Source organism: Streptomyces xanthochromogenes, from assembly GCF_014650455.1.
Lineage (GTDB): Bacteria > Actinomycetota > Actinomycetes > Streptomycetales > Streptomycetaceae > Streptomyces > Streptomyces xanthochromogenes.
Window position 1 is genome coordinate 57672 of sequence record NZ_BMUZ01000001.1, and the last position, 55681, is coordinate 113352.

Below are 55681 nucleotides of genomic sequence, written 5' to 3' on the forward strand. Positions count from 1 at the left end.
ACGCTAGGTCACCTTTGGGGCGTTTTCTCCTTGTACGGCCGCGTATGGGTGCACGGCAGCAAGGGTGCGGTTCGGGTGCATGACGGCGGGTGGGCCCGAACCGGCCGGACCGACCCGGACCGTCTTGACTTTCGACAACCGCGATATATCGTGTCTAGCGAGAGACGCGATATGTTGCGTCTACCGTTTCACCGCAGCCGCAGCCGCAGCCGCAGCCGCAGCCATCGTTCCTCGCCCTGTTCAGTCACAGCGCTCAGGAGGTCAGCACATGTCCGAGTCCACGTGGGCCGTCCCAGATTCGCGGAAGCTCACCTTCGACGCGTCCGCCGCCGGGCCGGTGACGAAGGTCCAGGTCCGCATCGTCAACGGAACTGTGAACGTCGTCGGCACCGAGGAAAGTTCCGCCCGGCTGGAGGTCTCGGCGGTCGAGGGACCGCCGCTGATCGTGACGCGGGAGGGCTCCACGCTCACCGTCGGCTATGACGACCTGCCCTGGCGCGGCATCCTCAAGTGGCTGGAGCGCAAGAGCTGGAGCCGCAGCGCCGTGGTCTCGCTCGCGGTGCCCGCCGGTGCCGATGTCGAGGTCGGGACGGTCGGCGCGGGGGCCGTGGTGTCCGGGGTCCGCGGACGTACCGAGGTACGCGGGGTCAGCGGCGACGCCACCCTGGTCAAGCTCGCCGGACCGGTCCGGGCCGAGAGCGTGTCCGGCAACCTGGAGGCCCAGGCGGTCACCGGCGAACTGCACTTCAAGTCGGTCTCCGGCGACCTGACGGTCATCGAGGGAGCCGGGGGCCACGTACAGGCGGAGTCGGTGAGCGGCGACATGCTGCTCGATCTCGACCCCCGCGCGAAGTCCACCGACATCCGGCTGACCACCGTCTCGGGCGAGGTGGCCATCCGACTGCCGCACCCGGCCGACGCGCACGTCGAGGCCAACACCACGAGCGGGGCGGTCTCCAGCGCGTTCGAGGACCTGCGGATCAGCGGGCAGTGGGGCACGAAGAAGATCACCGGCACATTGGGGGCGGGCACGGGCACGCTGAGGGCGACGACGGTCTCCGGCTCGATCGCGCTCCTGCGCAGGCCGGCGGAGGAGGAGCCGCACTTCGCGGAAGCACCCTCGCCCGATGACCAGTCCGGCCCGGCCGATCCGAACGAGAAGGTGCTCTGACATGCCCCCCGTCTTCGCCCACGGACGTCTGCGTCTCTACCTGCTGAAGCTGCTGGACGAGGCTCCGCGTCACGGGTACGAGGTGATCCGCCTGCTCGAAGAGCGCTTCCAGGGGCTGTACGCGCCCAGCGCCGGCACGGTCTACCCCCGGCTCGCCAAGCTGGAGGCAGAGGGTCTGGTCACGCACACCACCGAGGGCGGCCGCAAGGTCTACTCGATCACCGACGCGGGCCGCGCGGAGTTGGCGGGCCGGGGCGGTGAACTCGCCGATCTGGAGCTGGAGATCCGCGAGTCCGTCTCCGAACTCGCCGCCGAGATCCGCGACGACGTACGTGGTGCGGCGGGCAGCCTGCGCGACGACATGCGCCGGGCGGCCCGTGACGCCCGTACGGGGCAGACCGGGGCGGGCGCCGGGGCTGGGGCGGGCGCCGGTGCGGGCGCGGGTGCCGGTGCGGGCGCGGGTGCCGGTGCCGGTGCGGGCCGTGGTGCCCGGAGGGGGTTCCCCGAGGCTTCCGACTTCTTCGACGGCTCGTGGGGCGACGCGGAGGGGTGGCAGCAGGCCAAGGAGGAGTTCAAGCGCGCGAAGCAGGAGTGGAAGGAGCAGGCGCGCCGGGCCAAGGACGAGTCCCGGCGGGCCCGCGACGAGGCCAAGGAGGCTCGGCGCCAGGCCAAGGAGGCGCAGGACAAGGCGTACGAGGAGATGCAGCGCGTCGCCCAGAACGTCCAGCGCCAGGTGCAGGAGCACTTCGCTCGGGGCGACTGGCCCAAGGGGGTACGGGACGGGCTCGCCGAGATCACGAAGGAGTTCGGGCGGTTCGGGTTCGGCCAGGCGGCGCCGTCGGAGGCGGACGAGCAGGTGGATCTCGGCGAGCCGCGGCCGGAGGCCGGGCCGGAGGCCTGGCCGGAGTGGGCGCGGGAGGAGCCGTCCGGTGACCCGGTGCGGGATCTCGACCGGTTGCTCGATCGGTTCCGGGACGAGATCCGGGATGCGGCCCGGGACCACGGGGTGACGGAGGCCCAACTGCTTGAGGCCCGGCGCCACTTGGCCGCTGCGGCGGGCCACATCGGCGCGGCGCTCCGCCCCTGACCGGGCCGGGGGGGTGCCCACCCTCCCGCCCGTGACCCGGGGTTGGTGGTTCCGGCTCCCCCTGGGGCTCCGCCCCAGACCCCGATCGCGCCTTGAGGGCGCTCGTCCTCAAACGCCGGACGGGCTGAAATACCCCGATGCGGGCCAGCACCGAGGCCTTTAGGGGCGCGGGGAACTGCGCGAACGGCTCCCCGCGGCCCGCAGGTGGAATCGGGTTTCAGGGGCGCGAGGAACTGCGCAACCAGCCCCCCACAGCCCCAGCCGAACGCGGGGCCAGGGGCGCGGGGAACTGCGCGAACAGGCCCGCGCCCAGGGGGCAGGGTCAGGCGGCCGGGGGCGAGAGCAGTCGGGCCAGGCTCGCGTACGTCCCGCCGCACTCCGCCAGGGCCTCCCCCGCCAGCCCCGGCAGCACCGCGAGCGCGAGCAGCAGATGCTCATCCCCGATGTGCTTCTGCCTGCGGGCGACCGCCAGTCCGAGCGCCTTCTCCAGTACCTTCTTCGCGCCCTTCGTGAAGGAGGGCCGGCCCGAGGGCCACGCCTTGCCCCGGGTCTCGCCGGACAGCGTCTCGCCGGACAGCGCGCCGGGGCCGTGGACCTCCTCCACCCTCGCCACGATCTCCTGGACGGAGATCCCGAGGCCGGCCAGCGCGTCCTCCTCCGCCCTGGACATGCCGCCCCGGCGCCGCCCGGCGGCCAGCGCCTCCGCGAGTTCGGCGCGGCGGTCGGTCACGCCGAGGGAGGCGAGCGCGAAGGACGCCCTCGTGCCCTCGCGGTCGAGGAGGGCGAGCAGCAGGTGTTCCTCGGTCACCACCGGGGACCCGGCACGCGATGCGTGCTCGACGGCGCCCGCCACCACCCCGCGCGCGTCCACCGTGAATCGCTCGAACATCAAGTCCTCCCGTGCTTCTTGTGGACGGCCTGGCGGCTGACCCCCAGCTCGGCGGCGATCTCCTGCCATGACCAGCCCTGGTTGCGGGCGCTTCGTACCTGTACGGATTCGAGCTGTTCCAGAAGCCGTCGCAGCGCGGCGACGGCTCGCAGTCCGACCCTCGGGTCGCGGTCGCCGGCTCGTGCGGCGAGATCGGTTGCCTCGGTCACGCCTGTCAATCTACGTTGACAAGAAGGAGAGTGTCAACCCTGGTTGACATGAGTACCGGTGTGAGTACCGGTGTGAGTACCTACGTGAATAGCGGCGTGGACACCTACATCAGCGCCCACGCGAAAGGCCGCGACCCCGCACGGTGCTCCGCGCGGGGTCGCGGCCCCCAGGACCGGCGGACACCCCGGACCACCCTCACCCCACCGTGAGGACCACCTTCCCGAACAGGTCCCCCGACGCCACCTTCTCGAAGCCCTCCCGCGCCCGGTCCAGCGGCAGCACCTCGTCGATGACGGGGCGTACGCCCGTCGCCGCGCAGAAGGCCAGCAGGTCCTCCAGCTCGTCCTTCGTGCCCATCGTGGAGCCGACGACCTTGAGTTCGAGGAAGAAGATGCGGGTCAGTTCGGCGTGCGCGGGGCGGTCGCCGCTGGTGGCGCCGGAGATGACCAAAGTGCCGCCGGGGCGCAGGGACTTGACCGAGTGGGACCAGGTCGCGGCGCCCACGGTCTCGATCACCGCGTCCACCCGCTGCGGCAGCCGCGCCCCGGGCTCGTACGCCTCGACCGCGCCCAGTTCCACCGCCCGCCTGCGCTTGTGCTCGTCGCGGCTGGTCGCGAAGACCCTCAGGCCCGCCGCCTTGCCGAGCACGATCGCGGCGGTGGCCACGCCGCCGCCCGCGCCCTGCACCAGGACCGAATCCCCGGGCCGCACACCGGCGTTGGTGAACAGCATCCGGTACGCCGTCAGCCAGGCGGTCGGCAGGCAGGCGGCCTCCGCGAAGCTCAGCCCCTTCGGCTTGGGCAGCACGTTCCAGGTGGGCACGGCGACCTGTTCGGCGAAGGTGCCCTGGTACTTCTCGGTGAGGATCGAGCGGCCCTCGGTGGGGCCAACGCCGTGGCCGCTCTGGCCGATCACCGAGTGCAGCACGACCTCGTTGCCGTCCTGGTCCACCCCGGCCGCATCGCAGCCGAGGATCATCGGCAGTTTGTCCTCGGAGAGCCCGACCCCGCGCAGCGACCAGACGTCATGGTGGTTGAGGGAGGCGGCCCGTACGTCGACGAGGGTCCAGCCGGGGCGTACCTCGGGGGCCGGCCGCTCCCCCAACTCAAGGCCGCTGAGCGGCTGGTCACGGTCGATGCGGGCGGCGTATGCGGCGAACATGGCCCTGACCCTAGAGCGCGCGGCCCGGCCGCCGGAACCTCCCACGGCTGTGACGCCCCGCACGCCGTCGGGGACCGGGAAAACAGCAGTGCCGGGCTCCCCCGAAGGGAACCCGGCACGGCAGGTGGAGAAGGACCCGGCCGGTCAGCGGCGGGCCACGCCCTCGGCGCGGGCGGCGGCCGCGACCGCCGCGGTGACGGCGGGGGCGACCCGCTCGTCGAACGGGGACGGGATGACGTAGTCGGCGGCGAGCTGGTCGCCCACGACGTCGGCCAGCGCGTTCGCCGCGGCGATCTTCATGCCCTCGGTGATCCGGGAGGCCCGGACCTGGAGGGCGCCCGCGAAGATGCCGGGGAAGGCGAGCACGTTGTTGATCTGGTTCGGGTAGTCCGAGCGGCCGGTGGCCACGACAGCGGCGTACTTGTGCGCGATGTCGGGGTGCACCTCGGGGTTCGGGTTGGCCATCGCGAAGACGAAGGCACCCGGCGCCATGGAGGCGACCGCGGGCTCGGGGACCGTACCGCCGGAGACGCCGATGAAGACGTCCGCGCCCGCGAGCGCGGTCTCCAGGGAACCGGACAGGCCCGCCTTGTTGGTGAGCTCGGCGAGCTCGCGCTTGACGTCCGTCAGGTCCGTACGGTCGCTGCTGACGATGCCCTTGCGGTCCGCGACCGCCACGTCGCCGAGGCCCGCTTCGAGCAGGAACTTGGCGATGGCGACACCGGCCGCGCCGGCGCCGGAGATGACCGCGCGCAGGTCGCCGAGCGTGCGTCCGGTGAGCTTCGCGGCATTGCGCAGGGCGGCCAGCGTGACCACGGCCGTGCCGTGCTGGTCGTCGTGGAAGACCGGGATGTCCAGGGCCTCCTGGAGCCGGCGCTCGATCTCGAAGCAGCGGGGGGCGGAGATGTCCTCCAGGTTCACCCCGCCGAAGGACGGGGCGAGCCGGACCACGGTCTCGATGATCTCGTCCGTGTCCGTGGTCGCGAGCGCGATCGGAACCGCGTCGACGCCGCCGAACTGCTTGAAGAGGATGGCCTTCCCCTCCATAACCGGGAGGGACGCCTCCGGGCCGATGTCACCGAGCCCGAGCACCGCGGTACCGTCCGTCACGACGGCGACCACCTGCGACTTCCAGGTGTAGTCGTGGACCAGCTCCGGGTTCTCCGCGATCGCGCTGCACACCTTGGCGACGCCGGGCGTGTACGCGAGGGACAGGTCGTCCCGGTCCCGGATCGGCACGGTGGCCTGCACGGCCATCTTGCCGCCGCGGTGGAGCGCGAAGGCCGGGTCGAAGGGCTCGTCCGAACCCTCCGTGCTGCTGTCGCTGCGAGGATTGACGATCTCCGCTGCCATTGTGTTTTACCCCTTAAGTCTTCATCAGTTGAGGGTGGCCACTCCTTGTTGAGGAGGGGTGGGCGGACCCGCGTACGTTCCCCGCTGAGGGCGGTTGGCCCGCCCCGCGGGGTGGAGGTACGTACGCGCGGGCGCGCCGCACACGCGCCCTGAGCCCCGGATGAGGGGTGTAAGGATCCTTCTTACCGGACAGAAGCGTCCGCCGACGAGTCCATTTTGGCTCAGCGGGGACGCACGGTCGCAAGCGGCCTCCGTACCGTGACACGACTCTTGGTGGGATGTCACGACAAGTCGGCTACGCGGCGCGAAACATGTCCACAACGCGAGATGAACCGAAGGATTTCCGGTCTCCGCGAACGCTTTCCGCACATGGTCCGGCCCGGTGCGCCTTGGTGTACCGGCCTTGTGGGCTTCGGGGGGTGACCCGTTATCCGATTTTGACATGGCTGCGACCCTGATTTCAGGGGTCCGAATGGCAAGATGCGACTTCACACACGGTTCACACCGCGGTCGTGACACTCGAGGACGCGTGCCCGACCACCGCCCAGGACCTGTGCGTTCGTCGCCGTACGCACTCCACGGCCACTCCACTCACCACCTGCCGGAGGAACCCGATCATGACCGCAAGCACCACTCGCCGTACGACCGCCCCGAAGTCCCGGATTGCCGCGGTCGGAGCGATCGCGGTTGCGGGCGCCCTGCTGGTGACCGGCTGCGGTGACCAGACGAAGAAGGGCTCGGCCCCCGAGTCGTCCGGCGGGGCCTCGAAGTCCGCCCCGCTCTTCTCCAAGCTGCCCGCGAACATCCAGAAGGCCGGCGTCGTCAAGGTCGGTACGGACGCCACGTACGCGCCCATGGAGTTCAAGCAGGGCGAGACCATCGTCGGCGTCGACCCCGACATCGCCGCGGCCCTCGGCAAGCAGCTCGGCGTGAAGTTCGAGTTCACCAGCGGCACCTTCGAGACCCTGCTCGGCGCGCTGCCGACCGGCCGCTACGACGCGGTCATGTCCTCGGTGAGCGACACCAAGAAGCGCCAGCAGGGCCTTGACGACAGCGGCAAGAAGACCGGTACGGGCGTCGACTTCGTCGACTACTACACGGCCAGCACCGGCATCCTGGTCAAGAAGGGCAACCCGGAGGGCATCAAGTCCACCGACGACCTGTGCGGCAAGACGATCGCCGTGCAGCGCGGCACCACCTACGAGCAGGCCGCCAAGGACCTCGTCGCCAAGTGCGCGAAGGACGGCAAGGGCAAGCTCACCGTCGAGGCCTTCTCCAGCGACGCCGAGGCGCAGACCCGCGTCAAGGCCGGCGGCGCCGTGGCCGACCTGAACGACTCCCCCGTCGCCGCGTACATCGCGAAGACCGCGGGCGGCGGCGCCGACTTCGAGTCGGTGGCCAACCCCTCGGACGCGGGCCCGTTCGGCATCGCGGTGGACAAGAAGAACACCCAGCTGCGCGACGCCCTCTCCGAGGCCCTCGACGCGATCATCAAGGACGGCTCGTACAAGACGGCCATCGACAAGTGGGGCGGCGCGCAGGGCGCCGTCACCAAGGCAGCCATCAACGGCGGCTCCTGACCCGCGCACCACTGAAGGGCAGTCGCTGTGACTGACAAGCTCGACAAGACTCCGGGGCCGGCGGACGCCGCCCCGGAGCAGGTCCCGCCGGACATCATCCGCGCCATCCCGGTGCGCCACTACGGCCGCTGGGTCAGCGCCGTAGTGGTCGTCGCCGTGCTCGGCGCACTGGTCTACGCTTTCGCCCAGGGCAACGTCCGCTGGGCGACCGTCACGGACAAGCTGTTCGACGGCAGCATCCTGACCGGCCTCTGGCACACCATTCTGATCAGCGTGGTCTCCATGGCCGTGGGTCTGATCCTCGGCGTGCTGTTCGCCGTGATGCGACTCTCGAAGAACCCGGTGACCAGTTCGGTCGCCTGGCTGTACATCTGGTTCTTCCGCGGCACCCCGGTCTACGTACAGCTGTTGATCTGGTTCAACCTGGCGCTGATCTTCCCGATCCTCAACCTCGGGTTCTACAAGGACTACATGACCGCGGTCATGACTCCGTTCCTCGCCGCCCTGCTCGGCCTCGGCCTCAACGAGGGTGCGTACATGGCGGAGATCGTCCGGGCCGGCATCCAGTCGGTGGACGAGGGCCAGACCGAGGCCTCGCACGCGCTCGGCATGACCCAGATGCAGACCATGCGCCGCGTGGTGCTCCCCCAGTCGATGCGGGTGATCATCCCGCCGACGGGCAACGAGTTCATCAACATGCTGAAGACCTCGTCCCTGGTCGTCGCCGTCCAGTACCAGGATCTGCTGCGCAGCGCCCAGGACGTCGCGGCGACCTCGTTCGCGGTGATGGAGATGCTCTTCGTCGCGTCGATCTGGTACCTGGCCCTGACCAGTGTGTTCAGCGTCGGCCAGTACTACCTGGAGCGTCGTTTCGCCCGCGGTTCGCTGCGCTCCCTGCCGCCCACACCGCTGCAGCGCATCAAGTCGAACCTGCTCTCCCTCTCCCACTGGCGGCGGTGACCCCATGACTGCACAACCGATGGTCAAGGCCGAGGGCGTCCACAAGTCGTTCGGCCCCGCCCACATCCTCAAGGGCATCGACCTGGAGGTGGCCGAGGGCGAGGTGTTCTGCCTGATCGGCCCCTCCGGCTCCGGCAAGTCGACGTTCCTGCGGTGCATCAACCACCTGGAGCAGATCAACGCCGGGCGCCTCTACGTGGACGGCGAGCTGGTCGGCTACCGCCAGAAGGGCGACAAGCTCTACGAGCTGAAGGACAGCGAAGTCGCCCTGAAGCGCCGGGACATCGGCATGGTCTTCCAGCGCTTCAATCTGTTCCCGCACATGACGGCCGTGGAGAACGTCATGGAGGCGCCGGTCCAGGTCAAGCGCGAGTCGAAGGCGGTGGCCCGCGAGCGGGCCCTGAAGCTGCTCGACCGGGTGGGCCTCGCCGACAAGGCGGGCAACTACCCGTCGCAGCTCTCCGGCGGCCAGCAGCAGCGCGTGGCGATCGCCCGCGCGCTGGCGATGGACCCGAAGCTGATGCTCTTCGACGAGCCGACGTCGGCGCTCGACCCCGAGCTGGTGGGCGATGTCCTGGACGTCATGCGCGGTCTCGCCGAGGACGGCATGACGATGATCGTGGTCACCCACGAGATGGGCTTCGCGCGCGAAGTCGGCGATTCGCTGGTCTTCATGGACGACGGCGTGGTCGTCGAAGCGGGCCATCCGCGCGATGTCCTGACGAACCCTCAGCACGACCGGACGAAGTCGTTCCTGTCGAAGGTGCTGTAAGGACCGCATGAACAAGGGGGGTTACGGGCCGGCGCCCGTAACCCCCCTTTCCCGTCGGCTACTTCAGGGCGAGCAGCAGGGTGTCCGAAGGCGATGCCCAGACCGGGCGGGCCTCGGCGAAACCGGCCGCGCGCAGGGTCTCGGCGTGCCAGCCCGCGGCGGGCATGTCGCCGTCGGCGTGCTCGCCGTAGATCTCGTACCGCTTGGCGGTCGGCCCGGCGAGGGCCGGGTCCGCGGCCGCGAGCGCCCACCACTGCGCCCAGTCGAGGGCGCCGCCGGCCTTGGCACGGTCCATCCCGGCATGCCGGTGGGCGCGTTCGGCGGCGTTGATGCGCGGGGTCGCGGGGTCGATCATGTGGTCGGCGTTCATGAACACGCCCCCGTCCCGGACGAGCCCGGCGACCTGCCCGTAGAGCGCGGCGAGCGGCTCCGCGTGCAGCCAGTGCAGGGCGGTCGCCGTGAGGACGGCGTCGTAGGAGTCGTACGGGAGCGACTGGACCCAGTGCGGGTCCTTGAGGTCGGCGGCGACGAAGGTGACCCGCTCGTCCCCCGCGAAGGTGCCCTCGGCGATGGCGAGGAGCGCGGGGTCGAGATCCACCCCGGTACTGACCGCGTCCGGGAACCTCCGGAGGAGCCGGTCCGTAATACTCCCCGTACCGCACGCGAGGTCGAGCACGCGCGGCGCGGGACCGACGCAGGCCTCGACCATGTCGAGCATGACCCGGAAGCGCTCCTCGCGGTCCGGCATGTACCACTCCTGCTGCCGGTCCCAGCTGTCCTGCCAGCCCCGCCAGTCGGTGCCCGTTCCGGCCCCAGTGACAGTCTCCGACACCGCGATCCCTCCTACACAGCCAGTCTGTAATACCCTCAAAGGGTATCCAGCCGTTACTTGTGGACAGCTCAGACCATAGACCGCCGCCGTAAGGACTACAAGTGGAACTGGCCTATTACTCGGACTACGCCGTGCGCCTGGTCAACACCGAGGAGCCGGCCCGCAACAAGGACGCCCTGACCTCGGTCGAGGCGGTCCGGGACTTGTTCGGCGGGAACCAGTCCGCGGCCCGCCGGGCGACGGACGCGGACGTGACGCGCTTCCGTTCGGTACGGGCCCGGCTGCGGGCGGTCTTCGAGGCGGCGGACCGGGGCGAGGAGGTCCAGGCGGTGGACCTGCTGAACTCGCTGCTGCTCGAATTCCCGGTCAGCCCCCAGGTGTCGGGCCACGAGCACCGCGACGACGACGGCCGCCCGCTGTGGCACATGCACCTCGCCGACCACCCCTCGAACGCGACGGCGGGCTACGCCGCGATCGCCTCCATGGGGCTCGCCTTCCACCTCACGGAATACGGGGTCGACCGGCTCGGCCTGTGCCAGGCGGCGCCCTGCCGCAACGCCTACCTGGACACCTCGACCAACCGCTCGCGCCGCTACTGCTCGGACCGGTGCGCGACCCGGGCCAACGTGGCCGCCTACCGGGCCCGCAAGCGTCTGGAGACCGAGCGGTCCGACAGCACGGGCCTCACCGAGGAGACCGCCCAGGACGCCAGGTAGCCGACCGTGCGCCGGCGCCCCGCCGCCATCGGCCGGTAGCGTCCGCGCACGCGTCCGAGCACGAGGTCGACCGGCACCGCACCGAAGGCCCGGCTGTCCACGACCTCGTCGTCGGTGTTGTCGCCGAGCACCCACCACCCGCTCTCGCGCAGCTCCATGAGCCGCTTGACGATGAGCAGATCCTGCTGCAGCGGGTGCCGCAGCACGGCCACGTCGCCGATCCGCAGCTCCGCGCCGTAGTGCACGAGCAGCTGATCCCCGTGCAGCAGCGTGGGAACCATCGAGGTCCCGAGGACCTCCGCGATCCCCAACGGCACCCTCGGCTCCCGCCCCTCATCCGTCATACCTCACCCACCTCCCGGCCACCGGCACCCCGCCGCCGATCCCACGGTACGTTCCGCCACGAGTCCCGGGGTGCCCCTGGACTTTTGACCTAAGCCCATGGGGGCACCCGCGAAATCGCGTCTCTCACCGAGTAATGTCCCACCTGAGAAGACGATCACGAGGAAGGACAGCTCAATGCTTTCCCGCCTGTTTGCCCCCAAGGTGAAGGTCAGCGCGCACTGCGACCTGCCCTGCGGTGTGTACGACCCGGCCCAGGCCCGCATCGAGGCGGAGTCGGTCAAGGCCGTGCAGGAGAAGTTCCAGGCCAACGAGGACGCGCACTTCCGTGCCCGTGCCGTGGTCATCAAGGAGCAGCGCGCGGAGCTCGCCAAGCACCACGTGTCGGTGCTGTGGAGCGACTACTTCAAGCCGCCGCACTTCGAGAAGTACCCGGAGCTCCACCAGCTGGTGAACGACACCCTGAAGGCCCTCTCGGCCGCCAAGGCGTCGACCGACCCGGCGACCGGACAGAAGGCGCTCGACCTCATCGCCGAGATCGACCGCATCTTCTGGGAGACCAAGAAGGCCTGATCCAGGCCGAGTTCGCAGGCCGGGCGCCTTCGGGCGGCCGAGCACCGGCGAATCGAGAAGGGCCCGACCGGGGTTACCCGGCCGGGCCCTTCCGGCGTTCGCCGCGGCCGGCCCCGATCGTGCGCAGCCACCGCCGTGCCTCGCGCGGAGCCGTGAAGCGCAGGGTGTGCAGCGGGGCGAGGGCCGGGTCGGTGGTGAGAGCCGTCAGGGCCGCTCTGCGGGGCGCGTACTGGGACCAGGCCCAACGGGCCGGGTGGTCGCCGCGGAACCACTCCCTCAGCGTCTCGCGGTTGCCGTTGAAGATCCGCTCGCGCAGTACGGTCCTACGCAGCGAGCGGCGCAGCACGCGGGGCATCACGACGTGCCGGGGGTAGTCCAGCCAGACCACCGTGTCGGCGCGCTCCCACAGCAGGGGGCGGACATCGGGGGTGCCGTACGAGTCGAGGACCCACGCCGGGGTGGCCGCGATCTCGGCCACCCGGGCCGCGAAGTCCGGGTCCTGCGCCCAGCCCGGGCCCGCGAAGTGCAAGGCGTCCAGCTCGTGGTACGGCACCCCGAGCCGCTCGCCCAGCTCGTGCGCCAGGGTGGACTTGCCGGCTCCGGTACTGCCGACCACGAGGATGCGCCGCATCGGGGCAGGCTATCGCGCGCGGAATTCGCTTGGCCGGGCCGGGGCCGGCGCCTACCGTGGCGCGCGTGACGGATCAGACGCGTACGCCCGGGTGTCAGGTGATCGTGCTCAACGGCGGGTCCAGTTCCGGCAAGTCCGGGATCGTCCGGTGCCTGCAGGCCGTGCTGCCCGGCGCCTGGCTCGCCTTCGGCGTCGACTCTGTGGACGCGGCCATGCCCGCCTCGCTCCGCGGCGAGGGCGGCCTGGAGATCGGAGCGGACGGCACGGTGACCGTGGGCCCCGACTACCGTCGGCTCTCGGACGCCTGGGCACGCGGGGTGGCCGCGATGGTGCGGGCCGGCGCCCACGTGGTGCTCGACGAGGTCTTCCTCGACGGCGCCGACGCCCAGAAGCGCTGGCAGCAGGCCCTCGACGGGCTCGACGTGCTCTGGGTCGGGGTGCGCTGCGACCCCGACACGGCCGCGGGCCGCGAGACCGCCCGTGGCGACCGCGTCCCCGGCATGGCCCGGGGCCAGGCCGAGTCCGTGCACGTGGGGGTGCGGTACGACATCGAGGTGGACTCGGCCGGTGCGGAGTCCATGGCCTGCGCCCGGCTGATCGCCGAGCGGTACGCCCGGCACGACGGGGAGCCCGCGGTCGGGGCGCGTGACCACCGGCACACCGCGGAGGGTCGTCTTCCGGGTTAGGTTCGAGGGCATGGACCCTCTGGAGCCTCCGTACCCGCGGCTTCTCGTCGACCCGTACGAACCGGCGTTCCGCTTCTACGACGCCGTCCTGCCGGACCTCACCGGCTGCACCCTCGCCCGCGGCAACTCCGCTTCCGGATACGCCAGTTGGGATGCCCCCGACGGCCGCACCGCGCTCGCGCTGTTCACCCGATCCGCGATGGCCGCCGCGCTCGGCGAGGACCGGATGCCGGGCGGGGGCGCGTCCCTGGTGATCCACATGGCCACGCGCGACGCCCTCGACGCCGCGGTCTCGCTGTGCGCGAAGGCGGGCGGCACCGTGGCCGTGCCCGTGCGGGACCTGCCGGAGTGGGGCCCGGGCATGCGCGCCGCGCACCTCCTGGACCCGGCCGGAAACCTGGTGGAACTCCAGACGTACTGACGGCCCCGGGGACACGGGCCGCCTCCGCGAGCCGGCACGGTCACGCGAGGCCGCGCCGCACCAGTCCCACGACCTCGTCCTCGGTCAGTCCCAACTCCCGTGCCTGATCGACCAGTTCCCGCACCTTGAGCATCAGCTCCGCCCGGCCCCGCGCCCGGGTGTCGTGCACGACGACCGCACCGCGGCCCCGGCGCAGCTCGATCAGGCCCTCGTCGCGCAGCCGCTGGTACCCCCTCAGCACCGTATGGACGTTGACCCCGAGCAGATCCGCGAGGGAACGGGCGGACGGGAGGCGTTCGCCCGGGGTCACCTTGCCGTCGGCGATCGCCCCGCGCACCGAGGCCGCGATCTGGTCGCCGAGCGGCCTCGGCGAGGCGGGGTCCACACGGAAGAGCATCAGTCCCTCGCCTCCGCGCGCCGGGCCAGTGTGTTCAGGAGGGCGGCGGCCGTCCCTGCGTCGTCCACCGTCACGGCGAACTCCCGCCCGTCCGACCGCCGTATGACGATCGCCTCGCCGGAGCGCAGCATGAGCCCCGACTTGCCCGCACGCACCCGATAGCCCCAGCCCCCGTACTCCGCGAGGACCTTGATGTCGCGGCTGACCGCCCGGTCCACGTCGGACAGCGGGATTCCGATGCGCGGCCAGGGCAGCGCGGTGGGCCGCGCGGTCAGGCCCCGCCGGTCGATGGTGACGTACGGGCAGGAGAAGACGAGGCACACCACGGCACCGAAGAACACGCCCACCGCATTGCCCGGGCCAACGGCGAACAGCAGGGCGCCCGCAGCGACGAGCAGCAGGGTCCCGCAGACGAGCAGCACACGCGAGGGCGCCCGCCGCATCCACCCCGCCACCTCGCCCTCGGCGAGGTCGAGCCGCGGGGTCCGGTCGGCGTCCGGACGCGAAGAGGGCTCGGGGGGCGGAGTCGGCACGGCCAAGAGCAACAGCCGCCCGAGTGCCGCCGCGAGCACCGCGACGCCCGCGCCGACGGCGATCTGCCACAGCGGCAGCCGCACCCGCGCCGGGTCGGTCGCGTCCGCGTTGGCGAGCAGCGTGGCGGCCAGGAGGTAGCCCACGAACCCGGCCGTCGCGTACCCGGCGGCGATCAGCCACCGGAGCCGGCGTACGGCAGGGTCTCCGACGGCCGCCATGCCGGCCCACAGGGCGCCGAGGCCGAGGTGCAGCACGCACGCGAAGACCGGGGTGGAGCCACGGCTCTGCGTGCCGTCGGAGCGGCCGTTCCCGGTGAAGTGACTGGCCAACGGGTCGGGCAGCCGGTCACGGAGAAGCACGTACAGCGTCAGGTCGACGGCCAGGGCGAGCAGGAACGGGAGCGCGGCGACAGCGGTCAGGCGGCGGACACGGATCATCGAAACCTCCTTGTTCGCATGACAGTAGAACAATGCACGCTCAGGGTCCCCCAACTCGCCCCGTCGCGAGCCCTGTTCAGCTCCGGAAACAGAGCGGCCGCCGCGCATCGGGGAGTCGGACGGACTCCCCGATGCGCGGCGGCCGCGGGAGAAAAGGACGGGGCGTTGAGCTATATGGCGTCCAGAGCGGACGGCTGGAGGCTTGAACCGGACGGGAGTTGGCGCCGGATGTCGGCGAGCACCGAGCCGAAGTCGACTTCGGCCCGCCCGCTGGCGTACACCGCTCCCCCGAAGTGCAGCGCGACCCCGAGGTCGGGCTCCGGCGGTTTCAGGGACAGCAGGCAGCTGAGGGTGGCCTCCTGGACGGCGCCGTCGTCCGAGGCGATGGGGACGGGCATGTCCCATTCGAGTACGAAGTCACGGAGGTTCCCGTCGTCGAGCGCGAACGCACCGCTCTCCGCCGGTATCCCCGGTACCGGGCCGAGCGAGTCGAAGCTCGCTCCGGCGAAGTCGACCCCCCTGATCCGGGTCCGCAGTTGCGTCCCGTCCGTGGTGATCGTCAGCGCTTCTGATCCTAGGCGGTCTCGATACCAACCCGCCCATGACTGTGGTGTCATGGGCGGAGATTAGCGGCGCACCCTGCCATTCGTCACAGGGGGTGACCGAAATGGGTGTTACCGCTTCCTTGCGCGCTTCGACACGTCCGCCCCCATCTCCGCCGCCCCCGCCCGCCATGACTGCTTCAACCCGCCGCCACCAGGGCGGAGTTGGACCGCTCGGCCCAGCGGACGGCAGGCCCGAGCGCGAGGCCGGCGCCGAGGAACAGCGCGCCGAGCAGCAGCCAGCCGGGCACGCCCCAGTCGATGACGAGCGCGGTGAGCAGCAGGGGCCCGAGCATCCTGGCCAGCGGCACGCCCATGCCGAAGAAGCCCTGGTACTGGCCTTGTTGATCGGCCGGTGCGAGGTCGAAGCCGATCTGCCAGGCGCCCGCGGACTGCATCATCTCGCCCGCCACCTGAAGCGCGCCCGCGACGAGCAGCACGCCCACGGCGGCCCAGGGCGACGCACCGGCGGCGCTGAGCGCGAACGCCGCGCAGGAGGCCAGCATCAACACCCCGCCGCGCGCCACGGTCCGCCGGGCGCTGGGCAGATCACGCACGGCGGAGGCGGTACGGACCTGGAAGAGCATCACGGCACCGGTGTTGAGCACCAGCAGCGCCGACACCAGCCAGCCCGGGGCATCGGTGCGGGTGACTGTCCACAGCGGGACGGCGAGGCTGATCAGTGGCATCCGCAGCAGGAGCAGGGTGTTCAGGAAGGTGATCACGGCGTACGGGCGGTCGCGCAGCACGGCGAACCGCGGCCCCCCGCCGGGCACGACGGGCCTCGGCGGCACGTGGGGCAGCCGCATCAGGGCGAGCGCGCAGAACAGGAAGGCCACCGCGTCCAGGGCGAACACGGCGAGGTAGGCGGTGCGGGTGCCGTAGTGCAGGGCGACCCCGCCGAACGCCGCGCCGACGGCGAGCCCGGCGTTCAGCGTGGACTGGAGGTGCGCCAGGACCCTGGTGCGGTCCCCGCGGTCGACGAGCGCGGACAGGAGCGCCTGGCGGGCGGCGGAGAGCCCGGTCTGTGCGGTCGCGTAGCAGCAGGCGGCAAGGACGAAGGGGAGGAAGCCGCGGACGAACAGGAAGGACGCGACCGAGGCGCCCGTGGCCGCGGCGAGCAGGACGGCGACGGTCCGCGGGCCGCGCCGGTCGGCCAGCTGCCCGAGCGGCACCCCGGCGAGCGCGCCGATCGCCCAGGCGAGGGTCAGACCGAGACCGATGCGGGTGGCCGGCAGGCCGACGACGCGGCTGAAGTACAGCGCCGAGGTGACCAGGAAGGCGCCGTCGCCCAGGGAGTTGACGAGCTGGGCCGTGGCGAGACCGCGGGCAGGGCCGGCGGGCGGCAGGAGGCGGGAGGTCATGAGCCCATCAAACCAAGCCGAGTGGCCCGGAGTTGGGGCCACTCGGCTTCGACTTCACTGGGCCACTTCGGCCGCGAGGAGACCGGCCACGAGACAGGTCATGAGACAGGCCGCGAGACCGGCCACGACACCGGCCGCCACGACGGATCAACGAGTGCGGCGGGTCACGAACTCTGCCAGGGCGAGCAGTTCGCCCGCCGCGGTGAGATCGGGCACCGCCCGCGAGAGGTGGTCGACGGCCCGGGCCATCCGGTCGGCGGCGTGCACCTGGGCCCAGTCGCGGCCGCCCGCGCGGTCCACCGCGTCGGCCGCCCTGCGGACCGCCTCCGCTCCCATCGGGCCCCCGTACAGCTCGGCGAGCTCGGCGGCCGCCGGGGTGCCCGAGTTGAGCGCGGCCACGACGGGCAGCGACTTCTTGTGCGCGGCGAGGTCGGCTCCCGCGGGTTTGCCGGTGCGACCGGGGTCGCCCCAGATGCCGATGAGGTCGTCGATGAGCTGGAAGGCGAGCCCGGCCTCCCGGCCGAACGCGTCCATCGCGGCGACCTCCTCGTCTCCCGCGCCCGCGTACAGCGCGCCGAGCGCGCAGGCGCAGCCGAGCAGGGCGCCGGTCTTGGCCATGGCCATGGCGATGCACTCGTCGAGCGAGACGTCCTGCGGGCCCCTCTGCTCGAAGGCGCAGTCGGCCTGCTGGCCCGCGCAGAGTTCGATGACACAGGCCGCGATCCGGGCGGATGCCGCGCCCGAGGCCGGATGGCCGTCGTCGGCGATCAGCCGGAGGGCGAGGGCGAACAGGGCGTCGCCGACGATGATGGCGTCCGGCGTGCCGAAGACGGTCCAGGCGGTCGGGCGGTGTCGCCGGGTGGCGTCCTCGTCGATGACGTCGTCGTGCAGCAGCGTGAAGTTGTGGACGAGTTCGACGGCGGCGGCCGCCCGTACCGCGGCCTCCGGCCGCCCACCGAGCGCCGTGGCCGCGGCGAGGACGAGGGCGGGGCGTATCGCCTTGCCCGACTGGCCGCCGGCCGGGGTCCCGTCCGCGTGCTCCCAGCCGAAGTGGTACATCGCCACCCGCCGCATGGAACCGGGCAACGATGCGACGCTGGCGCGCAGTTGGGGGTCGACGACGGTACGGGCCCGCTCCAGGAGGTCACCGGCCTCGCGGCCCTCCATGGCTTCCGGCATGGCCAACTAGGTTGCCTTTCCTGGGAGTTGTTGGCGGCACCGGGCACGCCGGGGTCGGCGCGCCCGGACCGGAGGCTCACCGCCAGCGGCTGACCTCGACGTTCTCCAGGACGCCGAGCGCGTCGGGCACCAGGATCGCGGCCGAGTAGTACGCCGTGACCAGGTACGAGATGATCGCCTGCTCGTCGATGCCCATGAAGCGGACCGACAGGCTCGGCTCGATCTCGTCCGGGATGCCGGACTGCTGGAGCCCGATCACGCCCTGCTCGGCCTCGCCGGTACGCATGCAGATGATCGAGGTCGTACGGGCGTCGCTGACCGGGATCTTGTTGCACGGGAAGATCGGCACCCCGCGCCAGGCCGGCACGTGGTGGCCCGCGACCTCCACCGACTCGGGCACCAGGCCCCGCTTGTTGCACTCGCGGCCGAACGCGGCGATGGCGCGCGGGTGGGCGAGGAAGAGCTTGGAGCCGCGCCGCCGCGAGAGCAGCTCGTCCATGTCGTCGGGGCCGGGCACGCCGTCGTGCGGCTGGAGGCGCTGCTCGTAGTCGCAGTTCGTCAGGAGGCCGAACTCCCGGTTGTTGACGAGCTCGTGCTCCTGGCGCTCGCGCAGCGCCTCGACGGTGAGCCGCAACTGCTGCTCGGTCTGGTTCATCGGCTGGTTGTAGAGGTCGGCCACGCGGCTGTGGACCTTGAGGACGGTCTGTGCGACGGAGAGTTCGTACTCGCGGGGCGAGCCCTCGTAGTCGACGTAGGTGTGCGGGATGATCGCTTCACCGACGTGGCCGGCGGACAGGTCGATCGCGGCTTCGCCGTAGTTGTTGGTGCGCTGCTCGGGCAGCCCGGTGACCGACGCGAGGTGGTCGTGCAGCGACTCGGAGCGCTCCGCGAGGTTGAGCACGTCGGCCCGGCTCAGGACGAGCACGGTGCAGCCGGTGGTGGCGCGGTAGGTGCACTCCCAGACGGCTTCGCCGGAGACGAGCGCGTCCTCGCCGAAGTGCGCTCCGTCCGCGAGGAAGCCGAGCTCGGTCTCGTCGCCGTACTGGCCGGTGCCGATCTTCTCGACCCGGCCGTGTGCGAGCAGGAACACCCGGTCGGTCGCGTCGCCCGCGGTGGCGATGACCTCGCCCGCGGCGTACTCGCGCTGCTCGCACCGGTTGGCGAGCTCGCCGAGCGCCGCCTCGTCCTCGTAGTCCCGCAGCGCGGGCAGCTCGCCCAGCTCGGCGGGGATGACCGCGACCCGCTCACCGGTCTGGACGAAGGTGATCCTGCCGTCCCCCACCGAGTAGCTGAGGCGTCGGTTGACCCGGTACGTGCCGCCCTGCACCTGCACCCATGGCAGCATCCGCAGCAGCCAACGGGAGGTGATCTCCTGCATCTGCGGGGCGGACTTGGTGGTGGTCGCCAAGTTCCGCGCGGCGGCTGTGCCGAGACTCTGCTGGGTGCGGTTCTCGGGACCTGCCTCGACCGACATGTGACTCCTTCTGAGCGCTCTCACGATCTTCAAGCTGAACTGCGTGGAGAACACTTCCAGCACGGAGAGTCCCCGCGCCATTACTCAAATGAGTGGGATTAGAAGACCAGTGGACCGGGCAGCCGTGCGCCTTTAATTTGCACAGCTGATGCAAGTTATCTACGGTTCAGGCATGCGGCTCACCAGATTCACCGACCTGGCGCTGCGCGTCCTGATGCGCCTGGCGGTCATCGAGAACGCGGCCGATCAGGTCCCGCCGACCACGCGGGAGGTGGCGGACGCGATGCGCATCCCGTACACCCACACCGCGAAGGTCGTCGCACGGCTCCAGCACCTGGGCCTCGTCGAGGCGCGCCGCGGCCGGGGCGGCGGACTCGCGGTCACCGCGGCGGGCCACCTCGCTTCCGTGGGCGGCCTGGTGCGGGAGCTCGAAGGTCCGGGCGACGTCGTGGAGTGCGAGGGCGCGACACCGTGTCCGCTGGCCGCGGCCTGCCGTCTGCGCCGGGCCCTGCACCGCGCCCAGGAGGCGTTCTACGAGTCCCTTGACGAGCTCACCGTGGACGATCTGGTGACCGCCCCGACCGGCCCCCTCCTGCTCGGCATCACCAGCCGCTGACGGTCCGTCGGCCACCGGGCCGCGCGGTACTTCCGCACCTTCTTGAATATGCATTCCAGATGCAGATTCAACCCAGTCAATCCCGAACCAGAGACGTTGACCAAGAGGAGCCCGTCGATGTTGTCCGAGAAGTCGACCGTGACCGTACGCGCCACCCTGCCCGCCGTCGGCGCGGCCATCGGAACCATCACCGAGCGGTTCTACGAGCGCCTCTTCGCGGACCGGCCCGCGCTGCTCCGCGATCTGTTCAACCGGGGCAACCAGGCGGCCGGCCTCCAGAAGCAGGCGCTCGCCGGCTCCATAGCCGCGTTCGCGACACATCTCGTGAACCACCCCGAGGACCGCCCCGACGTGATGCTGAACCGCATCGCCCACAAGCACGCCTCGCTCGGCGTCACCGCCGACCAGTACGAGATCGTTCACCGGCACCTGTTCGCCGCGATCGCCGAGGTGCTCGGCGAGGCGGCCACCGCCGAGGTCGCCGAGGCGTGGGACGAGGTGTACTGGCTGATGGCGAACGCCCTGATCGACATCGAGGCCCGGCTCCACGCGGAGCAGGGCGTGCTCGCCGGGGACGTCTGGCGCGAGTGGACCGTGGCCGGCCGCACCGAGGAGACGGCCACCTGCGCCACCTTCCGGCTGCGCCCCGCGGACGGCGCCCCGGCCCCCGCCTTCAAACCTGGCCAGTACGTCTCCGTACAGGTCCAACTCCCCGACGGGGCACGGCAGATCCGCCAGTACAGCCTGACCTCGGCACCCGGCGGCGAGCTCCGCTCGATCACCGTCAAGCGCGTCCAGGGCGACCCGGACGGCGAGGTTTCCGGCCACCTGCACGCCCACCTCCGCGAGGGCGACGGGCTGCGCGTCTCGGCGCCGTACGGCGACCTCGTCCTCGACGCCGACGGGTCCCCGCTGCTGCTCGCGTCGGCGGGGATCGGCTGCACGCCGATGGTGGCGATGCTGGGGCAGCTGGCGGCCGACGGCCACCGCGCCCCGGTGACCGTGGTGCACGCCGACCGCTCCCCCGCCGAGCACGCGCTGCGCGACGACCACGCGGCTCTCACCGCCCAACTCCCGGACGCCACCGTTCACTTCTGGTACGAGGACCCCGAGCCCGGGCATCCCGCCGACCGCACGGGCCTGGTCGACCTCACCCGCCTTCCGGTCGCGCCCGGCACCCGCGCCTACCTCTGCGGGCCGCTCCCGTTCATGCGCGCGGTCCGCACCCAGCTCCTCGCCAAGGGTGTGCGGGCGGCCGACGTCCACTACGAGGTGTTCGGCCCCGACCTGTGGCTGGCCCAGGACTGACCCGCCCTACGACGGCGCGGGGGCTGTCCGGATCAGCTCGCACGGCAAACCGAACAGATCGCCCCATAGCGGGAGTTGGGGTACAAGCGGTACGAGATATTCCGCACCGCTCTGGAAGGAGGCGGCCATGGCCCCACCCATGTCCGCAGACCAATTCCTCGCCGCCCTGCGCGCCGAGGGCCTCCGCGTCGTCGAGGTCGGCCAGTGGCGCACCCACAACCGGGCCGGCCACGGCGGCTGGGCCCCGATCAACGGCGTCGTCATCCACCACACCGCCACCAGTGGCGCCGACGCCACGGTCCGCATCTGCTACGACGGCTACGACTCCCTGCCGGGCCCGCTCTGCCACGGGGTGATCACCAAGGACGGCACGGTCCACCTCGTCGGCAACGGCCGCGCCAACCACGCGGGCGCGGGGGACGGCAACGTGCTGCGCGCGGTGATCGCCGAGAAGCGGCTGCCGCAGCCGCTGACGAACGACACCGACGGGAACACGCACTTCTACGGCTTCGAGTGCGAGAACCTGGGCGACGGCAAGGACCCCTGGCCCGAGGCCCAGCTCGAAGCCATCGAGAAGGCGGCCGCGGCCGTGTGCCGTCACTACGGCTGGACCGAGCGTTCGGTCATCGGTCACAAGGAGTGGCAGGTCGGCAAGATCGACCCGCGCGGCTTCACGATGGACTGGCTGCGGGAACGCGTGCACGAGCGCCTGAAGTGACAGCGGGTGACTGACGTGACAATGGGTGCATGACCCCCGAAGCGCTCGCCCCCCGCCTCCCCTCCCCCCTGGAGGAGGTGACGGACGAGCGCTTCGCGCGGCACGGGGTACGGCTGCTGCTCAAGCGGGACGACCTGATCCACCCGGCCCTGGTCGGCAACAAGTGGCGCAAACTGGTGCCGAACCTGCGGGCCGCGGCCGGCCGGCCGGTCCTCACCTTCGGCGGCGCCTACTCCAACCACCTCCGCGCGACGGCCGCGGCGGGGCGGCTCCTCGGCTTCCCCACGATCGGCGTCGTGCGGGGCGACGAACTGGCCGGCCGCCCGCTCAACGACTCGCTCGCGCGATGTGCGGCGGACGGCATGCGGCTCCACTTCGTGGACCGCGCGACCTACCGCCGCAAGTCCGACCCGGAGGTCCTGGCGGGCCTCCTCGACCTCCTCGCCCCCGGGGCGTACGTCGTCCCCGAGGGCGGCAGCAACTCCCTTGCGGCACAGGGCTGTACGGAGCTGGGCGCGGAGCTGCGCGGCCCTACCGACGTCGTCGCCGTGGCCTGCGGCACCGGCGGCACCCTTGCGGGCCTCGCCGCCGGCCTCGGCCCCGCCCAGCGGGCGATCGGCGTACCGGTCCTGAAGGGCGGCTTCCTCGCCGAGGAGGTCGACGCCCTCCAGCGCGCCGCTTTCGGCGGCCCCCGGGGCATCTGGACCCTGGACGACCGCTTCCACTTCGGCGGGTACGCGCGGGTGCCTCACGAACTGGAGTCGTTCGCCCGGGACTTCGAGGACCGGCACGGGGTGGGGGTGGAGCGGGTGTATGTGGCGAAGGTGCTCTTCGCGCTGCACGCGCTGACGCAGGAGGGATCATTCACCCGGGGCACGACGCTGACGGCCGTCATCACCGGCCGCCCGTGACAGGCCCCGCCGGGGCCGGGATGCGCCGGGGCCGGGATGCGCCGGGGCCGGGATGCGCCGGGGCTCCGCCCCGGACCCCGGTTCTCGCCCCACCCCACCCCTTCCCGCAACCCTCCGGGGGTGAGGAGATGCGTGGCAGGAGTTCGACTGCGGACCGTGCGTGGCCGGTCGCGCAGTTCCCCGCGCCCCTGAAAGACCCGGTGCGGGGGCACCTACAGCCCGTCCGGGGATGTCGGCCCCTGAAAGACCCGGTGCTGGGGCACCTACAGCCCGTCCGGCGATTGAGGACGAGCGCCCTCAAGGCGCGAACGGGGTCTGGGGCGGAGCCCCAGGGGAACCCGGAACCAACCAACCCCGGGCAACGGGCGGGCAGGCGGGCAGACCCCCCGGGGTTTGGGGCGGAGCCCCAAGGGGAGGCGGCTACGTCCCGGGGTCGCGGTAGGCCGCCGCTTCCTCCAGATCCAGCCTGCGCAGCAACGTCCGCATCATCTCGTCGTCAATACGGCGATCATCCCGCAGGGACACGAACACCTTCCGCTCCGCCTCGATCATCTCCCGCGACAGCCGCCGGTACGTCGCGTCCGCCGATTCCCCCGTCACCTCGTTGACCGCCCCGAGCCGCTCCCACACCGCGTTCCGGCGCCGCTCCAGGACCGTCCGCAGCCGGTCCGCGAGCGGCGGTGGCAGCGTGCTGCGCGGGTCGGCGAGCAGCTCGTCCAGGCGCGCCTCGGCCGCCCGGGACGCCTCGCTCTGGGCCTGCGCCTCGGCCAGCGTCTCGGCCTGCGTGTCCCGTCCGGGCAGCTTGAGCAGCCGGATCAGCGGCGGCAGGGTGAGGCCCTGCACGACCAGCGTGCCGATGACCGTGGTGAAGGTCAGGAACAGGACCAGGTTGCGCGCCGGGAAGGCGGAACCGTCCGCCATCGTCAGCGGGATCGAGAAGGCGATGGCCAGCGAGACCACCCCGCGCATCCCGGCCCACCCCACGATCACCGGGGCCGTCCAGTCCGTCTCCGGCTCGCGGCGCCGGATCTTCTCGGACAGCGCGCGCGGCAGGAACGTGGCCGGGAAGACCCAGACGAAGCGGGCCGCCACCACCAGGACGAACACCCCGATCGCGTACCAGACCGCCTCGCCGACCCCGTACTCCCCAAGTCCCTTGAGAACCACCGGCATTTGCAGTCCGATCAGCGCGAACACCGCCGATTCGAGGAGGAAGGAGACCATCTTCCAGACGGCCTCCTCCTGGAGCCGGGTCGCGAAGTCCACCTGCCAGGACCGGTGGCCGAGGTAGAGGGCCACGACCACCACGGCCAGCACTCCGGACGCCCCGACCTGCTCGGCCGCCGCGTACGCGACGAACGGGATGAGCAGCGACAACGTGTTCTGCAGCAGCGCCTCGCGGAGGTGGCGGCGCAGCCAGTGGATCGGCAGCATCAGGACGAGCCCCACCCCGACCCCGCCGATGGAGGCGAGCGCGAACTCCTTGACCCCGCCGCCCCAGGTGGCCCCCGCCCCGACGGCCGCCGCGAGCGCCACCTTGTACGCGGTGATCGCGGTCGCGTCGTTCACCAGGGACTCGCCCTGCAGGATCGTGGTGATGCGGCTCGGCAGGCGCAGCCGGCGCGCGATGGCGGTGGCGGCGACCGCGTCCGGCGGCGCGATCACCGCGCCGAGCACCAGCGCGGCCGTCAGCGGCAGATCGGGCACGAGGAGGTAGGCGAGGTATCCCACCGCCACCGTCGCGAACAGCGTGTAGCCGACCGAGAGGAGCGCCACCGGCCGCAGGTTGGCCCGCAGATCGAGGTACGAACTCTCCAGGGCGGCCGTGTGCAGCAGCGGCGGCAGCACCAACGGCAGCACGATGTGCGGGTCGAGGGTGTAGGCGGGCACCCCGGGCACGTACGCCCCGATCAGTCCCACCGCCACAAGGAGCAGGGGCGCGGGCACCGGCGACCTGCGCGCCGCCCCCGCGACCGCCGCACTCGCCGCGATCAGCGCCACCAGCGGCAATGCATCCATCAGATCCGTCCGTCCCCGTCCACCAGCGCCCCGCGCTCCGTCGTAACCTGGCCATCATGAGCGAGTGCCCGCACGTTGCAGAACTGCCGCGCCCCGAGCCGGCCCCGCTGAACGACACCTGTCCGGAGTGCCTGAAGGACGGTACGCACCCCGTACAACTGCGTCTGTGCCTGGTCTGCGGGCACGTGGGCTGCTGCGACTCCTCGCCGCACCAGCACGCCACGGGCCACTTCGAGGAGACCGGTCACGCGGTGATGCGGACCTTCGAGCCCGGCGAGAGCTGGCGCTGGTGCTTCGTGGACGGCCTGCTGGTGTGAGAGTGGCCTCCCGCATTCCACGTCCGATGCGTAAGGGACGCACGGGAAGGTTCGAAGCGCCCGGCGCCTGGGTACGTCAACCCGGTCCCGCTTCACCGCAATTGGGCACTGCAAACCTCTAGCCACTGTCCGTACTCATAGGCTTACCATGAGTGACAGTCGCCGGGAGAGCTTCCGGCGACAGGGCACCATGGATCGCGATAGCGTCGCCAGTCCAGGTACGGACCCCGTACCCACGGCCCCGGGACTTCCCCCCTCCTTGGGCCTCGAGAGAGCTTGTGCCACCTTGGAGGTGAGGGTGTCCCAGATCGCAGGCGAGCCCGGGAATCAGGACTTCGTGGAAGTCCGGCTGCCGGCCGCGGGTGCCTACCTGTCGGTGCTGCGTACGGCCACGGCCGGACTCGCGGCACGTTTGGACTTCACCCTCGACGAGATCGAGGACCTGCGCATCGCGGTCGACGAGGCCTGCGCGATCCTGCTCCAGCAGGCCGTTCCAGGTTCCGTACTGAGTTGCGTCTTCCGCCTCGTGGACGACTCGCTGGAGGTCACCGTCTCGGCGCCGACCACCGACGGCCGGGCGCCGGAGCGCGACACCTTCGCGTGGACGGTGCTCTCCGCATTGGCCGGCAAGGTCGAATCCACCGTGGCCGAGGACCGTACGGTCTCCATCAGCCTGTACAAACAGCGCGGCGCGGGACCCGGACCGGCGTGAGCGGGGAGGGTCCGGTGCGGGACGACGAGCGCACTCCGGAAGCGGTGCGCCCCGTGGGCATCCCGGAGCAGCAGGCCCGGCCGCACCCGGTGGACAGCCCTGTGGATGGCCCAGATGGCGTTTTGTACGCGGCGGAGCAGGCAGAGCGGGCGGCCCTTATGAGCGAGCACATCGAGCACAGGCATCACGATCCACACGATCGCAGCGGGGCGCGGGCGATGTTCTTCGAGCTGCGCAAGCTGCCCGACGGCTCGTCCGAGAAGGCGGAGCTGCGCAATCAGCTGGTTCGGATGCACCTGCCACTGGTCGAGCACCTGGCCCGGCGCTTCCGCAACCGTGGCGAGCCCCTCGACGATCTGACGCAGGTCGCCACGATCGGTCTGATCAAGTCGGTGGACCGGTTCGACCCCGAGCGGGGCGTCGAGTTCTCGACGTATGCGACCCCCACCGTCGTCGGCGAGATCAAGCGGCACTTCCGTGACAAGGGCTGGGCGGTGCGGGTGCCGCGCCGGCTCCAGGAGCTGCGGCTCGCGCTCACCACGGCGACGGCGGAGCTGTCCCAGCAGCACGGCCGCTCGCCCACGGTGCACGAACTGGCGGAGCGGCTCGGCATCTCGGAGGAAGAGGTCCTGGAGGGGCTGGAGTCGGCCAACGCCTATTCCACGCTCTCCCTCGACGTGCCGGACACGGACGACGAGTCGCCCGCGGTCGCGGACACCCTGGGCGCGGAGGACGAGGCGCTCGAAGGCGTCGAGTACCGCGAGTCCCTCAAGCCGCTGCTTGAGGACCTGCCGCCGCGGGAGAAGCGGATTCTGCTGCTCCGGTTCTTCGGCAACATGACCCAGTCGCAGATCGCGCAGGAGGTCGGCATCTCGCAGATGCACGTCTCGCGCCTGCTGGCCCGCACCCTGGCCCAGCTGCGGGACAAGCTCCTCGTGGAGGAGTAGCCGCTTCGCGCGGCGGAGCGGCCGGGGTCCGGGGGCGCGCCCGCGGACCCTTCGCGCTCACGCGTCCCGCATCGGCCCGCGGATGCCCAGCGCCTGGGTGGTGGCCGGGTTCACCAGGAGTACGAGACCGGTGATGGCCACCGCCGCGAGAGCGATGCCGGCCGGGATCCAGGGCGCCCCGTCGGAGTTGAGGAACATCCACGCCACCGGCAGCGCCATGATCTGGGTGATCATCGCCGGGCCCCGGCTCCAGCTGCGGCGGCGCAGCAGTCCGCGGGCGGCGATCAGCGGGATCAGGCCGAGGACCACCAGCGTCAGGCCGCCCATTTCGGCCTGGGTGGGCTTGTCGGGCTTGCCGGTCAGGCCCATCACGAGCATGAAGAGCCCACCGGCGACCAGGGCGAGCCCCTCCAGCGCGGACAGCGCCGCCGCGGCGGTCAGCCGGCCGGGGCGCGGTTCGGCGGGGGCTTCGGGGGTCTGCTCAGTACTCACCCGGCCAGGGTAGCCCGGGCGCGGGGCCCCGACCCGGGGCGGGCGGTCCGGCCCAGGTGCGCCCCGGTACCCCCCGGTAGGTAGTCTGGCGCCCATGCGTGCACTTCTCGTGGTCAACCCGGCGGCTACCACCACCAGTGCGCGCACGCGTGACGTCCTGATCCACGCGCTGGCCAGCGAGATGAAGCTGGAGGCAGTCACCACCGAGTACCGCGGGCACGCGAAGGACCTCGGCCGACGGGCCGCCGAGAGCAGTGACATCGATCTCGTCGTGGCGCTCGGCGGCGACGGCACGGTCAACGAGGTCGTGAACGGTCTGCTGCACAACGGGCCGAGCCCCGAACTCCCCGAATTCGCCGTGGTTCCCGGCGGTTCGACGAATGTGTTCGCGCGGGCGCTCGGTCTGCCCAATGACGCTGTGGAGTCGACCGGTGTCATTCTCGACGCGCTGCGCGAGAACCGCAGCCGCACGGTGAGCCTGGGGCTCGCCTCCGGGGTGGCCGGCAGCATCGACGAGGGCGTCCCGGAACGCTGGTTCACTTTCTGTGCCGGGTTCGGATTCGACGCGGGTGTGGTCGGCCGGGTCGAACAGCAGAGGGAGCGCGGCAAGCGCTCCACACACGCGCTCTATTTGCGCCAGGTGGCCCGCCAGTTCTTCGGCGAGCCCCACCGCAGACACGGTCAGATCACGCTGGAGCGGCCCGGCGCCGAGCCCGTCGAGGATCTTGTCCTCTCGATAGTCTGCAACACCTCTCCCTATACCTACCTGGGCAATCGTCCGCTGTACGCGTCCCCCGAGGCCTCCTTCGAGGCGGCCCTGGACGTGCTGGCCCTGACGAAGATGACCACGCCCTCGGCGACCCGCTATGCCACTCAGCTGCTCACTTCGACCCCCGATCGGGGTCCGCACGGCAAGCACGCCGTATCACTGCACGACCTGACCGACTTCACCTTGCATTCCAAGGCCCCGCTCCCCTTCCAGATGGACGGCGACCACCTTGGTCTGCGTACGAGCGTGGCGTTCACAGGCGTACGCCGTGCACTGCGTGTGATTGTGTGAGTGGAAGGGCCTAAAGTCCTTTCACTCGAACGTTTAGGCTGGCATCCACCCCATGGAAGTACGACTGTGACCCAGTCGACACCGAGGAATCCAAAAAAACTTTCCTGAAGGGGTTGTATCCGCCGCCGAGGTTTGCGAATCTCTACATGGCGATCGGGACGGCCCGCAACACCGGCCTCCACTGAAAGCCAGAACCCCTCCTCAATCAAGGACCACCACCAGTCCAACTGGAAGATGGCCCTTCCCTTGTTGAGGGATTCGTGAAAGCGTTCACATTCACAAGCACCCCTGCACGTAACACCAAGAGAGGTAGCAGCCATGGACTGGCGTCACAACGCCGTTTGTCGTGAGGAAGACCCCGAGCTGTTCTTCCCCATCGGCAACACCGGTCCTGCGCTGCTGCAGATCGAGGAAGCCAAGGCCGTCTGCCGCCGCTGCCCCGTCATGGAGCAGTGCCTGCAGTGGGCGCTTGAGTCCGGCCAGGACTCCGGCGTCTGGGGTGGCCTCAGCGAGGACGAGCGCCGCGCGATGAAGCGCCGTGCCGCTCGCAACCGGGCGCGCAACGCGACCGCCTGAGCCCCCACTTCCCGCCTTAGCAACGCGCGGCGCGTACAGAGCGTACGCACTCACCGCCCCCCGAGCCGCAGCGCGCAGCAGTAACCCACAGCATTCGAGCCCCGAACCGTGTCTCATGGTTCGGGGCTCGCTGCTGTGTGCCCGCAGGGACGCGTGAGCACCGATGCGGCTACGCCGATGTGTTGCCTGCGCCGACGCGCGTGGGGCGATGCGCATGCGCCGGTGGGTGTACGCCGTGGGGCGTGGGGTACCCGCTACTTCTCGGGGCCCACCGGGACGTCGAGCACGACCTTCGTGCCGCGGTCGGGCGCCGGCACCATGTCGAAGCTTCCGCCCAACTCCCCTTCCACCAGCGTCCGTACGATCTGCAGACCCAGGTTGCCGGTGCGCTGGGCGTCGAATCCCTCGGGCAGCCCCCGGCCGTCGTCCCGCACGGTGATCAGCAGCCGGGCCTCCTCCCGGGTGCCGCCGCGCAGCGCCGACACCTCCACCGAACCCTGCTCCCCCGGCGCGAACGCATGCTCAAGGGCGTTCTGCAGCACCTCGGTCAGGACCATGGCCAGCGGGGTCGCGACCTCGGCGTCGAGTATGCCGAAGCGGCCGGTGCGGCGGCAGTTGACCTTGCCGGGCGAGATCTCGGCCACCATGGCGAGGACCCGGTCGGCGATCTCGTCGAACTCGACGCGCTCGTCCAGGTTCTGCGAGAGCGTCTCGTGCACGATCGCGATCGAACCGACGCGCCGGACCGCCTCGTTGAGCGCCTCGCGGCCCTGGTCGGAGTCCATCCGGCGGGCCTGGAGGCGGAGCAGGGCCGCGACCGTCTGGAGGTTGTTCTTCACCCGGTGGTGGATCTCCCGGATGGTCGCGTCCTTGGTGATCAACTCCCGCTCGCGGCGGCGCAGTTCGGTCACGTCGCGCAGCAGCACGAGAGAGCCGATGCGCGTGCCCTTCGGCTTCAGCGGGATGGCGCGCAGCTGGATCACCCCGCCGTTGCCCTCGACCTCCGCCTCCCGCGGCGCGTATCCGCTGGCGAGCTTGACGATGGCCTCGTCGACCGGGCCGCGGGCCGGCGCGAGGTCGGAGGTCAGCTGGCCGAGGTGCTGGCCGACGAGGTCGGAGGCGAGGCCGAGTCGGTGGTAGGCGGACAGCGCGTTGGGCGAGGCGTACTGGACGATGCCGTCCGCGTCCAGCCGGAGCAGACCGTCACCGGCACGCGGCGAAGCATCCATGTCGACCTGCTGGCCGGGGAACGGGAAGGACCCGGCGGCGATCATCTGCGCGAGGTCGGACGCGGACTGGAGGTAGGTGAGCTCCAGGCGCGAAGGCGTACGCACGGTGAGCAGGTTGGTGTTGCGGGCGATGACGCCGAGGACGCGCCCCTCCCGGCGCACCGGGATCGACTCGACGCGGACCGGGACCTCCTCGCGCCACTCCGGGTCGCCCTCGCGCACGATGCGGCCCTCGTCGAGCGCGGCGTCGAGCAGCGGCCGCCGGCCGCGCGGGACCAGATGGCCGACCATGTCGTCCTGGTAGGAGGTGGGGCCGGTGTTGGGCCGCATCTGCGCGACCGACACATAGCGGGTGCCGTCCAGCGTCGGCACCCACAGGACGAGGTCGGCGAAGGAGAGGTCGGAGAGCAGCTGCCACTCCGAGACCAGCAGATGGAGCCACTCGAGGTCGGACTCACTCAGAGCGGTGTGCTGGCGTACGAGGTCGTTCATGGAGGGCACGCTGTGAGCGTACCTGCGTACAACGACAAAAAATGACTGCGGGCCGCGGCGCCAGGACGGGACCCTCAGCCCGTCCGGGCACCGCAGCCCGGTTGCCGGCCGGCGGGTGTGCGGTCCCTCCGGCCCTCAAGAGAGGTCACGGCGCGGTCAGGGCAGAGAGCGCCGGGGCCTCGGTCCCGCCCGCCTGTGCGGGGTGGGCGGAAGCTCGGTGTGTTCATTGTGGACTAGACCATTCTGCCATGTCCATCCGTCTGCACCCCGCAATATTCCGCTCCCGCCCGCCTGCCGCAACCCTCCGCACCGCCCGTTCCACCCCTTGGTCCCCGGCCGCCCCGACATGTGCGGTGCCTCCGAATGGCCGTCTCCGTATGCGTTCCGGCAACCCGGGCGGCCGACCATGGGAGCAGGCGCGAGCCGGCGCCCCAGGGCCGCCACTCTGCTAGATTGGTCTATACCACGCCCGTTGTAGTTTCACGTCTCCAGATCGGCAGGCCCACGTGGAAGTTGTCATCGTCCCGGACGCCAAGGCAGGCGGCGAGCTCATCGCGGAGTCGATCGCCGCCCTGTGGCGCCGCAAGCCCGACGCGCTGCTCGGCGTGGCCACCGGCTCGACCCCGATTCCGATCTACGACGCGCTGACCGCGAAGGTCTCCGCGGGTGACGTGGACGTCTCGCGGGCGCGCGTGTGCCAGCTCGACGAGTACGTCGGGCTGCCGGCCGGGCACCCCGAGTCCTACCGCGCCACCGTCATCCGTCAGGTCGTCGAGCCGCTCGGGCTCGGCGCGGACTCCTTCATCGGGCCGGACGGCTCCGCCGAGGACGTCCAGGCGGCGTGCGAGGCGTACGACCTGGCGCTGGCCTCGGCCGGCGGGGTCGACCTCCAGATCCTGGGCATCGGCACCGACGGGCACATCGGCTTCAACGAGCCCTGCTCGTCGCTCGCCTCCCGCACCCGGATCAAGACGCTCACCGAGCAGACCCGGGTCGACAACGCGCGCTTCTTCGACGACGACATCGATCAGGTGCCGCACCACGTGATCACCCAGGGCATCGGCACGATCCTGGAGGCCCGGCACCTGGTGCTGCTCGCCACGGGTGAGGGCAAGGCCGAGGCGGTCGCGCAGACCGTCGAGGGGCCCGTCGCCGCGGTGGTGCCGGCGTCGGCGCTTCAGCTGCACCAGCATGCGACGGTTGTCGTGGACGAGGCCGCGGCGTCCAAGCTGAAGCTTGCGCCGTACTTCCGGCACACCTTCACCAACAAGCCCGTGTGGCAGGGCCTCTAGCCGCCCCGAGCGCGGGGCCGCCCACGCCGCGGCCCCGCGCCCCCGGACCCCGGGTTCATCCGCACCCCGCGCACAGCTGCTCGCGCGGTTCCTCACGCCCCTGAACCCGCTTTCGTCCGCGGACCGCGGGGGCCGATCGCGCAGTTCCCCGCGCCCCTGAAAACCCGCCGTCACCCGCAGACCGTGCGTGGCCGATCGCGCAGTTCCCCGCGCCCCTCAAAACCCGCCGTCACCCGCAGACCGTGCGTGGCCGATCGCGCAGTTCCCCGCGCCCCTCAAAACCCGCCGTCACCCGCAGACCGTGCGTGGCCGATCGCGCAGTTCCTCGCGCCCCTTCAGGGCGCACTTGACGTGCGGGGTGCTCGCGGCCTCCTAGGGGCGCGGGGAACTGCGCGGCCGGCCCACGGCGGGCCGCAGACGAACCGCGACACCGAACACCCCAGGGGCGCGGGGAACTGCGCGAACAACCCACGGCGGACCGCACACGAACCACGAACCCGGCACACCCCAGGGGCGCGAGGAACCGCGCGAAGGGTCCGGCACGGGCCGCGGGCGAAGCGGGGACGCGGAACACGTGCCCGGAACCGCGGACCGGCGGAGCCGCTACGCGTTGGTCAGGACCGGGAAGCGGATCCGGGTGCTGCACAGGGCGACGATCAGGGCCGAGCCCGCCACCGCCCCCATCCCCCACGCCAGACTCGTGCCGTTCGCGATGAAGCCGATCACCGCGGGCCCGCCGAGCAGCCCCGTCGTGCCCATCGCGGCCACCAGGGCCAGCGCGTCCGAACCCTGGCGGGCCGCGGCCACGTACACGCACGGCGTCACCGCCGCGATGCCGAGCCCGACGCAGGCGAAGCCGAGCAGCGCCGGAACCACCCCGCCGGCCAGCAGGGCCAGCGCGAGCCCCGTGCCGGCCAGCACGCTGCCGATCCGCACGATCCGCTCGTCGCCCCACTTCGTGCGCCAGCCGTCGGCGAAGAGCCGGGCCAGGACCATCATCACGGACACCACGGCGATGCCCAGCGGAGCCAGCTGGGCCGCCGCGCCCGCCGTGTCCCTCAGATAGAGCGCCGACCAGTCGTTCATGGCACCCTCGGTCACGGTGCCGAACGCCATCGCCAGACCCATCCAGATCGTCACCCGGGTCGGAAGGGTCAGGCCCTTCCGCTGCTTCGCGGTCGGCTCCGCGTCCCCCAACTGCGCCTCCTGTGCAGGGGTTTGGTCCTCCGACAGCAGGCCCCCGCTCGCGCCGAGCACCAGCACCGCGAGCAACGCCGTCGCCGTGACGAAGTGGGCCGGCAGGGCCGAGGACAGCGAGGTGACGCCCGAGGCGAGCAGCGCGGCGAACAGCGAGCCGGCGCTGAACGTCGCGTGCATCTTCGCCATCGTCGTCCGCCGGTACTTGACCTCAAGCGCCGCCGCCTGCGCGTTCATCGCGACGTTCAGGCAGCCGACCGCGACCCCGTCGCAGCAGGCGATCAGCAGGGTCACCGGATAGTTCGGCGTGACCGACAGGGCGAGCAGGACCGCCCCGAGCGCGAGGGCGGACCCGACCGCGAGCCGGCGCGAGCCGAACCGCCTGGTCAGGACCGCCACCAGCGGGAAGGAGACGGCGGCCCCGGCCCCGCAGACCATCAGGAGCAGGCCCAGCTCCGCCTCGGACAGGTCGAGCCTCGTCTTCAGCGCGGGAATCCGCGAGACCCACGTGGCGTACTGGAAACCGAGACAGCAGAACAGCGCCGCGATCGCCACTTGTGACCGCCGGTATTCATCGCGAAGGCGATACATGCGGGTTTCAGCCTACTTCCATGGACATGTACATCGCGTTCGTGCCGTAGCTCTCCGGCAGCTCGACCTCGGGATGGGCGCGGTAGCCCAGCTGGGCCCACAGGACGTGGGCCCCTCTGACGGCCACCAGGGAGATCTGCTCGTAGCCCAACTCCCTTGCCGTGTTCAGGAGATGGGTGAGCAGGCGGGGGCCGAGCCCGCGCCCGCGCAGGTCCTCGGCGATGACGAGGTCGTGCGCGTGCAGGTTCGGGGAGGGGTGGCCCGACTCCTCCGCGCGGCTCAGGTCCGGGCTGGCGAAGGGCGGGTAGGGCAGCGCCAGGAGGTACCCGCCGACCCGGCCGGACTCCTCGATGACGAAGCAAGTGCCCTCGAAATGACGGGACTTGAGGGCCTCGCGGCCCTCGGACAGGCCGTCCTCGGTGTAGGCGTCCGCTTCCAGGGACACGATCGCGTCCCAGTCGCGCTCGGCCAGCGGGCGGATGAGGACATCCGTGTCCGGAAGCAGCCCGGTGTTCGACGGAGGCATCCGCTCCGCACCTCCGATGCAGGTGTAGGGCAGCGGGTCGAAACCGTTGAAGCCCTGGGTGGTGTAGCCGACGGCGTACGCGCCGCAGGAGTGGATCCAGACCGGATCGCCGGAGGCCGCCGCGGCGGGCACCGGGACGAGTCCGGACTCGTGGTCGTAGGCGTCGTCGCTGTCGCACGTGGGGCCCGCGATCACGGCCGGGACGCGGGGGCCCTCGGTGTGGCCCGGGAACTCCAGGCGGTACTGCAGCTCGTCCATCTCGTACAGGCCGTTGAACTTGCCGCAGCTCAGGTAGAGCCAGTGCTGCCGCTCGCCGTCGTGCCGGCGGCGGCTGGAGAGGCGGGAGACACGGGCCCGGATGGCGCCGTGGTCGGCGACCAGGTGGCGGCCGGGCTCCATGAGGAAGGTCAGCGGCGACGGCGACGCCTCGCGCAGGCGGTGCATGCCCTCGCGGAGCACGGCGAACATCTTGTCCAGCGGCGGCTCCAGCGGCCGGCCGTGCTTGTCGAGGCAGCCGAGTGCGGGCAGGCCGCCGCCGAGGTTGATGTGGTCGAGCAGGATGCCGCGGCCGCCCAGGACCGCGACCAGGTCCACGAGATCGTCGATCGCGCCCTGCCAGGCCTCCGCCGTCATCTGCTGCGAGCCGACGTGCACGGACAGGCCCGCCGCGGTCAGGCCGGCGTCGCGTGCCGCTTCAAGGACGCGTACCGCGTCGTCGGCCGAGCAGCCGAACTTCTGGCTGAGGCCCCACAGTGCGCCCTCGCCGCTGGTGGCCAGGCGGCAGAACACCCGGGATCCGGGGGCGTGTTGAGCGATCGCCGTGACATCCTCGACGCTGTCGGTCGCGAAGTCGCGGATACCCAGACGGTAGGCGTCGGCGATGTTCTCGTCCGACTTGATCGTGTTGCCGTAGTGGATGCGCTCGGCCGGCACGCCCGTGCCGAGCGCCTGCTCGATCTCGCGCGGGCTGGCCGCGTCGAAGCCCGCGCCCTGGCGACCCAGCGCGGCGAGCACCTCGTCCACCGGGCACGCCTTCATGGCGAAGCGGACCGAGACGCCGGGCAGTTCCCGCAGCAGCGCCGCGTACTGGGCCTCGATGCCGGTGAGGTCGAAGAAGATCCGGTCGTCCGTGGCGGCGGCCAGGGCCGCTCCGAGGGCCGCGCTCTCAGGCATCGTCGACACCCCGGGCCGGGCTCTCGGATCTGCTCGCCGTCACCAGCGCGCCCCACGCCTCGATGAGCAGCGCGAAGTCCTCCATGTCGGCCTGCGCCTCGTCGAGCAGTCGCTCGCGCAGCGGCAGGATGTGGTCCGCGAACTCGGCGTATTTGCCGCCCAGTTCGCGGTAACAGCGGTCGACGACGTCGAGCCTGCGGACGTTCTCGGCCCGGTCCGCGCCCGTGCTGCGTCCGGCGAGCTCGGCGATGGTGGCGGCGCGTACGTGGTGGTTCTCGTCGAGCAGCGCCCCGCGGGCCTCCTCCATCGCCGTGTAGACGGGGTAGAGGTAGAGCATCGACAGCAGGAACTTGGTGAACCGCAGCTGGTAGGCGGTGAACCCGGGGCCCGTCCGGCGCTCGGGGGTGTAGTAGTTCACGATGTTCCGGTTGTGCACCACACCGGGCAGCGTCGCGTCGCGGACCAGGTGCAGCAGGAAGTAGTCACTGCCGATGGTGTTGGTCGCGGGCGGCAGCGGCACCCGCTCGTAGACCTCGTGGTGGAGGCCGATGTTGCACATGTCGATGCGCCAGATGTCGGGGGTGCCGAGGGTGGACTCGTCGTGCGTGAACGGGTCGGTGCCGGCGCCGACGAACGACTCGTCGACCAGCTCGCGCCGCTCCTCGGCGGTCGCCCCTTCCTCGGCCCACAGGCCGACGACCTCGTAGTAGAGGGCCGGGTCCAGGTCGCGTATCTCGCCGATGTCCACCGACAGCTCGCCCACGAAGGAACTGCCCACCATGGCGACCGGCTTGTGGATGTCGGCCGGGTCGAGCCGGGTGCGGGTCACGTCGGGCACGGCGTCCACCGCGCGCTTGCCGAGCGAGAGGAGCTCGTGGTGGACGGGATAGACGGGCTCGCCGTCCAGGAGCTGGTAGACGCTGTCGGAGTCGCGCCGGTGCACCGAGGCGCAGCCGAGCGCGCTCGCGATGAGGAAGGCGCGGTTGGTGCAGGCCCCGTACGACACCTCGGCCGGCAGCATCAGGTCGAGCAGCAGATCGGGCTTGGTGACCCCGGCACGCTCGATGACGCGCTGGAGGAAGTCCCGCTGTCGCGCCTCGTCGAAGTGGTGCACGACGATCCGCTCGTGGCGCGTCAACTTGCCTATCGCGGCGGCGTGTTCGGCGCGTATCGGCTCCGCACAGGAGTCCAGGACGAGGAGGTGGACCTCGACGTCGAAGTGCTCGACGGCGTACGCGGCCTCTTCGCCGAGCGCCGTGATCGTCGCGGCGCAGGGCCGGTTGGTGGGCAGGGTCAGGCAGATTGCGCGCATGACTGGTCTCCGGTCGGCCGCTCGGTGTCCTGCTCGGCCGCGTCCTGCCCGTGCCAGGATTCGAGGCCGAGCAGCTTCGCGCCGAGGTCGTTCAGGGTGGCGGTGGGATACCTGAGGGATTCGTGCCGCCGGGCGTCGCCGACCAGCGTCTTGTTCCAGTCCGGGGTGCTGAGGCTGCGCCAGGATTCGACGCGGGACTTGCGCACCTCCTGGTCCGACTCCAGGGCGGGCATCATCGAGAGGTACTGGACCGCGCGGACACCGTTGTCAGAGGTGTTCCGGGCCACGCCGTGCGCGAGCAGGCCGTTCCAGATCAGCAGGTCGCCGGCCTTGAGCTCGGGCCGGACGACGGGGAACTCGGAACGGTCGGCGCCGGGCCTGATGGGGTCGCGGTCGACGGGCTGCCCGATCCGCCACTCGTCGAAGCGGCGGAACAGCTCGGGCGAACACTGGAACCCGCCGTGGTCGTCCTGGGTGTCGTTGAGCGCGATGATCCCCTGGACGCGCTGCGGGAGCACGCCGAGCGTGGTGTCGACGTCCCAGTGCAGCTCGATGTCGAAGCCCTTGTCGGTGGGTTCGATCAGCGCGCGGTCGCGGTCCCTGACGTTGGGCGGGTTCAGGTTGAGCCGGTCGAGGGTGACCCAGAGCTCCTCGCAGTCCCACACGTCGGCGAACGCGTCGTAGACCCGCTGCGCCTGGCGGCTGTCCCACAGGAGCTGGTGGTGGTAGGCCTCGACGAACCCGTAGACGTGCAGGTGCTGTTCGAGCTCGGTGGCGAACTCCCGGTCGTCGGAGTACCAGGTCTCGGGCCGCTCGGGGTCCAGACCCTGGAAGTCCCAGGTGAAGTCGAGCAGGCGCCGGGCGGCCTCGGCCGGGATCGCCTCCTTCACGACGACATAGCCGTACGTCTGCCAGAACGCGAAGTCCTCCTCGGACAGGACGCGCAGCGGGCGGGACTTCCGGATGTCGCGCAGCGGGGTGCGGGCGAGGTAGGTCTCGCCGCCGTCCGAGCTGAAGTAGGGGACGTCCGATGCGGCGCGGAACAGATATCGGTCGGGGGCCGTCATGCGATCACTCCAGGGTCGGGATGGCCGGTGGCTGGGTCCCCGGGCGGCACAGGGGGGTCGGCCCGGGCGCGGGCGTGCCGAGAGACGGGGGCGAGGGCGGGGGCGGGAAGGGTGCGGCCGCCGGAGCGGATCGCGCGGGCCGGGTGAGGTCACGGTCGGCAGCGAAGCGCTGTGGCGGATGGGTTCGGCAGGCGGGGTGCTCGCGTCCGGTACGCGGCTTGCGGCCGTCCGGGGCCGGGGGCGCTCGGGGTGCCGGGCGATGCGGGCGCCCTCGGCACGGTCCTGCGCCGACCGGTTCTCGGCTGGCATTGCGAGGGCAAATAGGCGCGGGGCGACCGGAGTTGGCGAGATCGGCGCATCGTCGCGCCGGCCGGTCAACCGGTGGAGCGCATACGTCTCCACGAAGACTGAGCCGGGGTTGCCACCTCCTTGGACCCGGTGCCGCTCATGAGCCGAGGACACCTGCACCGATCTTGCGTACCTCCAAGGTGGACTAGACCAACTTCCGGTGTCAAGCCCCAAGTTGACGGGGTGCGCGGCACAAAAGGGGTGAGTTCACGCACCGGACACGCAGGGGATACGTACTGTCAAGTAGACGTCGAGAGGACCCAGTTGAGAGCCCTCCGAGCGGGTCAAGCGGAGTTCCCGCCTCCGGCGTCCGGCGCAGATCGGCCCTCGCGGACATCGGAAATCGGCCCGTTCGTACACCTTCTCCACGCGGCCTTGGCGATACCCGCACATGCAAACGTGGCGGGGTGACGGCCCGCCGGCCGTCACCCCGCCACGTGATCGGTGGGATGCGTCAGACTCCCGCGATGACCTCCGCCGCCGCCCGTCCGCACACCCGCGCCGCGCCGTGCGTGGCAATGTGCAGAGCGCCGCGCGGGGTCGCACGCGGCACGCCCATCTCGACCACGACGGTGTCCGGGCGCGCGGCGAGCAGCGCGTCCAGGGCCGCCGCCATCCACGGGTGGCGGTGCTCGTCGCGGACCACCGCGACGATGCGGCGCGCCCCCGCGGCCGCGAGCACGTCGGCCGCGGTGGCGTCCGTGCCGTAGGTGCCGCTCTCGGTGCCGGGCAGCAGCCCGTCGAGTTCGGCGCCGATGCTCCAGGGGGTCTCGCTGCTCACCGCGATGTTCATGACGGGCGTGAACGTGGCCACGTAGGGAGCCTGCGCCAGCGGGCTCCACGACGGCGACGCGGTGACCTTGGCCGCCCGGCGCGCGGCCACCAGGCCGATGTCGGTGGCGATGCCGGTGCCGGGCGCGGTCCCCTCCTGCACCGCCGCGCCCGGCGCCGTCACGTCCCCCCTGACCCGCTGGGCCCACGCGGCGAGCGCACGGACCCGTGCGGCAGCGTCGGCCAGGCGTTCCTCGGCCAGCTCGCCTTCCCGTACCGCCGTGACCAGCGCGTCGCGCAGCCGCAGTACGGTGCCCTCGTCGCACAGGCCGCCGCCGACGCACAGCGCGTCGGCGCCCGCCGCGATCGCGAGGACCGAGCCCCGCTCGATGCCGACCGTCCCGGCGATGGCCTGCATTTCCACCGCGTCCGAGACGATCAGCCCGTCGTAGCCGAGCTCCTCGCGCAGCAGTCCGGTGAGGATGCGCGGGCTGAGCGTGGCGGGACGGGCGGGGTCGAGCGCGGGAAGAAGGATATGCGCACTCATGACCGACTTGGAACCCGCGGCGATCGCGGCGCGGAAAGGCACCAGCTCACGGGCGTGCAGCGTGTCGAGGTCGACGTCGATGCGGGGCATCGCGTGGTGCGAGTCGACGTTGGTGTCGCCGTGGCCGGGGAAGTGCTTGGTGCAGGCGGCGACGCCGGACGCCTGGAGGCCCTCGATGTAGGCGGCCGTGTGCCGGGCCACCAGGCCGGTGTCGGCCCCGAAGGCCCGCACGCCGATGATCGGGTTGTCCGGGTTGGAGTTCACGTCCGCGGACGGCGCCCAGTTCAGGTTGACGCCGCACTCGGCGAGCCGGCGGCCCAGTTCACGGGCCACCTCGCGGGTCAGGTCCAGGTCGTCGACCGCGCCGAGCGCCAGGTTGCCGGGGAAGGAGGAGCCGGTGCGCACCTCTATGCGGGTGACGTCACCGCCCTCCTCGTCGATGGCCACCAGGAGGTCGTCCCGCTCGGCCCTCAACTGGGCGGTCAGCGCCGCCACTTGGGGGGCCGAGACGATGTTGCGGCCGAACAGGCCGACGGAGGCCAGGCCTTCGCCGATGCGGCGCAGCAGCCAGTCCGGCGCGGTGGTGCCGACGAACCCGGGCTGGAGCACGGCGAGGGCGTCGCGGGTCAGAGTGTCGGAACCCGTGGTCATAGTCGTCATGGGGCGGGGTTATCCCTTCACTGCGCCGGCCGTCAGACCCGCGGCCATCTTGCGCTGGACGAGGAGGAAGAGAATCACGATGGGGACGGCCATCATGGTCGATCCGGCCATCATCGGGGCGTACTCGGTGCCGTGCTGGGTGGTGAAGTTGGAGAGCCACACGGTTGCCGTCTGATGATTCTGGCTCATCAGCATGAGGGCGTAGAGGTACTCGTTCCAGGCCTGGATGAAACCGTAGACCGAGGTGGCCACCATGCCGGGGGCGAGCAGCGGGAAGACCACGCGGATGAAGGCGCCGGTGCGGGTGCAGCCGTCGACCATGGCCGCCTCCTCCAGCTCCTTCGGGACGTTGACGATGAAACCGCGCAGCGTCCACACCGTGAAGGGGAGGATGAAGGTCAGGTACGTGATGATCAGGCCCGAGAGCTTGTCGTACTGACCGAGGTCGTTGAGCAGCAGGAAGACCGGGATGATCATGGCGACCAGCGGCACCATCTGGACCGCGAGGATGCCGATGATGACGATCTTGCGGCCGCGGAAGGCGAACCGGGAGATGGCGAGGGCCGCGAGCAGGCCGACCGCGATGCCGATCAGGACCACGACGACCGAGACGATCACGGACCGGCCGATCGATCCCCAGAAGTCGCCGATCTGCAGCGCCCGCTTGAAGTTGTCGAGCGTGACGTTCGTGGGGAACAGGTGCGGGTCGGGGTCGATCGCGTCCTTGGCGGGCTTGAACGCGGTGTTCAGCATCCAGTAGACCGGGAAGCCCGCGGTGACGAAGACGAGCAGGCCGAGCAGGTTCCAGCCGAGCTTGGTCTTCTTGCGGGCGGGCTTGGCACGCAGCGCGGCGGGCGCCGTAGCGGTCGAGGCAGCCATCGTTACTCCGTCCTGTCCGTTCGCGATGCTCACTCGACGTCCCCGATCTTGAGCATCTGGCGCATGTACACCGCGATCACACCGAGCAGCAGGAGCACGGTGAGCAGGGCGATCGCGGAGCCCTGCGAGTAGTCGTTGACGACGAAGGCCTTGTCGTACGAGTACGTGGTGAGGAGCTGGTACTCCGGCTCGGGGTGGCCGCCGCGCATCACGAAGACCTGCGGGAAGACTCCCATGTCCCAGATCACCGAGAGCGTCGCGAGCATCACGATGATGGGCTTGAGGATCGGCAGCGTGACGTGCCGGAACACGCCCCAGGAGCCGGCGCCGTCGAGCCGCGCGGCCTCTTCCAGTTCCTTGGGGACCTGGGTGAGTCCGGCGCTCAGGGTGATGACCACGAACGGCACCGCGCCCCAGACCACGAGCAGCATGATCACGGCGAGGCCCTGGGTGCTGCTGATGAACCAGTTGTGTCCGGTGACGTCGACCCCGGGCAGCTGGCTGAGCAGCCAGTTCAGCACGCCGTAGTCGCTGTCGAACATCCACTTGAAGATGGTGATCGCGACGACGATGGGCATGCCCCAACTCGCCACCAGGGCAATGTTGATGAGGGTCTTGACCCAGCCCGACACCCGCTGGAGCAGCAGGGCTATGAGCATGCCGATGACCATGGTCAGGACGACCGCGGTGGCGGCGAAGACGATGGTGCGTACGACGACGTGCCAGAACTCGCTGTCGCCGAGGACGTTGGTGAAGTTGTCGAGGCCGACCGACTCCGCGGCCTGGAAGCCCCACAGCTGCGGCTGCCCGAACTTCTCGAAGGACAGGGTGACGAGCCGTACCAGCGGATATCCGAGGACGATCGCGAGGACGATCAGGCAGGGCGCCAGCAGTGCCCAGGGCACCGCCGCTCCCCCGCCCGTGCCGCGCTTCTTCCCCGGCTTGCCGGGATGACCGGATCCAGCACCCGGTAGTGGGTCGCGCCGCGCCGGCGGCACCTTGGCGGTGGTTGTCTCTGCGGCACTCATCGCGCGCTCCTGGTGATCCCTCTCTGGAACTGGCCAGGCAGGGCCCCGTCACCGTGACGGGGCCCTGCCCAAAGGTCACTTGGTGTTGATGACCTTGTCGATCGCGGCGTCCGCGTCCTTCGCGGCGGCCTCGACCGTCTTCTTACCGGTGCCGATGGCCTGCAGCATGTCCTGGAGGGTCTTGGCCTTCTCGACCTGGCCCCAGCCCGGCGCCATCGGGACGAACCAGCTGGACTCGGCCGCGGTGGCCGGGACGGCCGTCTTCGGGTCGGCCTTCAGCGGTGCGAGGTCCGTCTTGTTGTTGGGCAGGTTGCCCTTGGCGACCAGGCCCTTCTGGCCCTGGGTGCCGGTGAACGCGTTGATCCACTCGGCCGCGAGCGCCTGCGCCTTGGACTTGACCGGGACCGCGAGGTCCGAGCCGCCGAGGAAGACCGGCATGGCCTTGCCGGACGGGGCCGGCATCACGAAGGACTCGATCTTGTCGGCGAGCTTGCCGACCTTGTCGTTCTCCGGCAGGGCGGCGTTGGCGCCCTCCCAGGCCGGGCTGAAGACGAGGGCCGACTTGCCCTGGCCGTAGACGATCGGGCGGTCCGCCTCGTCCTTGGTCTTGTCGCCCTTCATGTACTTGTCGACGACGTTCTTGAACTCGGTGAGGCCCTTGATGGACTCCGGCGAGGACAGGTTGGCCTTGAACTTGTCGCCGTCCTGCTTGGCGATGGAGCCGCCGGCGTCGTAGACGAAGGACATGGCCGCGTACCAGTCACGGGTGGGCTGGTACCAGGCGCTGAACTTGTCGCCCTGCTTGGCCTGGATCTTGTCCAGGTCGGCGGTCAGCTCGGTGTAGGTCTTCGGCGTCGCGGTGATGCCCGAGTCCGCGGCGATGTCCTTGCGCCAGGTCGCCGTGCGGCCACCGGCGTAGTAGGGGACACCGTAGGTCTTGCCGTTGTACGTGACCGATGCCTTGAGGCCGTCGAGCCAGGCGGCGGAGTTGTCGAACTTCGACGGGTCCACCTCGGCGAAGGCGCCCTTGACCGAGTAGGCGAGCATCTCGGTGTTGCCCATCTCCACGACGTCCGGCGCCTTGTCGGTGGCGAGGACGGCGTCGAGCTTGGCGTTCTTGTCCGGCCAGCCGTAGTACTCGTGGTTGATCTTCAGGCCCGGGTGCTTGGCGACGATCGCGTCGTCCGCCGCCTTCACCAGCTCGGGCCAGTTCTTCTGGGCGTCGACCGTGAGCCAGACCGTCAGCTCCTTGGCGTCGCCCCCCGCGGCGCCGTCCTTCTTGTCACTGCCGCCACATGCCGCGGCACCGATCATGATGCCCGCGACGCCGATCGCCGCGATGAGCTTGCGCTTCACGCCACTCTCCTCAGGGATGACTGAAACCCCCCGCCCACCGCGATGCCACATACGACGAGTACTGCCCGTGGGGCTGGGATCTGGTCTTTAATGGTTTAGACCAGTACCGGGAGCTTGGCCTAGACCTATTGGGGTGTCAAGAGTCGATAAGAACGCTGAGACCGTCCGTTATCGGACCGACACCTCACCGCCCCGGACGCCCCTCAACTCCGCCCCCACGCGCCCGATCACTCCCACCTCGGGCTGCCCCGCAGGGCCGGCTGGGCTTTAATGGTTTAGACCAACTTGCACACTTCCCCGCACGTCCGCCGCGCGGCGGTGTATAAGAAGGGCTTGTCGATCGCGTTCCCGGACCGACACCCTGACGGAGGGCGACGACCCGTGACCGGTCCGTGCCACCATGTGAGCCGCGACAGACGGAGGAGCCGGTGACGGCAGCAGCGCAGCACTCGGGAAGGCAGACCATGGCCGCCGACGCGGGCGGGAGCGAGACGGAGGCGGGCGCCGGCGCCCGGACCGCTCGCGTGCCCAAGTACTACCGCCTCAAGCGCCACTTGCTGGAGATGACGGAAACCCTGCCGCCCGGCACCCCGGTGCCGCCCGAGCGGACGCTGGCCGCCGAGTTCGACACCTCGCGCACCACCGTGCGCCAGGCCCTGCAGGAACTGGTCGTCGAGGGCCGCCTCGAACGCATCCAGGGCAAGGGCACCTTCGTCGCCAAGCCCAAGGTCTCCCAGCCGCTCCAACTCTCCTCGTACACCGAGGACATGAGGGCCCAGGGCCTTGAGCCGACCTCCCAGCTCCTGGACATCGGATACGTCACCGCCGACGACACCCTCGCCGGGCTGCTCGACATCGGCGCGGGCGGCCGGGTGCTGCGCATCGAGCGGCTGCGGCTGGCGAGCGGCGAGCCGATGGCCATCGAGACCACGCACCTGTCCGCCAAGCGCTTCCCGGCGCTGCGCCGCTCCCTGGTGAAGTACACCTCTCTCTACACCGCGCTCGCCGAGGTGTACGGGGTGCACCTCGCGGAGGCCGAGGAGACCATCGAGACCTCGCTCGCCACCCCGCGCGAGGCCGGCCTGCTCGGCACCGACGTGGGCCTGCCGATGCTGATGCTGTCGCGGCACTCGCTCGACGGCCAGGGCGAGCCGGTGGAGTGGGTGCGCTCGGTCTACCGGGGCGACCGGTACAAGTTCGTGGCCCGCCTCAAGCGCCCGACCGACTGAGCGAACGCGCCAGGAACCACCGGAAACGGCCACGCCCATCGGGGCGTGGCCGTTCGGCGTTTCGGAACCCTCGGCTCCAACTCAAGCCGGACTCCGGCACGTTGTGCCTGGCAGCAAGGTGCCGCGTGGACAGAACCCCTGCTGAGCCCGGGGGCCGCGGCGCCGGACGGGGCGGACCGTGCTGGCACCGTCCTGCCGGGCGGTTGTGGCCACCCGCTTTCCGATGACACCCGGGCCGGCGTCGGCCAGTCTTGATCTCGCCAAAGGAAATCCGATCCGCACAAACTCCTGACGAATCCCCTCACCAAAAGGTGGTCCTCATGCGCGCCAGATTCCGTTCGATCGCGGCCCTGCTCCTTCCGGTCGCCGCCTCGGTCGCTTTCGTACTGACCGCACAGGGAAACACCTCGGCACCGGCCCACCAGATCGCCGACCCCGCCACCACCACCGCCCCCGCGCCCGTCCCGTCCGGTGACTCCGGCGACGGATTCTCCTGGGGCTGACCCATCTACCTCGTCGGCATTTCGATGACCGCCGCTGCCGGGGACGACGCGGAACCCCCGACGAAGTCACAGGTGATCGAAACGCTCCGGCGCATCGGCGCGCCCCGTGGCCACGAGGGGCCGGCCCGCGCGCTGATCATCGGGCAGTCGATCCGGCTGGCCCTCTACCTCACGGGTCCGGACGAGAGCGAGGCCGTGAGCCGCGCCCTGGACATCTGCGCACGACTGCTCGACGCGTCGCCGGAGTTCGCCCGCTTCCACATCACGGACTTCAGGCTCCTCTGACACTTCTGACGCCTCCGACACCGCCGAAATCGCCGGCGCTCCGGAAAACAGGCGTCCCCGTACTTCCGCACCCCCGTACTCCGGAAATGGAATCGCCATGCCCAGGGCCCGCCCGAGCGTGTCCGTCATCATCCCCAATTTCAATTACGAGAAGACCCTGCGGGCCTGTCTGGAATCGGTGTTCGCCCAGACCTGCGCGCCGCTCGACGTCATCGTCGTCGACGACGCGAGCACCGACCGGTCACGCGACATCGCACGGGAATTCCCCTGCGTGCTCATCGCGAGCCCGCGCAACGGGGGCGTGTCCGCCGCCCGCAACCTCGGTGCGGCGGCCGCCCGTGGCGAGGTCCTGTTCTTCCTCGACTCCGACACCGCGCTCGCCCCGGACGCCCTGGCGAACGCCGTCGACCAGCTCCTGGACGACCCCGGGCTCGGCTGTGTGCACGGGGTGCTCGACCCCGAACCGCTCTTCGACGACGGCCCCGTCGAGCGCTACCACGCCCTGCACGCCCACTTCTGGCGCCGCCGCGGCGCCGGTGAGGTGCGCACCGCGTTCTTCGCGCTCGGCGCGATCTGGAAGCACGTCTTCGAGGAGATCGGCCCGTTCGACGAGAACCTGCGCGATTCGGAGGACGTCGAGTACAGCGGCCGGCTCGTCGAGAAGTACCGCATCCGGATGTCGGAGACCGTCACCGGGCGGCACGACGACGTCGACCGGCTCGGGCCCATGCTGACCGAGCAGTACCGCCGCTCCCAGCTCCTGGTCGCGGCCGTCGGCCAGATGCGGGCGGGCGGGCTCAGCGCCAACCGGCCGCTCGGCGTGCTCGCCGCGGCCCTCGCGCCGCCCACGCTGCTGCTCGGCCTCCTGTCGCCGTGGCTGCTGCTCGTGCCCGCCCTGTGCGTCCTGCTCTTCGCCTGCGCCGACCCGGGACTCAGCCGGTTCGTGCTGCGCACCAAGGGACCCGGGTTCCTCCTGTGGTTCACCGGCGTCCACTTCGTGCTGCACCTGGCCCTGGTGCTCGGTGCGGCCCGCGGGGTCGTGCGCTGGCTCACCGAACCGGACTTCGGGCCCACCCTGCGCCGCCGCGCCCCGGCCCCCGCCACCGGCCGCAGGTGAGCAACCGCCCCGCGCGCCACGTTCGCCTCCCCACCCGGTGTCCCCCGCCACCGCCCGTCAGCAACTGGAGCCTGTCCATGGCCACTCTCGGCCCCACGCTCGCCCAGCAGCCGGCCCGCACCCAGCAGGCCCGGCCTCCCAGCCTCCTCCGTGACCTCCTCTCCCTCGTCCGGCCCGGCCAGTGGTCCAAGAACCTGGTGGTGGTGCCGTTCGGACTGCTCGGCGCGCAGCGCCCGGCCGGGCAGCTGCTCGGCGGCGCCGCCGCGGCCGTCCTCGCGTTCACCCTGGCCTCCGCGCTCGTCTACCTGGTCAACGACATCAGCGACCGGGACCGGGACCGCAGCCATCCGCAGAAGCGCAACCGCCCCATCGCCGCGGGAAGGGTCGGGGTGGGCACCGCCATCGCCTTCGCCGCGGTAATCGTCGTGCTGCTCGGCGCGGCCGTCACCGGCTGTGCGCTGCTCGGTGTGACCCCGGTCGCCGCCTGGTGGCCGATCGTCGCCTACCTCGGCCTCAACGTGGCCTACAGCAGGGGTCTCAAGCACGTGCCGCTGCTCGACGTCTTCATCGTCGCGCTCGGCTTCGTCCTCAGACTCGTGCAGGGCGCGCTCGCCGCGTCCTCGCCCGTGCCCAACTGGCTGGCGCTGTGCGTGTTCTCGCTGTGTCTGATGCTGATCCTCGGCAAGCGGCGCCACGAGATGACCGTGGGCGGCGTGCTGCACCGGCCGGCGCTGCGCGGCTACACGGTCGGCTTCCTCGACCAACTCCTGGGCTTCGCGGCCGTGTTGACCGCCATCAGCTATGTGCTCCAGGTACAGGGCAGCGCGATCTTCGGGCACCACGGCACCGCCGTCGCGATGCTCACCGCGCCGTTCGCCCTGTTCGGGCTCGCCCGCTACCTCCAGCTGCTCATGGTCGACTCCGGCGGCGGCAACCCGTCCCGGGCCCTGTTCCGGGACCGCGTCACGGTGTCCAACGCGCTGCTGTGGTCCGCTCTGGTCGGCGGTTCCGCCCTCTTCGTCCACACCGCGTCATGACGGCCGCCGAACTCGCCCCGGCCGCCCCGCGGGGCCCGCTGCGCCGGGCCGTGCCCGTCCTGTTCCCGCTCGCCGTCGCCACCGGCATCGGCTTCGCCCTGCACGACCGGATCGGCGACCTGGCCGACCTGGTGGTACGCCCCGGCGCCGTGCCCTATCTGCTCGGCGCGCTCGCCGCCAACGCGGGCGCCGTGCTCCTGTCCATGGCCACCTGGCGCACCCTGCTCGGCGATCTCGGCCCGAGGATTCCGGGCCCGGTCGCCACCCGGATCTTCTTCACGTCCTTCCTCAGCAAGTACCTGCCCGGCGCGGTGTGGGGGGTGCTCGCCCAGGTCAGGATGGGCCGCGCGGTGGGCGTTCCGGGGCCGGTGGTCGTCGCCGTGTTCCTGCTCAACCTGATGGCGGCCGTCCTCACCGGCCTCACCATCGGCCCGGTCGCGGCGCCCTGGACGCTGGGCGGCGACGCCTGGTGGCTGCTGCTCCCGGTCGCGGTCACCGTCGCCTGTGCCGCCCGGCCCGGGCTCATCAACTCCCTTGCCGCGCTGGGTGCCAGGCTCGCGCGGCGCCCCGCTCCGACCGCCACCGCGAGCGATGCGGGGATGCGCCGGGCGATGGCCTCGGCGGCAGCGTCCTGGGCGGTGTCCGGGCTGCATCTGTGGGCGCTGGCCGTGATGCTGGGCGCGCCCGCCGCCAAGGCCCTGCCGGTGTGCGTGGGCGGGTTCGCGCTCGCCACCGCCGCCGCGAGCCTGGTGGTCGTCCTGCCGGACGGCTGGGGCGCCCGCGAGGCCGTCCTGATGCTCGCGCTCTCCGCGGTGCTGCCCTGGCAGGCCGCCGCCGCGGCGGCCGTGGCGAGCCGGGTCGTCTGCACCCTGAGCGAGGTCCTGGTCGGCGGGGCCGCGCTGCTCCTCACCCGGACCTCCGGCCGGCCCGCCGCCCTGGCCGCGTCCGCCTGACCGCCCACCGCCGCACAGCTCCATGCACCTCACGCACCCCACCAACCCCAAGAACCTCCACGAAGAGGGACCGATCCCCATGCCCCAGCTGTACTCCGTCGACGACTGCGAGTCGCTGACCACCAAGCAGGTCCACGGCCTGTACAAGGACCACGTCAACCGCAGCCAGGTCTCGCTCATGACGTCCTTCGGCTTCGGCCAGGAGCTCGTCGAGCGCGCCGAGGGCGCCTACATCCACCAGCGCGACGGCCGCCGCGTCCTGGACTTCACCGGCGGGGTCGGGGTGCTCAACCACGGCCACAACCACCCCCGCATCCTCGCGGCCCGCCGCCGCTTCCAGGACGAGCGGCGGATGGAGGTCCACAAGACCTACTTCTCGCCCTACATCGCCGCCCTCGGCCACAACCTCGCCGAGCTGCTGCCCGGCGACCTGAACATGTCGTTCTTCCCCAACTCCGGTGCGGAGGCGGTCGAGGGCGCGGTCAAGCTGGCGTACAAGTACCACGGCGGGCGCCGCTCCCGGGTGCTGCGGGCCGACATCAGCTTCCACGGCAAGCTGCTCGGCTCGGGCAGTCTGACCGGGCAGAACCAGTCCACCTTCCAGTTCCCCGGCATCCCCGGCGTCGGCGTCTTCCCGTACGGGGACCTGGCAGCCGTGCAGCGCGAGGTCGCCAAGTCCCGTACCGCCACGGGCGATTCGGACGTCTACTGCATCCTGATCGAACCGCTGAGCGCCTCCACCATGAACGAGTGCTCGGAGGAATTCCTGCGCGGGCTGCGGGAGTTGTGCACCCGCGAGAACATCGTGCTGCTCTTCGACGAGATCTACACCGGCTGGGGCAAGACCGGCAGCCTCTTCTACTTCATGCGCTACGAGGGCCTGGTCCCCGACATCCTCACCACCTCCAAGTCGTTCGGCGGCGGCAAGTCCTCCATCTCGGCGTTCATCGCCCGCGAGCCGGTCTTCCGCAAGGCCTACGACAACCTGACGGACGCCCTGCTCCAGTCGACCAGCACCACCTACTACGGCTTCGGCGAGGAGGCGGTCACCGCCATAGAGGCGGTCAACATCGCGGTGGAGGACGACTATCCGGCCCGGGCCCGGGCCATCGAGCGCATCCTCGGGCCCGGCCTGGAGCGCATCGCCAAGGAGCACCCGGACGTGGTGTCCGAGGTGCGCGGCGCGGGCGCGCTGCACGGGGTGTTCCTGCACAAGGGGCCCAAGATCCTGGAGCTCGCGACCAAGCTGGTGCCGGGCGCGATGACCAAGGACCCGCGCTTCCGCACCAAGCTGATCACGTCCTCGGTGGTCAACGCGCTCTACCGCGACCACGGCATCTACGCCTACTACACGCTCAACGGCGACAACCCGCTGATGGCGGCCCCCTCGCTGATCACCGAGGACCACGAGGTCGAGTACTTCCTGGAGTCCCTGGACGCCACCCTCGCGCAGGGCCTGCCGCGTCTGCTCACCCGTTTCGTCAAGGAGAAGGTGTCGTCGCTGTGGTGACCAGGACAGTAGTGACCGGCGGCGCCGGGATGCTCGGTTCGACGCTCGTGCGCCGGCTGCTCGCCGACGGGCACGAGGTGCACTGCGTGGACCTGCGGGCGCCGGGCACCACGCACGACCGCCTCACCCACACGGTCACGGACGTACGGGACGCCGTCGCCATGAAGCGCGCGACGGCCGAAGCGGACGTGGTGGTGCACTGCGCGGCCGCGCTGCCCAGCTACCCGGCCGACCAGATCCGCTCGGTGATAGTCGGCGGCACCGAGTCGGTGCTCGGCGCGGCCGAGGCCAACGGCGTACCGCGCTTCGTGCACATATCGTCGACGGCCGTGTACGGGCTGCCCAAGGTGGTGCCCACCCCCGAGGAGTACCCGCGCGAGCCGGTCGACGCCTACAGCGCCGCCAAGGCGCAGGCGGAGGAGGTGGCCGAGCGGTTCCGGGGCCGCGAGATGTGCCTGCCGATCCTGCGGCCCAAGACGTTCCTCGGGCCCGGCCGCATGGGCCTGTTCGCGATGCTCTTCGAATGGGCCGAGGAGGGACGCCACTTCCCCGTCCTGGGCAAGGGCGACGTCCGCATTCAGATGTTCGACGTGGACGACCTGGTGGACGCGGTCGTCACCGCGATGGAGGCGCCGGCCGAACGCGCCGACGGCACCTTCAACCTGGGCGCGACACGGTTCGGCACCCTGCGCGAGGACTTCCAGGCCGTGCTCGACGCGGCCGGACACGGCAAGCGGGTCCGCTCGCTGCCCGCCAGGCCCGCGCTCGCCGCGCTCAGCGCCCTGCAGCGCACCCGCCTCTCGCCGGTCTACGGGCGGCTGCTGCACAAGCTGCTCGACGACTCGTACGTGAGCACCGAGCGGGCCCGCGAGCAGCTCGGCTTCAGCCCGCGCCACTCCAACCAGGACGCGATCCTGCGCACCTACGCCTGGTGGCGCGAGCAGCAACGGACGAAGAGCGCCCCGGCCAAGGGGCAGGGCGTCACCAGTGTCGAACCGTGGCGGCAGGGAGCCCTCTCCCTGGCCAAGGTGCTGTTCTAAGCGAACCGAGGAGTAACGACCGTGTCCAGCGACCACCAGCCCCTGGTCTCCGTCATCATCCCCAACTACAACTACGGCCGCTCGATCGGCCTGTGCGTGGAAGCCGCGCAGAACCAGACGTATCCGCACACCGAGATCATCGTCATCGACGACTGCAGCACCGACGACTCCGCCGCGACCGCCGCCGCCCTCGGCGCCCGGGTGGTGAGCACCGGCCGCAACAGCGGCGTGGCGGTGGCCCGCAACCTCGGGGCGGAGCTCGCTCGGGGCGAGGTCCTCGTCTTCCTGGACTCCGACGTGGCGATGCACCCGGACGCCATCGAGCGCTCGGTCGCCCTGCTCGCCGACGGCGTCGACGGCGTCAAGTACGGCGCGGTGTGCGGGACTTACGAGCCCGAGCCGCTGATCCGGGACAGCCTGATCGAGGAGTACCGCTCGCTCCAGCAGTACTACCTGCTGCTGAAGTCCGAGGGTGTCATCGACACCGTGCACACCGCGATCCTGGCGATACCCCGCGCCGTCTACGACGAGGTCGGCCCGTTCAACCCGCTGCTGCGGCACACCGAGGACCAGGACTACGGGCGCCGGATCTCGGAGCACCACAAGGTGCTCAGCTCCCTCGACGTGCGCGGCCGGCACGACCACGACGACACCGTACGGATCGTCCTGGACAAGGTGTTCAGCCGCGCCCGGCTCGCGGTGCCGCTGATCCTGAGCCGCCGCGCCCTGCAGGGCGGCTTCGTGACCGGCCCGCGCGCGGGCGCCAGCCTCGCGGCGCCGCTCGCGGTGGCCGCCCTGGCCGCGCCGCTGCTGTGGGGCGCGGTGTGGTTCCTGCTTCCCGCGCTGCTCTTCGTCCTGTCCGTCCTGGGCGACCTCGACATGTACCGGGTGGTGCGCAGACACCGGGGGCGCCTGTTCCTCGGGTACTTCGTGGCCGTCAACTTCCTGGTGAACCTAACGGTGTTCGCGGCCATCGGGGTCGCGGGGGTGCAGTGGCTGTTCTCGTCCCGCTTCCGGCGGCTCTACGCGCCCCAGCCCCGGCCGTCCCAGAGCGCGGGCCTCGGCTCGGCGGTCGGTGTTCCCGGTGTCTGACCTGCGGACCCCGCCCGCCGAGCGCGTCACGGAGCCGGCCCCCGCCGGCGCACCCGCCCGGCGCGTGCGCCGCCGGGCGGGGCGCCTGGTGTGCTGGGCGGCGCTCGGCTGGCTGGTGTACCTGGCGGTGGAGTGGCTCGTCGACGGCCGGTACTGGTTCGGCGAACCGGCCGGTGCCGTACCGCCGTTCCTGTTCGTGGTGCTCCCGCTGCTGCTGGCCGCGCTGATCCCGCTGGCCCGCGGCGCCGACCGGTGGCGTACCGGGGCCGCGGTGGCCGTCGCCCTGGTACTGGGCGCGGGCCAGTCGGGGATCAACTTCGGCGCGCTGTGGTCCTCGGACCACGAGCCCGGCCCGGACTCGGTGCGCGTGGTCGCCTGGAACACCAACTCGTGGAACCAACTCCTGGGAACCCAGGACCACTTCTACGCCTTCCTGAAGTCGAAGAAGGCGGACGTGTACCTCCTGCACGAGTACCAGCACGTGACCCCGGACCGTAAGGGCCGCCTGCCCATCGACGACCTGGCGCGGCTGCGTGCGGAGTTCCCCGGGTACGAGGTCGCCGTCCAGGGCGAGCTGGTCACCGTCTCCCGCTTCCCCGTCGTGGCGAAGCCCGCGGTCGGACCGGCCCGCGACGTCGCGCCGGACGCGGACTGGAACACGCGCTACCGGCAGGCCAAGGTCCTGCGCACCGATCTGCTGATCAAGGGCCGGACGGTGTCGTTCTACAACCTGCACATGCCGGTCTGGAACAGCATGACGGACGGCCCGCTCTCGGGCGCCTTCTACCGTCATATGCGGGAGAGCTTCGGCCCCCGCGCGGCGCAGTACGCGGGTCTTGAGGACGACCTGGACCACAACCCCAACCCGGTCGTGGTGGCGGGGGACTTCAACACCACGGCCGCCATGTCGGAGCTCGACGGCATCCGCTCGCGGCTCTCCGACGCGGTGGGCGCGAGCGACGAGCTCTACCCGACGAGCTGGGAGGAGGGCGGCTGGAAGCCCTTCTGGCGCACGGACTGGGCGTTCACCGGCCATGGCGTGACGGCGGACAAGTACGCCTTCGACCCGCCGGAGAAACTGTCCGACCACGCGGTGCAGGACCTGTGGGTCACCGTGCCGCCCACGTCACGGGCCAAGGACGCGCCGGAGCCCGGGCCGGCGTCACGGGCCGAGAACGCGTCACCGACCGAGAACGAGAGGTAAGTCCGCCGTGTCCCCCGCTACCGCCGTCGCCCTCGCGTGGACCGTCTTCCTCGGTGCGCATCTGGCCCTCAACGGCCGCTGGTGGCCCTGGCTGGCCGTGTCCCTGTTGCCCCCGCCGCTCTTCGCCGTCGTGCCGCTCGCCCTGCTCGCCGCTGCGGCGGCCTCGGGGAGCGTGCCCGGCGCGGTGCTCGCGGCCGGGTGCCTGCTCGCGGGCTGGCGGGAGAACGGGCTCAACATCCGTGCGCTGAAGGGTAGTTCGCGGGAGCCAGGAGGAATCCGGGTGGTGTCGTGGAACACCCAGCACTGGAACCAGGGCCGCGAACCCGACCGGTTCTACTCCTTCCTGCACTCGCTGCCCGCCGACGTCTACCTCCTCCAGGAGTATCTGAACGGCTTCGAGGGCGGCGAGGTGTGGGACATCGACGACGAGGAGCGGCTGCGGCGCGAGTTCCCCGGCCACCACCTGTCGATCGACAACAACTCCGTGACCCTGTCCCGGTTTCCGCCCGCCGGTCCCCCCGTGCCGGTCGGCGCCTGCTCGCTGCGGGTCGACCTGCACACCCCGGACGGCATCCTTTCCACGTACAACGTGCACATCCCGGTGCAGCTGACGGTGATGAACCCGCTGAGCCGGGCGTTCTTCCGGGACATGCGGCGCCGGCACGAGGCGCGGCGGCGCGAGTACGACGCGCTGGTCGCCGATCTGCTCGCCAACCCCCATCCGTTCCTGGTCTCCGGGGACTTCAACACCAGCGCGGCGATCGGCGACATCCGCCGGATGCCGAAGACCGCGCACGACGCCATCGGGGCCAACCGCGCGCTGTTCCCGGCCAGTTGGCATGCTCGACGCAAGCTCCGGCTCTGGCGCATCGACTGGGTGTTCACCAGTGCCGGGGTCCGCGTGCGGCAGTACGCGTTCCGTGACCCGGGCGGTCTCTCCGACCACCTGGCACAGGACGTCACGATCACCACCACCCCTATCGAGGAGATGAACCGTTGATGCAGTACCGACAGCTGGGCGGCAAGGACGGCCTGCGGGTGAGCACCCTGTGCCTGGGCACCCTCCCCTTCGGCACCCGGATCGACGAGGCGAGTGCCTTCTCCGTCCTTGACCGCTTCTACGAGGCGGGCGGCACCTTCCTGGACACCGCGAACACGTACGCCTTCTGGGAGCTGGGCGCGACCGGCGCCGAGAGCGAGCTCGTGATCGGCAAGTGGCTGGCCAGCCGGGGCGTCCGGGACGAGATCGTCCTCGCCACCAAGGTCGGCGCGCTGCCCGAGCCGCTGGACGCGCCGTGGCCCGAGGCCGCCGAGGGGCTGTCCGCGCCGGTGCTGCGCCGCCAGGTGGAGACCAGCCTGCGCAATCTGGGCACGGACCGGATCGACGTCTACTACGGGCACATCGACGACCGGAAGACGCCCGTCGAGGAGACGATGGGCGCGTTCGCGGAGCTCGCCGACGCCGGGAAGATCTCGCTCTCCGGCTGCAGCAACTTCGCGGCCTGGCGCATCGAGGAGTCGCGCGCCGCCGCCGAGCGCGCGGGCGGCCCGGCGTACGCGGCGGTGCAGCAGCGCTACACCTACCTCCAGCCGCGCCCCGGCGCCGAGTTCGGGGTGAACCCGCATGCCTCCGAGGAACTCCTGGACTATCTGGCCGCCCGGCCGGAGCTGACCTTCGTCGCGTACACGACCCAGCTCACCGGGGCGTACAACAACCCCGCTAAGGAGATCCCCGAGCAGTACCGGCACGCCGGTTCGGCCCGGCGGCTCGCGGTGCTCGGCGAGGTCGCCAAGGAGCTCGGGGTCGCACCCGGACAGGTCGTGCTCGCCTGGGCGCTCGGCGGGGCGCTGCCCGTCCTGCCGGTGATCGGGGCGAGCTCGGTGGGTCAGCTGGAGGAGTCCCTGGAGGCGGTGGACCTGGTCCTGGACGACGAGGTCAGGGCCCGCCTGGACGCGGCGGGTGCCGATGCGGCGAGTTTCGATGCGGCGAGTTGAGCGGTACGCCGCCGGTCTCGTCCGCCTCTCCGTCGGTCACCGCGGGCTCGTCTGCCTGCTGTGGCTGGCGGTGCTCCTGGCGGGCGGGGCCGCGGCGGCGGCGAACCTCGGCCGCCTGGACCAGAGCTTCACGGCCTCCGGCCAGGACGGCTCCCGGGCCAACGCGGCGATCACCGAGCGGTACGGGGCCGGCGCGGGCGT

General features: G+C 71.1%; 56 protein-coding genes and 1 pseudogene (1 of these 57 running past the window's edge). 32 read left to right on the forward strand and 25 right to left on the reverse strand.

The window, feature by feature from the left end; translation table 11 throughout:
• Window positions 1–268 precede the first annotated feature (268 nt).
• Together IE267_RS00250 and IE267_RS00255 are read left to right on the forward strand one after the other, a co-directional pair.
• Window positions 269–1171: a DUF4097 family beta strand repeat-containing protein gene (locus IE267_RS00250; RefSeq protein ID WP_189761826.1), complete on the forward strand. Its 903-nt coding sequence runs from the start codon at window positions 269–271 to the stop codon at window positions 1169–1171.
• A 1-nt stretch (window position 1172) separates the two neighbouring features.
• The gene (locus IE267_RS00255) at window positions 1173–2258 is read left to right on the forward strand and encodes a PadR family transcriptional regulator (RefSeq protein ID WP_189761827.1); all 1086 of its coding nucleotides are present in this window, start codon (window positions 1173–1175) and stop codon (window positions 2256–2258) included.
• Between the two features lie 322 nt (window positions 2259–2580).
• Here IE267_RS00255 and IE267_RS00260 read toward each other — a convergent pair whose 3' ends face one another.
• The 4 genes from IE267_RS00260 to IE267_RS00275 all read right to left on the reverse strand — a co-directional run bounded on the left by IE267_RS00260 (window position 2581) and on the right by IE267_RS00275 (window position 5871).
• Window positions 2581–3147: a Clp protease N-terminal domain-containing protein gene (locus IE267_RS00260; RefSeq protein WP_189761828.1), complete on the reverse strand. Its 567-nt coding sequence runs from the start codon at window positions 3145–3147 to the stop codon at window positions 2581–2583.
• Window positions 3147–3356, reverse strand: a complete 210-nt coding sequence (locus IE267_RS00265) for a helix-turn-helix domain-containing protein (protein ID WP_100579604.1) — start codon at window positions 3354–3356, stop codon at window positions 3147–3149. The genes IE267_RS00260 and IE267_RS00265 overlap by 1 nt, the downstream gene beginning before the upstream one ends.
• A gap of 196 nt (window positions 3357–3552) precedes the next feature.
• Entirely contained in the window at window positions 3553–4518 is a 966-nt protein-coding gene (locus tag IE267_RS00270; RefSeq protein ID WP_161253344.1) for a zinc-binding dehydrogenase, read from the reverse strand.
• A gap of 144 nt (window positions 4519–4662) precedes the next feature.
• A complete protein-coding gene (locus tag IE267_RS00275; protein WP_161253341.1) occupies window positions 4663–5871 on the reverse strand; it encodes an NAD(P)-dependent malic enzyme in 1209 nt (402 codons plus the stop codon).
• Window positions 5872–6488: 617 nt separating this feature from the next.
• Between IE267_RS00275 and IE267_RS00280 the strand changes: the two genes are divergently transcribed.
• The 3 genes from IE267_RS00280 to IE267_RS00290 are packed head-to-tail and all read left to right on the forward strand — an operon-like array spanning window position 6489 to window position 9183.
• A complete protein-coding gene (locus IE267_RS00280) occupies window positions 6489–7451 on the forward strand; it encodes an ABC transporter substrate-binding protein (protein ID WP_189761829.1) in 963 nt (320 codons plus the stop codon).
• 27 nt (window positions 7452–7478) lie between these two features.
• On the forward strand, window positions 7479–8411 hold the full coding sequence (locus IE267_RS00285; protein WP_167157006.1) for an amino acid ABC transporter permease: 933 nt from the start codon (window positions 7479–7481) through the stop codon (window positions 8409–8411).
• A 4-nt stretch (window positions 8412–8415) separates the two neighbouring features.
• Complete coding sequence (locus IE267_RS00290) at window positions 8416–9183, forward strand: amino acid ABC transporter ATP-binding protein (RefSeq protein ID WP_167157008.1); 768 nt, start codon at window positions 8416–8418, stop codon at window positions 9181–9183.
• A 58-nt stretch (window positions 9184–9241) separates the two neighbouring features.
• Here IE267_RS00290 and IE267_RS00295 read toward each other — a convergent pair whose 3' ends face one another.
• Complete coding sequence (locus IE267_RS00295) at window positions 9242–9931, reverse strand: class I SAM-dependent methyltransferase (RefSeq protein WP_167159528.1); 690 nt, start codon at window positions 9929–9931, stop codon at window positions 9242–9244.
• A 185-nt stretch (window positions 9932–10116) separates the two neighbouring features.
• Here IE267_RS00295 and IE267_RS00300 point away from each other — a divergent pair, with 185 nt between their 5' ends.
• Window positions 10117–10731, forward strand: a complete 615-nt coding sequence (locus tag IE267_RS00300; protein WP_161257826.1) for a CGNR zinc finger domain-containing protein — start codon at window positions 10117–10119, stop codon at window positions 10729–10731.
• Here the strand turns inward: IE267_RS00300 and sodX are convergent.
• Window positions 10650–11075 carry a nickel-type superoxide dismutase maturation protease gene (sodX, locus tag IE267_RS00305; RefSeq protein WP_167157012.1) on the reverse strand — a complete coding sequence of 142 codons (426 nt, stop codon included), beginning with the start codon at window positions 11073–11075 and terminating at the stop codon, window positions 10650–10652. The two genes, IE267_RS00300 and sodX, sit on opposite strands and share 82 nt — an antisense overlap.
• 175 nt (window positions 11076–11250) lie before the next feature.
• Here sodX and sodN point away from each other — a divergent pair, with 175 nt between their 5' ends.
• Entirely contained in the window at window positions 11251–11646 is a 396-nt protein-coding gene (sodN, locus tag IE267_RS00310) for a superoxide dismutase, Ni (RefSeq protein WP_053730656.1), read from the forward strand.
• A 73-nt stretch (window positions 11647–11719) separates the two neighbouring features.
• Here sodN and IE267_RS00315 read toward each other — a convergent pair whose 3' ends face one another.
• A complete protein-coding gene (locus IE267_RS00315; protein ID WP_189761831.1) occupies window positions 11720–12277 on the reverse strand; it encodes a P-loop NTPase family protein in 558 nt (185 codons plus the stop codon).
• A 98-nt stretch (window positions 12278–12375) separates the two neighbouring features.
• Between IE267_RS00315 and cpt the strand changes: the two genes are divergently transcribed.
• Both cpt and IE267_RS00325 read left to right on the forward strand, forming a co-directional pair.
• A complete protein-coding gene (cpt, locus tag IE267_RS00320; protein ID WP_189762130.1) occupies window positions 12376–12963 on the forward strand; it encodes a chloramphenicol phosphotransferase CPT in 588 nt (195 codons plus the stop codon).
• Window positions 12964–12973: 10 nt separating this feature from the next.
• The gene (locus IE267_RS00325) at window positions 12974–13384 is read left to right on the forward strand and encodes a VOC family protein (RefSeq protein WP_189761832.1); all 411 of its coding nucleotides are present in this window, start codon (window positions 12974–12976) and stop codon (window positions 13382–13384) included.
• 40 nt (window positions 13385–13424) lie between these two features.
• On the opposite strand, the gene IE267_RS00330 is transcribed toward IE267_RS00325, so the two are convergent.
• From IE267_RS00330 to IE267_RS00355, 6 genes are all read right to left on the reverse strand, one after another.
• The gene (locus IE267_RS00330; protein WP_167157018.1) at window positions 13425–13781 is read right to left on the reverse strand and encodes a GntR family transcriptional regulator; all 357 of its coding nucleotides are present in this window, start codon (window positions 13779–13781) and stop codon (window positions 13425–13427) included.
• Entirely contained in the window at window positions 13781–14752 is a 972-nt protein-coding gene (locus tag IE267_RS00335) for a DUF1648 domain-containing protein (protein ID WP_189761833.1), read from the reverse strand. The genes IE267_RS00330 and IE267_RS00335 overlap by 1 nt, the downstream gene beginning before the upstream one ends.
• A 170-nt stretch (window positions 14753–14922) precedes the next feature.
• Window positions 14923–15369, reverse strand: a complete 447-nt coding sequence (locus tag IE267_RS00340) for a DUF6304 family protein (protein ID WP_167157022.1) — start codon at window positions 15367–15369, stop codon at window positions 14923–14925.
• A gap of 125 nt (window positions 15370–15494) precedes the next feature.
• The gene (locus IE267_RS00345; protein WP_189761834.1) at window positions 15495–16718 is read right to left on the reverse strand and encodes an MFS transporter; all 1224 of its coding nucleotides are present in this window, start codon (window positions 16716–16718) and stop codon (window positions 15495–15497) included.
• Window positions 16719–16865: 147 nt separating this feature from the next.
• Entirely contained in the window at window positions 16866–17897 is a 1032-nt protein-coding gene (locus IE267_RS00350) for a family 2 encapsulin nanocompartment cargo protein polyprenyl transferase (RefSeq protein WP_161257802.1), read from the reverse strand.
• A 76-nt stretch (window positions 17898–17973) separates the two neighbouring features.
• On the reverse strand, window positions 17974–19371 hold the full coding sequence (locus tag IE267_RS00355; RefSeq protein WP_167157028.1) for a family 2B encapsulin nanocompartment shell protein: 1398 nt from the start codon (window positions 19369–19371) through the stop codon (window positions 17974–17976).
• 172 nt (window positions 19372–19543) lie between these two features.
• On the opposite strand from IE267_RS00355, the gene IE267_RS00360 reads away from it, so the two are divergent.
• The 4 genes from IE267_RS00360 (at window position 19544) to IE267_RS00375 (ending at window position 22924) form a co-directional block, all read left to right on the forward strand.
• A complete protein-coding gene (locus IE267_RS00360; RefSeq protein ID WP_161246041.1) occupies window positions 19544–19987 on the forward strand; it encodes an RrF2 family transcriptional regulator in 444 nt (147 codons plus the stop codon).
• 117 nt (window positions 19988–20104) lie between these two features.
• Entirely contained in the window at window positions 20105–21295 is a 1191-nt protein-coding gene (locus IE267_RS00365; protein WP_189761835.1) for a globin domain-containing protein, read from the forward strand.
• Window positions 21296–21422: 127 nt separating this feature from the next.
• Window positions 21423–22013: an N-acetylmuramoyl-L-alanine amidase gene (locus tag IE267_RS00370; RefSeq protein WP_161246045.1), complete on the forward strand. Its 591-nt coding sequence runs from the start codon at window positions 21423–21425 to the stop codon at window positions 22011–22013.
• A gap of 29 nt (window positions 22014–22042) precedes the next feature.
• Window positions 22043–22924, forward strand: a complete 882-nt coding sequence (locus IE267_RS00375) for a 1-aminocyclopropane-1-carboxylate deaminase/D-cysteine desulfhydrase (protein WP_189761836.1) — start codon at window positions 22043–22045, stop codon at window positions 22922–22924.
• 420 nt (window positions 22925–23344) lie between these two features.
• Here the strand turns inward: IE267_RS00375 and IE267_RS00380 are convergent, their stop codons facing one another.
• Window positions 23345–24943 (reverse strand): Na+/H+ antiporter, encoded by a 1599-nt coding sequence (locus IE267_RS00380; RefSeq protein ID WP_189761837.1) that lies wholly within the window; start codon window positions 24941–24943, stop codon window positions 23345–23347.
• A gap of 56 nt (window positions 24944–24999) precedes the next feature.
• Between IE267_RS00380 and IE267_RS00385 the strand changes: the two genes are divergently transcribed.
• The 3 genes from IE267_RS00385 (at window position 25000) to IE267_RS00395 (ending at window position 26919) form a co-directional block, all read left to right on the forward strand.
• Window positions 25000–25260: a UBP-type zinc finger domain-containing protein gene (locus IE267_RS00385; protein WP_161258187.1), complete on the forward strand. Its 261-nt coding sequence runs from the start codon at window positions 25000–25002 to the stop codon at window positions 25258–25260.
• A gap of 298 nt (window positions 25261–25558) precedes the next feature.
• Window positions 25559–25972 (forward strand): ATP-binding protein, encoded by a 414-nt coding sequence (locus tag IE267_RS00390; RefSeq protein ID WP_161258184.1) that lies wholly within the window; start codon window positions 25559–25561, stop codon window positions 25970–25972.
• Window positions 25969–26919: an RNA polymerase sigma factor SigF gene (locus tag IE267_RS00395; protein WP_161258181.1), complete on the forward strand. Its 951-nt coding sequence runs from the start codon at window positions 25969–25971 to the stop codon at window positions 26917–26919. The genes IE267_RS00390 and IE267_RS00395 overlap by 4 nt, the downstream gene beginning before the upstream one ends.
• Before the next feature lie 57 nt (window positions 26920–26976).
• Here the strand turns inward: IE267_RS00395 and IE267_RS00400 are convergent, their stop codons facing one another.
• Window positions 26977–27411, reverse strand: a complete 435-nt coding sequence (locus IE267_RS00400; protein ID WP_189761838.1) for a hypothetical protein — start codon at window positions 27409–27411, stop codon at window positions 26977–26979.
• A gap of 94 nt (window positions 27412–27505) precedes the next feature.
• On the opposite strand from IE267_RS00400, the gene IE267_RS00405 reads away from it, so the two are divergent.
• Both IE267_RS00405 and IE267_RS00410 read left to right on the forward strand, forming a co-directional pair.
• Window positions 27506–28471, forward strand: a complete 966-nt coding sequence (locus tag IE267_RS00405; protein WP_161258175.1) for a diacylglycerol/lipid kinase family protein — start codon at window positions 27506–27508, stop codon at window positions 28469–28471.
• Window positions 28472–28789: 318 nt separating this feature from the next.
• Window positions 28790–29047: a WhiB family transcriptional regulator gene (locus IE267_RS00410; protein ID WP_004937597.1), complete on the forward strand. Its 258-nt coding sequence runs from the start codon at window positions 28790–28792 to the stop codon at window positions 29045–29047.
• A gap of 254 nt (window positions 29048–29301) precedes the next feature.
• Here IE267_RS00410 and IE267_RS00415 read toward each other — a convergent pair whose 3' ends face one another.
• Window positions 29302–30768 (reverse strand): sensor histidine kinase, encoded by a 1467-nt coding sequence (locus IE267_RS00415; RefSeq protein ID WP_161258192.1) that lies wholly within the window; start codon window positions 30766–30768, stop codon window positions 29302–29304.
• A gap of 506 nt (window positions 30769–31274) precedes the next feature.
• On the opposite strand from IE267_RS00415, the gene nagB reads away from it, so the two are divergent.
• Complete coding sequence (gene nagB, locus IE267_RS00420) at window positions 31275–32060, forward strand: glucosamine-6-phosphate deaminase (protein WP_161258172.1); 786 nt, start codon at window positions 31275–31277, stop codon at window positions 32058–32060.
• A gap of 603 nt (window positions 32061–32663) precedes the next feature.
• Here nagB and IE267_RS00425 read toward each other — a convergent pair.
• From IE267_RS00425 to IE267_RS00460, 9 genes and pseudogenes are all read right to left on the reverse strand, one after another.
• Window positions 32664–33848 carry an MFS transporter gene (locus tag IE267_RS00425; protein ID WP_167157037.1) on the reverse strand — a complete coding sequence of 395 codons (1185 nt, stop codon included), beginning with the start codon at window positions 33846–33848 and terminating at the stop codon, window positions 32664–32666.
• A 7-nt stretch (window positions 33849–33855) separates the two neighbouring features.
• Window positions 33856–34374 (reverse strand): GNAT family N-acetyltransferase, encoded by a 519-nt coding sequence (locus IE267_RS39355; protein ID WP_229860628.1) that lies wholly within the window; start codon window positions 34372–34374, stop codon window positions 33856–33858.
• Window positions 34375–35547, reverse strand: a pseudogene (locus IE267_RS00430) (type III PLP-dependent enzyme); the annotation flags it as partial. It lies immediately after the preceding gene.
• Window positions 35540–36859: a DUF6271 family protein gene (locus IE267_RS00435; RefSeq protein WP_189761840.1), complete on the reverse strand. Its 1320-nt coding sequence runs from the start codon at window positions 36857–36859 to the stop codon at window positions 35540–35542. The gene IE267_RS00435 and the pseudogene IE267_RS00430, both read right to left, overlap by 8 nt.
• Entirely contained in the window at window positions 36841–37926 is a 1086-nt protein-coding gene (locus IE267_RS00440) for a phytanoyl-CoA dioxygenase family protein (protein ID WP_189761841.1), read from the reverse strand. Before IE267_RS00440 ends, IE267_RS00435 begins: the two co-directional genes overlap by 19 nt.
• 802 nt (window positions 37927–38728) lie before the next feature.
• The gene (locus tag IE267_RS00445; protein WP_189761842.1) at window positions 38729–40252 is read right to left on the reverse strand and encodes a glycoside hydrolase family 3 protein; all 1524 of its coding nucleotides are present in this window, start codon (window positions 40250–40252) and stop codon (window positions 38729–38731) included.
• Window positions 40253–40261: 9 nt separating this feature from the next.
• Complete coding sequence (locus IE267_RS00450; protein ID WP_167157047.1) at window positions 40262–41131, reverse strand: carbohydrate ABC transporter permease; 870 nt, start codon at window positions 41129–41131, stop codon at window positions 40262–40264.
• Between the two features lie 29 nt (window positions 41132–41160).
• On the reverse strand, window positions 41161–42159 hold the full coding sequence (locus tag IE267_RS00455) for a carbohydrate ABC transporter permease (protein ID WP_189761843.1): 999 nt from the start codon (window positions 42157–42159) through the stop codon (window positions 41161–41163).
• A gap of 75 nt (window positions 42160–42234) precedes the next feature.
• Complete coding sequence (locus IE267_RS00460; protein ID WP_167157052.1) at window positions 42235–43515, reverse strand: extracellular solute-binding protein; 1281 nt, start codon at window positions 43513–43515, stop codon at window positions 42235–42237.
• Window positions 43516–43979: 464 nt separating this feature from the next.
• Here IE267_RS00460 and IE267_RS00465 point away from each other — a divergent pair, with 464 nt between their 5' ends.
• The 13 genes from IE267_RS00465 to IE267_RS00525 form a co-directional block, all read left to right on the forward strand.
• Entirely contained in the window at window positions 43980–44744 is a 765-nt protein-coding gene (locus tag IE267_RS00465; protein ID WP_161255071.1) for a GntR family transcriptional regulator, read from the forward strand.
• A gap of 320 nt (window positions 44745–45064) precedes the next feature.
• Complete coding sequence (locus IE267_RS00470) at window positions 45065–45247, forward strand: hypothetical protein (protein WP_189761844.1); 183 nt, start codon at window positions 45065–45067, stop codon at window positions 45245–45247.
• 72 nt (window positions 45248–45319) lie between these two features.
• On the forward strand, window positions 45320–45532 hold the full coding sequence (locus IE267_RS00475) for a hypothetical protein (protein ID WP_161255052.1): 213 nt from the start codon (window positions 45320–45322) through the stop codon (window positions 45530–45532).
• 97 nt (window positions 45533–45629) lie between these two features.
• Window positions 45630–46649, forward strand: coding sequence for a glycosyltransferase family 2 protein (locus tag IE267_RS00480; protein ID WP_189761845.1), 1020 nt, complete (start codon window positions 45630–45632; stop codon window positions 46647–46649).
• A gap of 77 nt (window positions 46650–46726) precedes the next feature.
• Window positions 46727–47686 (forward strand): UbiA prenyltransferase family protein, encoded by a 960-nt coding sequence (locus tag IE267_RS00485; protein WP_167157058.1) that lies wholly within the window; start codon window positions 46727–46729, stop codon window positions 47684–47686.
• Window positions 47683–48639: a lysylphosphatidylglycerol synthase domain-containing protein gene (locus IE267_RS00490; protein ID WP_161251805.1), complete on the forward strand. Its 957-nt coding sequence runs from the start codon at window positions 47683–47685 to the stop codon at window positions 48637–48639. The genes IE267_RS00485 and IE267_RS00490 overlap by 4 nt, the downstream gene beginning before the upstream one ends.
• Before the next feature lie 79 nt (window positions 48640–48718).
• Complete coding sequence (locus tag IE267_RS00495) at window positions 48719–50149, forward strand: aspartate aminotransferase family protein (RefSeq protein WP_189761846.1); 1431 nt, start codon at window positions 48719–48721, stop codon at window positions 50147–50149.
• Entirely contained in the window at window positions 50143–51189 is a 1047-nt protein-coding gene (locus tag IE267_RS00500; RefSeq protein ID WP_189761847.1) for an NAD-dependent epimerase/dehydratase family protein, read from the forward strand. The genes IE267_RS00495 and IE267_RS00500 overlap by 7 nt, the downstream gene beginning before the upstream one ends.
• A 21-nt stretch (window positions 51190–51210) precedes the next feature.
• On the forward strand, window positions 51211–52281 hold the full coding sequence (locus tag IE267_RS00505; protein ID WP_189761848.1) for a glycosyltransferase family 2 protein: 1071 nt from the start codon (window positions 51211–51213) through the stop codon (window positions 52279–52281).
• Complete coding sequence (locus tag IE267_RS00510) at window positions 52274–53485, forward strand: endonuclease/exonuclease/phosphatase family protein (protein WP_189761849.1); 1212 nt, start codon at window positions 52274–52276, stop codon at window positions 53483–53485. Before IE267_RS00505 ends, IE267_RS00510 begins: the two co-directional genes overlap by 8 nt.
• Before the next feature lie 7 nt (window positions 53486–53492).
• Window positions 53493–54485 carry an endonuclease/exonuclease/phosphatase family protein gene (locus IE267_RS00515; protein ID WP_189761850.1) on the forward strand — a complete coding sequence of 331 codons (993 nt, stop codon included), beginning with the start codon at window positions 53493–53495 and terminating at the stop codon, window positions 54483–54485.
• The gene (locus IE267_RS00520) at window positions 54485–55480 is read left to right on the forward strand and encodes an aldo/keto reductase (protein ID WP_189761851.1); all 996 of its coding nucleotides are present in this window, start codon (window positions 54485–54487) and stop codon (window positions 55478–55480) included. Before IE267_RS00515 ends, IE267_RS00520 begins: the two co-directional genes overlap by 1 nt.
• On the forward strand, window positions 55467–55681 hold the beginning of the coding sequence (locus IE267_RS00525) for an MMPL family transporter (protein WP_189761852.1). It continues 1933 nt past the right edge of the window; only the first 215 of its 2148 coding nucleotides appear in the window; its start codon is at window positions 55467–55469; its stop codon lies beyond the right edge, outside the window. Before IE267_RS00520 ends, IE267_RS00525 begins: the two co-directional genes overlap by 14 nt.

Bases quoted from the DNA above. Each gene is read 5' to 3' on its own strand.
- IE267_RS00375 (WP_189761836.1), top strand. From the start codon at position 22,043: ATGACCCCCGAAGCGCTCGCCCCCCGCCTCCCCTCCCCCCTGGAGGAG.
- IE267_RS00330 (WP_167157018.1), bottom strand. From the start codon at position 13,781: ATGCTCTTCCGTGTGGACCCCGCCTCGCCGAGGCCGCTCGGCGACCAG.
- sodX (WP_167157012.1), bottom strand. From the start codon at position 11,075: ATGACGGATGAGGGGCGGGAGCCGAGGGTGCCGTTGGGGATCGCGGAG.
- IE267_RS00380 (WP_189761837.1), bottom strand. From the start codon at position 24,943: ATGGATGCATTGCCGCTGGTGGCGCTGATCGCGGCGAGTGCGGCGGTC.
- IE267_RS00355 (WP_167157028.1), bottom strand. From the start codon at position 19,371: ATGTCGGTCGAGGCAGGTCCCGAGAACCGCACCCAGCAGAGTCTCGGC.
- IE267_RS00435 (WP_189761840.1), bottom strand. From the start codon at position 36,859: ATGCGCGCAATCTGCCTGACCCTGCCCACCAACCGGCCCTGCGCCGCG.
- IE267_RS00495 (WP_189761846.1), top strand. From the start codon at position 48,719: ATGCCCCAGCTGTACTCCGTCGACGACTGCGAGTCGCTGACCACCAAG.
- IE267_RS00405 (WP_161258175.1), top strand. From the start codon at position 27,506: ATGCGTGCACTTCTCGTGGTCAACCCGGCGGCTACCACCACCAGTGCG.
- IE267_RS00485 (WP_167157058.1), top strand. From the start codon at position 46,727: ATGGCCACTCTCGGCCCCACGCTCGCCCAGCAGCCGGCCCGCACCCAG.
- IE267_RS00270 (WP_161253344.1), bottom strand. From the start codon at position 4,518: ATGTTCGCCGCATACGCCGCCCGCATCGACCGTGACCAGCCGCTCAGC.
- IE267_RS00275 (WP_161253341.1), bottom strand. From the start codon at position 5,871: ATGGCAGCGGAGATCGTCAATCCTCGCAGCGACAGCAGCACGGAGGGT.
- IE267_RS00345 (WP_189761834.1), bottom strand. From the start codon at position 16,718: ATGACCTCCCGCCTCCTGCCGCCCGCCGGCCCTGCCCGCGGTCTCGCC.
- IE267_RS00450 (WP_167157047.1), bottom strand. From the start codon at position 41,131: ATGGCTGCCTCGACCGCTACGGCGCCCGCCGCGCTGCGTGCCAAGCCC.
- IE267_RS00480 (WP_189761845.1), top strand. From the start codon at position 45,630: ATGCCCAGGGCCCGCCCGAGCGTGTCCGTCATCATCCCCAATTTCAAT.
- IE267_RS00520 (WP_189761851.1), top strand. From the start codon at position 54,485: ATGCAGTACCGACAGCTGGGCGGCAAGGACGGCCTGCGGGTGAGCACC.
- IE267_RS00385 (WP_161258187.1), top strand. From the start codon at position 25,000: ATGAGCGAGTGCCCGCACGTTGCAGAACTGCCGCGCCCCGAGCCGGCC.
- IE267_RS00470 (WP_189761844.1), top strand. From the start codon at position 45,065: ATGCGCGCCAGATTCCGTTCGATCGCGGCCCTGCTCCTTCCGGTCGCC.
- IE267_RS00280 (WP_189761829.1), top strand. From the start codon at position 6,489: ATGACCGCAAGCACCACTCGCCGTACGACCGCCCCGAAGTCCCGGATT.
- IE267_RS00370 (WP_161246045.1), top strand. From the start codon at position 21,423: ATGGCCCCACCCATGTCCGCAGACCAATTCCTCGCCGCCCTGCGCGCC.
- IE267_RS00335 (WP_189761833.1), bottom strand. From the start codon at position 14,752: ATGATCCGTGTCCGCCGCCTGACCGCTGTCGCCGCGCTCCCGTTCCTG.
- IE267_RS00415 (WP_161258192.1), bottom strand. From the start codon at position 30,768: ATGAACGACCTCGTACGCCAGCACACCGCTCTGAGTGAGTCCGACCTC.
- IE267_RS00490 (WP_161251805.1), top strand. From the start codon at position 47,683: ATGACGGCCGCCGAACTCGCCCCGGCCGCCCCGCGGGGCCCGCTGCGC.
- IE267_RS00250 (WP_189761826.1), top strand. From the start codon at position 269: ATGTCCGAGTCCACGTGGGCCGTCCCAGATTCGCGGAAGCTCACCTTC.
- IE267_RS00455 (WP_189761843.1), bottom strand. From the start codon at position 42,159: ATGAGTGCCGCAGAGACAACCACCGCCAAGGTGCCGCCGGCGCGGCGC.
- IE267_RS00340 (WP_167157022.1), bottom strand. From the start codon at position 15,369: ATGACACCACAGTCATGGGCGGGTTGGTATCGAGACCGCCTAGGATCA.
- IE267_RS00425 (WP_167157037.1), bottom strand. From the start codon at position 33,848: ATGTATCGCCTTCGCGATGAATACCGGCGGTCACAAGTGGCGATCGCG.
- IE267_RS00315 (WP_189761831.1), bottom strand. From the start codon at position 12,277: ATGCGGCGCATCCTCGTGGTCGGCAGTACCGGAGCCGGCAAGTCCACC.
- IE267_RS00350 (WP_161257802.1), bottom strand. From the start codon at position 17,897: ATGCCGGAAGCCATGGAGGGCCGCGAGGCCGGTGACCTCCTGGAGCGG.
- IE267_RS00445 (WP_189761842.1), bottom strand. From the start codon at position 40,252: ATGACGACTATGACCACGGGTTCCGACACTCTGACCCGCGACGCCCTC.
- IE267_RS00290 (WP_167157008.1), top strand. From the start codon at position 8,416: ATGACTGCACAACCGATGGTCAAGGCCGAGGGCGTCCACAAGTCGTTC.
- IE267_RS00465 (WP_161255071.1), top strand. From the start codon at position 43,980: ATGGCCGCCGACGCGGGCGGGAGCGAGACGGAGGCGGGCGCCGGCGCC.
- IE267_RS00255 (WP_189761827.1), top strand. From the start codon at position 1,173: ATGCCCCCCGTCTTCGCCCACGGACGTCTGCGTCTCTACCTGCTGAAG.
- IE267_RS00365 (WP_189761835.1), top strand. From the start codon at position 20,105: ATGTTGTCCGAGAAGTCGACCGTGACCGTACGCGCCACCCTGCCCGCC.
- sodN (WP_053730656.1), top strand. From the start codon at position 11,251: ATGCTTTCCCGCCTGTTTGCCCCCAAGGTGAAGGTCAGCGCGCACTGC.
- IE267_RS00325 (WP_189761832.1), top strand. From the start codon at position 12,974: ATGGACCCTCTGGAGCCTCCGTACCCGCGGCTTCTCGTCGACCCGTAC.
- IE267_RS00440 (WP_189761841.1), bottom strand. From the start codon at position 37,926: ATGACGGCCCCCGACCGATATCTGTTCCGCGCCGCATCGGACGTCCCC.
- IE267_RS00410 (WP_004937597.1), top strand. From the start codon at position 28,790: ATGGACTGGCGTCACAACGCCGTTTGTCGTGAGGAAGACCCCGAGCTG.
- IE267_RS00360 (WP_161246041.1), top strand. From the start codon at position 19,544: ATGCGGCTCACCAGATTCACCGACCTGGCGCTGCGCGTCCTGATGCGC.
- IE267_RS00295 (WP_167159528.1), bottom strand. From the start codon at position 9,931: ATGCCGGACCGCGAGGAGCGCTTCCGGGTCATGCTCGACATGGTCGAG.
- IE267_RS00260 (WP_189761828.1), bottom strand. From the start codon at position 3,147: ATGTTCGAGCGATTCACGGTGGACGCGCGCGGGGTGGTGGCGGGCGCC.
- IE267_RS39355 (WP_229860628.1), bottom strand. From the start codon at position 34,374: ATGCCTCCGTCGAACACCGGGCTGCTTCCGGACACGGATGTCCTCATC.